The sequence below is a fragment of the Stenotrophomonas sp. 10N36 genome, from assembly GCF_056395005.1.
Genome location: NZ_JBFTIS010000014.1, coordinates 1 through 54,933, shown reverse-complemented (window position 1 = coordinate 54,933; position 54,933 = coordinate 1). Strand labels below are relative to the sequence as shown.

Sequence of the window (54,933 nt, the reverse complement as noted above, 5' to 3'; positions counted from 1 at the left end):
CGTTGGTCGGGCGACCACTGAATCAAGAGTCCCTCGTGCCAAAAACCTTCCATCGAACCGACCGTGTTTCCGCCCAGATCCGCCGCGAACTGGGGACGCTCGTGCACAACGCCGTGCGTGTACACGGCCTGCCTTCGGTGAGCGTCTCCGACGTGGAAATCACCCGTGACATGGCGCATGCCAAGATCTTCGTCACCGCGCTGATGCCCGAACGTTCGGTAGAAGCCATGAAGGGCCTGAAGGAACTGGCCTGGGAGCTGCGGATGGAGCTGGCGCGTGCCATGAAGCTGCGCCACGTGCCGGAACTGCACTTCCACTACGATGATTCGGTGGATCGCGGCGAGCGCATCGACAACATCCTGCGTGACCTGCCCGATACGCTGGCGGCTGAAAAGAGCCGACAGCCTGAGGACGACGCCGGGGATGGCGACGCGGACGACAGCGACAAGAAATCGGATTGATGGACCAACAGCCCGCAAGGGCTGTTGTCTTATGGGGCGGTGCCCGGGTCGACAACGACCGCGCCGCCGACCGCCGGGACTGCCGGCAGCGCCACATGGCGCCGATTGAAACCACGACATGGCACCCCGAATCACATTCCGTCGCCTGGACGGCATCCTGCTGCTCGACAAGCCGGGCGGCATGAGCTCCAACGCTGCGCTGCAGATCGCGCGGCGCCTGTACCGCGCCGAGAAGGGCGGCCACACCGGCAGCCTGGACCCGCTGGCCACCGGCCTGCTGCCGCTGTGCTTCGGCGAGGCCACCAAGATTGCCGGCCTGCTGCTGGGCTCGGCCAAGGCCTACGACGCCGAGGTGGTGCTGGGCCAGACCACCGATACCGACGATTCCGATGGCGCGGTGCTGCGCGAACGGCCGGTGCCGCCGATCAGCGCCGACGCGCTGGCGGCCGCGCTGGCCCCGTTGAAGGGGCGCATCCTGCAGCGCGCGCCGATCTACTCGGCGCTCAAGCAGGGCGGCGAACCGCTGTACCTGAAAGCGCGCCGCGGCGAGGTCATCGAGGCGCCGGAGCGCCAGGTGGAGGTGCACGCCATCGAGGTGCTGGAGCAGCAACCGACGCGGCTGCGCCTGCGCGTGACCTGCGGTTCAGGCACCTATATCCGCAGCCTCGCCCGCGACCTCGGGGAAACCCTGGGCTGTGGGGCACACATCGCCGGCCTGCGCCGCCTGTGGGTGGACCCCTTCCGCGACGCGCCGATGGTGTCCCTGGACACCCTGCGGACCCTGGTGGAGCAGGGTGACGAAGCGGCCATCGATGCGCTGCTGCTGCCGCTGGACGCCGGCCTGGCGCACTATCCGCGGGTGACCCTGGATGCTGAACAGACCCCGCGGTTCTGCGTGGGCCAGCGCCTGCGCGACCCGACGTGGGCGCAGGGTACGGTGGTGGTATACGGCCCGGACGAGGCCATCCAGGGCCTGGGCCAGGTCGACGAGAACGGGCGGCTGGCACCGCAGCGGCGCTTCAACCTGGCCGGGCAGGGCTGACCCCGGCGCAGCCGGTCCTTGTCCCGGCGGGCTGCGCCCGTTACAATTTCGCGGCCTTTTCAGGCTTCCCGCGTTCTGCGGGTTCATCCTTTCGTTAACGGCGAGTCGCGCGGTACGTCAATGGGACGTTTCTGCGGGCCACGCATCCAAGAGAAAACAGATATGTCGATCGACACCCAGAAAGTCATTGAAGACAACAAGCGCAGCGCGGCCGACACCGGCTCCCCGGAAGTCCAGGTCGCCCTGCTGACCGCCCGCATCGAACTGCTGACCGGCCACTTCAAGACCCACAAGAAGGATCACCACAGCCGCCGCGGTCTGCTGCAGATGGTCAACCGCCGCCGCAGCCTGCTCGACTACCTGAAGAAGAAAGACGCTCCGCGTTACAAGGCCCTGATCGAAAAGCTCGGCCTGCGTCGCTAAGCAGGAATCCCAACCGCGGCGCAGGAATGCGCCGCGGTTTTGTTTTGGTAGTACCGCATCAAACGCCTGGGCCGGACAACCGGTCACCCGTCGGCGGCAAGGGTCGCCCGCGGTCCATTCGAAGAAAGCATCATCCCAAGGACATCCCCCGTGGCAAAAATCACCAAAACCTTCCAGTACGGCAAGCACACCGTCACGCTTGAGACCGGCGAAATCGCCCGCCAGGCCGGTGGCGCCGTCATCGTCAAGTTCGACGACACCGTGCTGCTGGTCTCCGCCGTGGCTGCCAAGAGCGCGCGTGAGGGCCAGGACTTCTTCCCCCTGACCTGTGACTACCAGGAGAAGTTCTACGCCGGTGGCCGTATCCCGGGTGGCTTCTTCAAGCGCGAAGGCCGCGCGACCGAAAAAGAGACGCTGATTTCGCGCCTGATCGATCGCCCGATCCGTCCGCTGTTCCCGGAAGACTACAAGAACGAAGTTCAGATCATCGCTACCGTGATGTCGCTGAACCCGGACATCGACGGCGACATCGCCGCGCTGATCGGCGCCTCGGCTGCACTGTCGCTGGCCGGCACCCCGTTCAAGGGTCCGATCGCCGCTGCCAAGGTGGGTTACAAGAACGGTGAGTACATCCTCAACCCGACCGTGACCGAACTGAAGGATTCGGAGCTGGAACTGGTTGTCGCCGGTACCGCCAACGCCGTGCTGATGGTGGAATCCGAAGCCGCGCTGTTGTCCGAAGACGTGATGCTGGGCGCCGTGACCTTCGGTCACCGCGAAATGCAGAAGGTCATCAACGCAATCAACGAACTGACCGTGGAAGCCGGCACCAAGCCGTCGACCTGGGTGGCCCCGGCCAAGAACGAGGTGCTGATCAGCGCCCTGCAGGAAGCCATCGGCCCGCGTCTGGGCGAAGCCTTCCAGGTGCGCGACAAGCTGCAGCGCCGCGACGCCATCTCGGCGATCAAGAAGGACGTGGTCGAGTCGCTGGCTGGCCGTGTGGCTGCTGAAGGCTGGAACCCGGCCGAGCTGTCGAAGGAATTCGGCGAGCTGGAATACAGCACCATGCGCAACTCGGTGCTGGACACCAAGGTCCGCATCGACGGCCGTGCGCTGGACACCGTCCGCCCGATCGCCGTGAAGACCGGCATCCTGCCGCGTACCCATGGTTCGTCGCTGTTCACCCGCGGTGAAACGCAGGCCATCGTGACCATCACGCTGGGCACCGCCCGCGACGGTCAGGTGATCGACGCCGTGTCCGGTGAGTACAAGGACAACTTCCTGTTCCATTACAACTTCCCCCCCTACTCGGTGGGTGAGACCGGCCGCATGATGGGCCCGAAGCGTCGCGAAATCGGCCACGGCCGCCTCGCCAAGCGCGGCGTGCTGGCAGTGATGCCGTCGCTGGAGTCCTTCCCGTACACGATCCGCGTCGTGTCGGAAATCACCGAGTCGAACGGCTCCTCGTCGATGGCCTCGGTCTGCGGTTCCTCGCTGGCCCTGATGGACGCCGGCGTGCCGGTCAAGTCGCCGGTGGCCGGTATCGCCATGGGTCTGGTCAAGGAAGGCGAGCGCTTCGTCGTCCTGTCCGACATCCTGGGTGACGAAGATCACCTGGGCGACATGGACTTCAAGGTGGCCGGTACCGCTGAGGGCATCTCCGCCCTGCAGATGGACATCAAGATCGAAGGCATCACCGAAGAGATCATGAAGCAGGCACTGCAGCAGGCCAAGGCTGGCCGTCTGCACATCCTGGGTGAAATGGCCCACGGCCTGACCGCTCCGCGTCAGGAGCTGTCGGACTACGCGCCGCGCCTGCTGACCATCAAGATCCACCCGGACAAGATCCGCGAAGTGATCGGCAAGGGTGGTTCGACCATCCAGGCCATCACCAAGGAAACCGGCACCCAGATCGACATCCAGGATGACGGCACCATCGTCATCGCGTCGGTCAATGCCATCGCTGCGCAGGCTGCCAAGGCCCGCATCGAGCAGATCACCTCGGACGTCGAGCCGGGCCGCATCTACGAAGGCAAGGTCGCCAAGATCATGGACTTCGGTGCGTTCGTCACCATCCTGCCGGGCAAGGATGGCCTGGTGCACGTGTCGCAGATCTCCAGCGACCGCGTCGAGAAGGTCGGCGACGTGCTGAAGGAAGGCGATGTGGTCAAGGTCAAGGTGCTGGAAGTCGACAAGCAGGGCCGTATCCGCCTGTCGATGAAGGCCGTCGAAGAAGGCGAAGGCGCCGTCGCCGAGTAATCGGCCGGGCCGAAGGCGCGGTAGGTGAGGACCGTTGGTTCTCACCTCTGCGCCTCACGCTTTCGAACAACGAAAAAGCGGGCTTCGGCCCGCTTTTTTGTGTCTGTCGTTCCGAAACCCGGCCGACAACGCTATCCAGCCGCGTGCCTACGCCTCGCCCTCGTCCGCATCGTCGCCAACACCCCGCCACCACACCGTGCCTTCTTCCGGTGCGCTTTCCACGCACGGCGGGCTTTCAATCGCATCGACGCTGCGCCCCGGCCCCGCGGCCACCCAGTTGGCCAGCAGCCGCTCCACGGCCGCCTTGCCCTGCGCGCCGATGCCCAAGTTGCGTTCGACCTGCCAGTCATCGTTGCTGGCCGCGCCTTCATCATGCGCGGTGTCCGCCGCATCCTCCTCGCCGTGGCCGACGCCATAGCTGCAGCGCAGGCACAGCGACACGATCGATGCGGTCCAGTCTTCCACGTAGCCGATGCCGGGCAGTTCGGCCTGCTGCAGCGCGTCCAGGTCGTCGGCCGACGGACAGCGGATGAACGCCACGAAGGTGCGGTGGTCCGAGCGCTGCAGGATCTGCAGGGCGTTGAACACCGGCACCGTGCCGTCATCCAGGGCGCGCTCGCCGGTCTTGGCGCCGTCGTGCAGCACGATATCGAACAGACGGTGGCCGGTTTCCGGCAGGGGCACATTCAACAGCCGCGCGCGCACCACATCGATGCGCCGTGCAAACACCGTTTCACCATTGCCCCAGGGATTGAGGCGGATGGAGACGAGACCGAAATCGTGTTCGATCGGACCGTCGCCCTCCGGGATGCCGATGCCGCATCGCGTCCACTGCCGGCGCGCTTCGGCCCAGTCGCCCAGCGCGGTCGCGGCGATGCCGGCATTCCAGGCACTGGCGTCGTCGGGCGACGCCTGCAGCGCCTGCGCGCGCAGGGAATGTTGCAGCGAGGCGGGCCAGTCGCGCAGGTATTTGTGGGCAAGGCCGCGCATGTAATGCAGGTATGGCACCTCGGGGGCCAGCGTGGCCAGTTCGCCGAACAGCGCGCTGGCCTGCTGCAGTTGGCCGTGATCGAAGGCGTCGTAGGCGCGCGCTTCCAGCGCGTCCCATGCGGCGGTGTCCGGTGCGGTGTCGCGTGGATCGGAAGTGTTGGTCATGTGCGCAGGATAGGCCGAATCCAGTCGTACCGTCGCCTGTCGCACGGGCAGGCCGCAGTGGCGCGACAGGACATCCGCGGACCTTGCCCGTCGCCGCGATCGACCGTGTGGGACACGGCGTTGGCGCATGCCGGCGGGGCGGTGTTGTCCGCTGGACGAATGTGCCGGACATGGTGCCAAAACGCCTGTATTACCGTCGTCGCCCGCATGTGCATTTGCTAACGTGGCCCGGCCACCGTGCCCTTGGAGTCTGCATGTTCCGTCAGCGCCTTGCCGTCCTTGCCGCCTGCGCCGCCGCGGTGCTATCGCTCGCTGCCTCCGCCGCCGAACCGCCGGCCAAGGTGATCGGGGCGTATTACCCGGGTGGCTCGGCCGACCGCTATCCGGTCGCGGACATCCCCGCCGACACGCTCACCCATCTGTTCTATGCGTTCGCCACCATCGACGCGGGCCGGTGCGTGGTCGGGCCGCAGGCGGACGCGCATTTCAAGGCGCTGGCCGCACTCAAGCGTGCGCATCCGACGCTGCATACGCTGATATCCATCGGCGGCTGGAACGCGGGCGGCTTCTCCGATGCGGCGTTGACGGCCGACAGCCGCGCGCGGTTTGTCGCGTCCTGCGTTGCGCTGTTCTTCGACACCCACCGCGGCAGCTTCGACGGCGTGGACATCGACTGGGAGTTCCCGGTGTACGGCGGACCGCTGGAGATCACCGACCGCCCGCAGGATCGGCGCAACATGACCCTGCTGGTGCGCGAGTTCCGCCGCCAACTGGACGCGGCCGGCACGGCCGACAAGCGCCGCCTGCTGCTTACCGCTGCGCTGCCGGCCGGGCGCGTGCAGACCGACGGCCCCTACGATCCGGCGCGCAGCTATGCGCTGAAGGAACTGGGCCAGACGCTCGATTTCATCAACTTGATGAGCTACGACATGGGCACCGGCTTCTCGGCCGTGTCCACCTTCAACGCGCCACTACGTGAGGTGGCCGAGGATCCGTTGGACCCGGCGCAGCGCCGGTGGAACACCGTGGAAGGCGCCGTGGCCTACTACCAGCAGCACGGCGTACCGGCCAGCAAACTGGTGCTGGGCGTGCCGTTCTACGGGCGCGGTTTCCGCGTCACCGCGGGCGGCAACGATGGCCTGTACCAGCCTTACAGCGGCCCGTTCGATGCCGGTGACTGGCGGCGCATCCGCAGCGCGTTCCTGGACGCGCCCGGCTGGCAGCGGCACTGGCATCCGGTGGCGCAGAGCCCGTGGCTGTACAACCCGACCGAGCGGATCTTCATCAGCTATGAAGACCCGACCTCGATCGGGTTGCGCGCCGCGTTCGCCAAATCCGCCGCGCTGCGCGGCGTGTTCACCTGGGAGCTGACCGGCGACGACGCACAGGGCAGCCTGCTGCAGGCGATGTCCGCACCGTTCCTGCCTTAATCCAGGTAGTGCGACACCTCGATCAGGTTGGCATCCGGATCGCGGAAGTACACCGACAGGATCGGCCCGGTGGCACCGGTGCGCTGCACCGGGCCGTCTTCCACGTCCACCTGCTGCGCTTGCAGGTGGGCCAGGATCTCGTCCATGCCGGCATAGGTGATCAGGCACAGGTCCGCCGAGCCGGGCGTGGGGCGCAGCGCCTTGGGCTCGAACTCGCGTCCCGCAGCGTGCAGGTTGATCTTCTGCAGCCCGAAGCGCAGCGCGGTGCGCCCGGCGCCGAAGGTCTCCACCTGCATGCCCAGCACGCGCCGGTAGAAATCGCAGGTGGTGTCGATGTCGGCCACGGTGAGCACGAGGTGGTCGAGGCGGTCGATATGCAGGTCGGTCATGGCAGTGCGGCAAGGCGGGGAAACCGGCACGTTACCCCCGCGACCGGCAATGCACGGTGAGCGAGGGCGGGCTGCAGGGTGGGAGACCAACGGCACCTGCGGGGCGGTTGCGCCGTGCCCTATGCTTGGCCGCATGGAGACCGTGCGCCTGCTGGACCTGGACATCGACCGCGCCCTGCAACAGGTGCGGCGCGGCGATGCCGTGCTGCCGGTCAGCGGGCTGAGTTGGCGGCTGCTCGATTGCCTGCTGGCGCACGGCACCAACGTGGTGAGCTTCGATACCCTCGCCGCGCAGGTGTGGGCCCCGGCCGTGGTCGGCGAAGATGCGATCAGCCAGCGGGTGAAGCTGCTGCGCCAGGCGCTGGGCGATGACAGCCGCAGCCCGCGCTATGTGCGCTCGGTCCGCGGTCGTGGCTACCAGCTCTGCGCGCCAGTGCAGCCGGTCGCGCACGCCGCACCCGCAGATCAGGCACCGCCCCTGACGCGGCGCTGGGGATGGCGCGCGTCCGCCGCCGCAGCGAGTGCGGTGGTGGTTGCCGCCGCACTGGCCGTCGTGGCCTGGCCCACCGCCGCGCCGCGCTCCCCGGCCGACCCGCTGCTGCAGCGTGCCGACCACTACGCCGACATCGGCCAGGCCAGCAACAACGCGCGCGCCATCGCGCTGTACCGGCAGGCGCTGCAGGTCGATCCGGACCTGCCGGCCGCACGACGCGGGCTGGCACGTGCGCTGGCAGCCGATACCTGCCTGTTCAATGGTCCGGCCGAGCGCGCGCAGCAGGCCGTGGTCGAAGCGGACCGGGTGCTGCGCGCGGCACCGGACGATGCGGCTGCATTCGCTGCACGCGGGTACGCGCATGACTGCCTGGGGTCCATGCCGCGTGCGATCGCCGATTACCAGCGGGCGTTGCAGCGCGACCCGGACGATGAGCGCACGCGCGCCTCGCTGGCTTACCTGCAGCAGGAACAGGGGCAGCTTGCGCAGGCACTGCAGGCCAACCTGTCGCTGCGCGCGCCCGAGCGGGTGCGTTTCCGCGAGGTGCAGGTGGCGCGCGAGCTGGAACTGCTCGGCTTCACCGATGCCGCTGCACGTCGCCACGAACGCAACTTCCAGCTGTTCCCCGACAACGTGTTCGCCAACATCGCCTGGCCGCGCAGCCTGCTGCTCATGGGCGATGCGGGCCGGGCACGGACGGCGCTGCAGCAGGCGCTTGCGCGCGGTACGCCGCATCCACAGTTGTTCCGGCTGCAGGGTGAGATGCTGCTCCTGCAGGGCGACGCCACCGGCGCCGCACAGGCCTTTGAGGGCGGCCGGGCGCTGCGTCCGCAGCAGTCGATGGGGCAGACCCTGGTCGGCCTGCACGGCACCGTCCCGCCCACGCCGGCGTGGATCGCCGCGCAGCTGCAGGCGCAGGCGGGCGAGGCCGGGGATGGCTGGTCGGACATGGCCATCGAACGCGCCCTGCTGCACCAGGCCCAGGGCGATACGGCGGCCGCCGTGGCCGACCTGCAACGCGCGGTGGACGCGGGCTTCCGCGATGCCGCCTGGCTGCGTGCCACGCCGCTGTTCGCCCCGCTGCGCGCAGCGCCCGGGTGGCCGCGGCTGTTGGCCCGGATCGACGCGGATGTCGCTGCGCAGCGCGCGCAGGTCCTGGCCGCCGCGTGGCGGCCAGGCGAGCTGGATGGGCTCAGTCCAGCGCGGGCAGCAGGAACCCGGTGAGGATGCGGCGCGACTGCGGGTGGGCGTAGGTGCGGTTGTAGGCACTGCTGGTGATCACCGCCACCAGCTTCCTGTCCGGGATCACGAACACGTAGTTGCCGCCGTTGCCGGACATCGCCCACAACGTCGTTTCGTGTCCCTGTACGGGCAGTTTCAGGCCCCACCACTGGTACCCGTAGTCGCTGCCATCGCCGGTGCTGGCCTGTGCGCTGACCATCGCCGTCACGTAGTCGGCCGGGATCAGCGCCTTGCCCTGCCAGCGTCCACCGGCCAGTACCAGCGCGCCCAGGCGCGCCAGGTCCCGGCTGCGGTAGCGGGTGCCGCCGCCGCCCATGCCGATGCCTTCCGGCGAACGGTTCCACCGGCTGGCGGTGATTCCCAGCGGACGCTCCAGCGCCTGGGCGGCATAGTCGGCCAGCGGCATCTTCGTGGCGCGTTCCAGCACCGCGCCGAGTACGAACGAATTGGCCGTGCAGTAGGCGTGGGCACGCCCATGCGGGCTGTCCTGCGGGCGCGTCATCCACGGGGCGAAGCCCTTCACCGGCAGCGCCAGGGCGAAGTCGAGCCAGCGCTCGGTGACGTACATGCGTTCTTCGTTGCCGGCCGAGAACGCGTTCTCGTCGTCGCACTCCCACAGGCTGCTCATGGTGAGCAGGTCTTCGATCGTGGTCGCGCGCAGGCGCGGATCGACCGGATGGGTGGCGGTGAATTCGGGGAAATAGTCGTAGACCCGCGCCTTCACTCCCGGCAGGTGGCCATCGCCGATGGCTGCGCCGACCAGCATCGCGGTGACGCTTTTGCTGGCCGAGCGCACATCATGCAGCGTGTCGGCGCTGGCCCCGTTGAAGTAGTGCTCGTAGGCAATCTGTCCGTCCACCATCAGCAGCACGCTGGTGACCTGCTTGATGTCTTCGGCGGCGATGGCCGCTTCCAGGGCGGCCAGCTTGGCCGGATCCGGTGTCGGTGGCGCCGCCCGGGCCGCCAGTGGCAGGCAGGCAAGCCAGAACAGGATCAGGGCGGCGTAACGGGGTGAACGGGTGTGCATGGTCAGGCTCCTCGAAGTGGAACCCGACTAGGCCATGGACGCGACTGAAGTGCTGGAAGAACGTCTGAAGGTTTCTGAAAGCCCGCCCGCACAAGGGCTCCGGTGGGCGAGGGCGCGGCGCACGGGGCGCCGCGTCGCGGTTACGGCGCGGGCGTGGCCAGACGCTGCGGTCGCGCCCACACGCTGTTCGGCTCGCCGTGGATCGCGCGCCGGCTGCTGGCGCGCGCCATCGCGGCGAACCCGATGGCCATGGCCAGCGCCACCCCGTCCACCCAGAACAGCGGCCAGTAGCCGCGCTGCGCGCTGGTCCACAGCCACAGCCCGCTCATCGCGCCATGCACCAGCGGGATCAGCGCGGTGACGATTGCCGCGGCCCACAGCAGCTCGCGTGCGGCCTGCCACGGCGCGCGCAGCGCCGCCCACAGGGCGCAGCCGCCCCAGGCCAGGAAACAGATCCAGCGCATGCCAGCGTCGGCATGCGCGGGGGCCAGATGTTCCAGCAGCTGCACGCCGACGAAGGCGGCCGAAATGGCCACGCACAGGCCGATACACACTCCGACCGTGGCACGCGCCATGTTGATCTGGGCACGGCCTTGGGCCTGCTGACGGCGCTTGCGCCGCGATTCGATCCACAGCAGGTTGCCCGAATAGAACAGGAAGGCACCGCCCAGGCCCAGCGCGAAATACAGCCAGGGCACCAGGCCGTTGCCGAACTCGCCGAAATGCAGGGCGTACGCCGTCGCCAGCGTGGCGTGGTTGGCGTCGCGCCGGCCCGGCAACTGGGTGTGCAGGACGTCGCCCGTATTGGCGTCCAGCGCCACCGCACCCAGCGGTCCCAACGACACCCCGCCGTCGCCGGTGATCTCGATCACCGCGTTGGCATCGCCGGCGTTGGCCAGCTTCAGGTACGCCGGTTCGAAACGTGCCTGGCCCTGGTCGTTGGCCACGGCGATCGCACGGGCATGCAGCATGGCCAGGCTGCCCGCCCGTACCGGCTCGCCGCTGGCGGCGCGGATCGGCGCGGTATCCATCGCCGCCGGCAGCGCGGCCAGCAGCTTGCCGTCGTAGATCAGCGGGTTGAGCGCGGCCATCTGCAGGAACACCAGGCACAGCAGCGCGCCGGTCACCGCAAACAGCAGGTGGAAGGGCAGGCTGAGCACGCCGATCACGTTGTGCGCGTCCTGCCACATCTGCTTCAGGTTGCGGCCCGGGCGCAGGGCGAACAGGTCGCCAACCAGCTTGGGCAGGTGGATCACCAGCCCGGACAGCAGCGCCAGCCCGTACAGCAGGCTGACCACGCCCATCAGGTAGATGCCGGCCACCGGAAGGCCCAGGGTGTAGTGCAGTTCGTTGACCAGCTCGGCCAGCCCGGCCTGGGGTGGGGTAGGGCTGCCATCGTACTGATCGGCCCAGGCGAACAGCCAGGTGCCCTTGGCGTCCTGCCAATAGGCCACCGATTGCGGCGTTTCGGCGCCGGGGAAGGTCATGCCCAGGTGCTGGCGGGCTTCCGGGTGCCGGGCCAGCACGCCGTCCAGCAGGCGCTGCGCGTCGTCCAGGGTCTGCGCGGGCTGGGTCATCGCCTGCGGCGATTGCCACAGCGGCAGGTCATGGTGGAACACGGTGATCGCGCCGGCATAGAACGCCACAAACAGCGCAAAGCCGGCCACCAGGCCAACCCAGGTATGCAGCGTGGTGAAGGTGCGCAGGGTGAGCGAACTGAATTTCATCGAGGTTCCTTTACTGCACCAGATCGGCGGCGCGCAGCAGCCACAACAGGGCAAAGCCGGCCACTGCACTGATGCCCAGCCCGGCCCAGGCGCGCACGCCGCTGCGGAACGCGAAGGCCCACAACGCGGCCAGCATCCAGAACGGGATGAAGGTGATCAGGCTGGGCACGATGGCGCTCTGCCACGGGCCCGGCGGCAGCCACGCCACCAGCCCGGCGCACGCGCCGGCCACGAAGAACCCGGCCACCAGACCGGCCAGCGCACGCGCCCACATCAGGGTCGCGCCTCACGCTCAGGCCGCGTCCAGGCGGCCAGGTAGGGCAGGACCAGGGCGGTCAGCATCCACCCGGCCAGGGTCACGCACAGGCCGGTGGCCAGACCCAGTTGGCCCATCCACAGCCACAACGAGGTGGCGGCGGCCACCAGCCCGATCTGCCGGCCCAGCCGCCCGGCACGGCGCAGCCGCGGCCAGCGGCAGTGCGGGGAGGCGGCATAGAAGGCCAGCGCCGAGAACGCAGAGGCTGCGCCGGCAACGCCGCAGTACAGCAGGGCAAGGGTGGTGCCGCTCAGCACGGGACGCACGTTGGACGGGCAGCGGAGGCCATGGTGGATCCTTGGGGGAAAAGGCAGGACCGCATGTCGCACGGCCCGCTGCGCATGGTAATCATTGCGGTTTTGGTCCGCCACAGCCGCGCGTTCAGGCGCATGCGGGGGCGGTGCGGGCGCAAAAATCCGCGCTTTGGTTTAAGATCGGCAGGGTATCCATCCAGGCAACAAGGTGGCCCGCGCCCAGCGCCGGTCCAGCGTGCGACATGAGCACTACCATCGCCCACCGCTGAACGCTCCCGACGGCCCCTTGCAGGCGCCTTCGTGGCGCTTTTTTTATGGCCGAGCGGCGTGTCGCCGTTGCCTCTGTTCCACCTCCGATTCCCCGGCCTGCGTTGCGGGCCCACCAGAAAAAGCCCAGTCATGATCGCGATCACGCTTCCCGACGGCAGCCGCCGTGAGTTCGAAAACCCCGTCAGTGTCATGGACGTCGCCCAGTCGATCGGCGCCGGCCTGGCCAAGGCCACCATCGCCGGTTCGGTCGACGGCGTGCTGGTCGATGCCAGCGACGTGATCGATCGCGACGCGACCCTGCGCATCATCACCGCCAAGGACGAGGAGGGCGTGGAGATCATCCGCCACTCCGCCGCGCATCTGGTCGGCCATGCGGTCAAGCAGCTGTACCCGGACGTCAAGATGGTGATCGGCCCGGTCATCGCCGAAGGCTTCTACTACGACATCTACTCCGAGCGCCCGTTCACCCCGGACGACATGGCCGCCATCGAAAAGCGCATGGGCGAGCTGATCGCGCAGGACTACGACGTCATCAAGAAGGTCACCCCGCGTGCGGAGGTCATCGAGATCTTCAAGGCGCGTGGCGAGGACTACAAGCTGCGCCTGATCGAGGACATGTCCCCGGAGATCCAGGCGATGGGCATGTATTACCACCAGGAATACGTGGACATGTGCCGCGGCCCGCACGTGCCCAACACGCGCTTCCTGAAGGCCTTCAAGCTGACCCGCATTTCCGGCGCCTACTGGCGCGGCGATGCCAAGAACGAGCAGCTGCAGCGCATCTACGGCACCGCCTGGGCCGACAAGAAGCAGCTTGAGGCCTACATCAAGCGCATCGAAGAAGCCGAAATGCGCGACCACCGCCGCATCGGCAAGCAGCAGGAGCTGTTCCACCTGCAGGAAGAGGCCCCGGGCCTGGTGTTCTGGCACCCCAAGGGCTGGGCGCTGTGGCAGGTGGTGGAGCAGCACATGCGCCGCGTGTACCGCGACAGCGGCTACGGCGAAGTGCGTTGCCCGCAGATCCTGGACGTGTCGCTGTGGCAGAAGTCCGGCCACTGGGACAACTACCAGGAAAACATGTTCTTTACCGAGTCGGAGAAGCGCACCTACGCGGTCAAGCCGATGAACTGCCCGGGCCACATCCAGGTGTTCAACCAGGGCCTGCACAGCTACCGTGACCTGCCGATCCGCTACGGTGAGTTCGGTTCGTGCCACCGCAACGAGCCGTCCGGCGCGCTGCACGGCATCCTGCGCGTGCGCGGTTTCACCCAGGACGATGGCCATGTGTTCTGCACCGAATCGCAGATCGAGGCCGAAGTGACCGCCTTCCACCAGCAGGCGCTGGCGGTGTACACGACCTTCGGTTTCGAGGACATCCAGATCAAGATCGCGCTGCGCCCGGAAAAGCGCCTGGGCGACGATGCCACCTGGGACAAGGCCGAAGCCGCGCTGCGCTCGGCGCTGGGCAACTGTGGCGTGGAATGGCAGGAGCTGCCGGGCGAGGGCGCCTTCTACGGCCCGAAGATCGAGTACCACCTCAAGGACGCCATCGGCCGTACCTGGCAGCTGGGCACGATGCAGGTCGATTTCATGATGCCCGGCCGCCTTGGCGCCGAGTACGTGGACGAAAACAGCCAGAAGAAGCACCCGGTCATGCTGCACCGGGCCATCGTCGGTTCGATGGAGCGTTTCATCGGCATCCTGATCGAGCACCACGCCGGGTCCTTCCCGTCCTGGCTGGCTCCGACCCAGGTGGTGGTGGCCAATATCACCGATGCCCAGGCTGAATACGTGAGCGAAGTCCGGAAAACCCTTGCAGATCAAGGGTTCCGGGTAAACGCCGATTTGCGCAACGAGAAGATCGGTTATAAGATTCGCGAGCATACGCTGCAGCGGGTCCCGTACCTGCTGGTGGTTGGCGACCGTGAGAAGGAAAATGGCGCCGTGGCCGTGCGTACGCGCTCTGGCGAAGATCTGGGCAGCATGTCCGTCCAGGCCTTCATCGAGCGGTTGCAGGCAGAACAGTCCGTGTAAGAAAGTCCCGGCCCTGCGGATGCTCCGCGATGGGCCGGTTTGATTCCTCTGGGAGATTGCAATATCAGTACCCCTGACAACAAACAGAACCGCAAGAATCAGGAAATCCGGGTGCCGCGCGTACGCGTGATCGGCAGCGACGGAGAAATGATTGGCGTGTTGACGCGTGACGAAGCGCTGTCGATGGCCGAAGACGAAGGTCTGGACCTGGTCGAGATTCAGCCGCAGGCTGATCCGCCGGTGTGCAAGATCATGGACTTCGGCAAGTTCAAGTTCGAAGCGCAGAAGAAGGCCAACGAGGCCAAGAAGAAGACCAAGCAGGTCGAGATCAAGGAAGTGAAGTTCCGTCCGGTCACCGATGAAGGCGACTACCAGATCAAGCTGCGCAAGATGCGCGGTTTCCTGGAAGAGGGCGACAAGATCAAGGTCAACATCCGCTTCCGTGGCCGTGAAATGAGCCATCAGGAACTGGGTCGCGAAATGGCCAACCGGATCGAGGGTGATCTGGGTGAGGACATCGTGATCGAGTCCCGTCCGCGCCTTGAAGGCCGGCAGATGGTGATGATGATCGCGCCGAAGAAGAAGTAACCGCCCACCGGGGGGTAGAGCCGACCGTTGGTCGGCTGCACACCCCACCGTGGCGAGGGGTAGAGCCGACCGTTGGTCGGCTGCACGACCTACCGTGCCGAAGGGTAGAGCCGACCGTTGGTCGGCTGCACCGAGCGGTCGCTCGGCGTCCCCGCTTCGCGCACCACACGGCGGGCGCCCACCGGCGCCTTCCGCGGTTTCCCGCGTGCGCGGCCTGGCATGACGCCGGCCCTCGCGGCCGTTCCGTTCAGGTTCGCCCGCCCCGCGGTAAACATTCGCCCAATCAACAGTTTGCAACCTCCCGTGTTCGCGGGCATAATGGGCGGCCCCGTTTTGCGGGGCGCTGTTTTGAACGGTTTCAAGCCCGGCAACGGGCATGCTGTTTCAACGGCAACAGGACCGGCCTGGTTCCCATCGGGGATCCCGGGCTTACAAGCAGGCAAGGGTATGGACGGAAAGTGTGGCGCAGGCCACCGCCCTGGTCAGTGACAAAACATCATCAAGGACATTGCAATGCCCAAGATCAAAACCAACCGGGCGGCGGCCAAGCGTTTCCGCAAGACCGCCTCCGGCAAGTTCAAGGCTGGCCATGCCAACCGTAGCCACATCCTCACGAAGAAGTCGACCAAGCGGAAGCGCAATCTGCGTCAGACGAACCATGTTCGTGCAGAAGACGCAGGCCGTTTGAACCGTATGCTTCCCTACCTCTGAGGACTGACCCATGGCACGAGTAAAGCGTGGCGTACAGGCGCGTCGCCGCCACAAGAAAATTCTGACCCTTGCGAAGGGTTACTACAACGCTCGCCGCAAGGTCTTCCGCGTTGCCAAGCAGGCCGTGATCAAGGCACAGCAGTACGCCTACATCGGTCGTAAGCAGAAGAAGCGTAATTTCCGTTCGCTGTGGATCACCCGCATCAACGCGGCTGCCCGCATCAACGGCCTGAGCTACAGCCGTTTCATGAATGGCCTGCTCAAGTCCGGCATCACCCTGGACCGTAAGGTTCTGGCTGACATCGCCGTGCACGACGCAGCCGGTTTTGCTGCACTGGCCGAAAAGGCCAAGGGCGCGCTGGCGGCATAAGTCCATTCCCCCGCCGTTGCCGCAGTCGCGCAGCGGTGGTGGGTAAGGCAAATGCATGGGGAAGGGCGCAAGTCCTTCCCCATTCTTTTTTGTGTTGGCGGTGGCCCTCCCGGTGCCCCCGATCGACAGCGGTGGCGACGGGGGTCGGCCCGGCGCGTATCGCGATGGCATACCGACGCGAGGCTCCGGCTATCCATGAGTGACATCCAATCCCTGACCACCCAGGCACTGGCCGACGTGGCCGCTGCCAGCAGCCCCGATGCGCTGGAAGCCCTGCGCGTGGCACTGCTCGGCAAGAACGGCAGCATTACCGCCCAGCTCAAGCAGCTTGGCGCATTGCCGGCCGACGAGCGCAAGGCCGCCGGTGAAGCCATCAACCGTTCCCGCGACGCGCTCACCAGCGCGCTGGCCGAACGCAAGGCCGTGCTGGAAGACGCGGCGCTGGACGCGCGCCTGGCCGCCGAATCCATCGACATCACCCTGCCGGGACGCCGCGCCGATCGCGCCGGCCTGCATCCGGTCACGCGTACCCTGGAGCGCATCACCGAGATCTTCGGCCGGCTCGGGTATGAAGTGTCCGAAGGCCCGGAAATCGAAGACGACTGGCACAACTTCGAAGCGTTGAACTTCCCGCCGCACCACCCGGCGCGTGCAATGCACGACACCTTCTATTTCGGCGACGGCCGCCTGCTGCGCACGCATACCTCCGGGGTGCAGGTGCGCTACATGGGCGACCACGCGCCGCCGCTGCGCATGATTGCCGCCGGCAAGGTCTACCGCAGCGACAGCGACCAGACCCATTCGCCGATGTTCCACCAGGTGGAGGGCCTGCTGGTGGACGAGCATTCGACCTTCGCCGACCTCAAGGGCACCTTGTCCGAGTTCGTGCGCGCGTTCTTCGAGCGCGATTTCGAGATGCGCTTCCGACCCAGCTACTTCCCCTTCGTCGAACCCGGCGCGGAAGTGGACATCGCCTGGCAGCAGCCCGACGGCAGCACCCGCTGGCTGGAAGTGCTCGGCTGCGGCATGGTGCACCCGAACGTGCTGCGCAACGTGGGCATCGATCCGGAGCGCTACACCGGCTTTGCCTTCGGCATGGGCGTGGAGCGCTTTGCGATGCTGCGGTATGGCGTCCATGACCTGCGCGCGTTCTTCGAGAACGACGTGCGGTTCCTGAAGCAGTTCGCGTAACGCCGGTACAGCGTAGAGCCCGGCTCTGCCCGGCTATCCGACAACGCCCAACGCACCACCATTCATCACGGCCCAGGCGCATGCGCCGGGCCCACCAGGGTGACACCATGAAATTCTCTGAAAACTGGCTGCGCAGCCACGTTCCCACCTCGGTCTCGCGCGACGAACTCGGCGCGGTGCTGACCGCCATCGGCCTGGAAGTGGAAGAGGTCACCGCGCTCGGCGTGGGCCTGGACCACGTGGTGGTGGCGCGCATCGTGTCGGCCGAGCGCCATCCCGAAGCCGACCGCCTGCAGATCTGCCAAGTCGATGCCGGGCAGGGCGAGCACCTGCAGATCGTGTGCGGCGCGCCGAACGCGCGCCCGGGCCTGGTTGCGCCGCTGGCGATGATCGGTGCGCAGATCGGCGAGCTGAAGATCAAGCCGGCCAAGCTGCGCGGCGTGGACTCCAACGGCATGCTGTGCTCGGCCAAGGAACTGGGCCTGGACAACGACGCGTCCGGCCTGTTCGAACTGCCCGATGACGCGCCGATCGGCCAGACCCTGGTGGAGTACCTGGGGCTGCCCGACGCCAGCATCGAGATCAAGCTGACCCCCAATCGCGCCGACTGCTTCAGCATCCGCGGCATCGCCTTCGACGTGGCCGCTGCATGCGCCAGCGAAGTGGTGCCGTTCGACGCGGCCCCGGTTGCGGCGGTGGGTACCCGCGAATTGACGATCGACCTGGCGGCCGGTGCCGAAGCACCGCGCTACGTGGGGCGTGTCATCGAAGGCATCAACGCACGCGCCGCCACCCCGTTGTGGATGGCCGAGCGCCTGCGCCGCAGCGGCGTACGGCCGGTGTCGCTGCTGGTGGACATCACCCAGTACGTGATGCTGGAACTGGGCCAGCCGATGCACGCCTTCGACCTGGGCACCCTGCAGGGCAGCATCGGCGTGCGTCGCTCGCGCGCCGGCGAAGCACTGAAGCTGCTCGATGGCCGCGATGCCGCGCTGGACGACAGCTTCCTGCTCATCACCGACGCCGATCGCCCGATCGCGCTGGCCGGCCTGATGGGCGGCTTCGACACCCGCGTCACCGACGACACCACCGCCGTGTTCCTGGAGGCCGCGCATTTCGCGCCCGCCGCGATCATGGGCCGTGGCCGCAAGCTGGGCCTGCACACCGATGCCGGCCACCGCTTCGAGCGCGGCGTCGACCCGGCGCTGCCGCGCACGGCGATCGAGTACGCCACCCGCCTGGTGCTGGACCTGGCCGGCGGCACCCCTGCGCCGGTCAGCGAGGCCGTGCGTGAGGCTGACCTGCCCGCGACCGCCACCATCGGCCTGCGCCGCGCCCGTATCGCCCGCGTGCTCGGCATCCAGATCGCCGATGCCGACGTCGAGCGCATCCTGCGCGCGCTGGGCATGGAGGTGGTCGCCAGCGCCGACGGCTGGCAGGTGACCGCACCGAGCCGCCGGTTCGATATCGCCATCGAAGAAGACCTGATCGAAGAACTGGCCCGTATCCACGGCTACGAGCAGATCCCGACCACGCTGCCGGGCGGTGCCTCGCGCATCGCCATGCCCAGCGAGACCCGCCTGGACGACCTGAGCGTGCGCCGCCAGCTGGTGGCGCGCGACCTGCAGGAAACCATCAACTACGCCTTCGTCGATGCCGGCCTGCTCGGTCAGTGGCAGCTGCATGAAGACGTGGTGGCGCTGGCCAACCCGCTGTCGGCCGAACTGGCGGTGATGCGCCCGTCGCTGCTGCCGGGCCTGGTGGCCACGCTGGGCCGCAACGCCGCGCGCCAGCTGGGCCGGGTGCGCCTGTTCGAGCTGGGCCGCAGCTTCCACCCGCAGGCAGGCGAGGGCACCCCGGCACCGCTGGAAACCCAGCGCGTGGCCGCCGCCGTGTGTGGCGACGCCGACCCGCAGCAGTGGGGCCTGGCCACCCGCAAGGTCGATTTCCACGACCTCAAGGGTGACCTGGAATCGCTGGCGGCCGCCTCCGGCGCGGTGCTGACCTTCCAGCCCTCGCAGCGCCCGTACGGCCACCCGGCGCGGTCGGCCGAGGTGCTGCGCGATGGCGTCAGCCTGGGCTGGATCGGCCAGATCCACCCGCGCCTGGCCAAGGCCATGGACATCGACGTGGACGTGTTCGCCTTCGAGCTGGACCTGGCCCCGCTGGCCGCCCGCCAGCTGCCGCGTGCCGCCGAGCTGTCGCGCTTCCCGTCGGTGCGCCGCGACCTGGCCTTCCTGGTGCCCGAAGCCGCCGCCTGGGCCGACCTGGAAGCCACCCTGCGCCGGGCCGTCGGGCCGCTGCTGCGGCAGGTGACCCTGTTCGACCGTTACGTCGGCCAGGGGGTCGAGCCGGGCTTCAAGAGTCTCGCTATGGGCTTGATTTTGCAGGACAAGTCGCGCACTCTGACGGACCGCGACGTGGAGTCGGTAGTGGCTGAGGCTGTCTCTGCCATGGAGCGTGAACACCACGCCCGGATCCGCGGTTGAGCGGGCAGCATGGGGGGTAGCAGGAATGGCATTGACCAAGGCTGAGATGGCCGAAAAGCTGTTCGACGAAGTGGGTCTGAACAAGCGCGAAGCCAAGGAATTTGTCGACGCGTTCTTCGATGTGTTGCGTGAGGCATTGGAACAGGGACGTCAGGTGAAGCTGTCCGGCTTCGGTAACTTCGATCTGCGGCGCAAGAACCAGCGCCCGGGTCGCAACCCGAAGACCGGTGAGGAAATTCCGATTTCCGCCCGTACGGTGGTCACCTTCCGTCCGGGCCAGAAGCTCAAGGAAAGGGTAGAGGCATATGCTGGATCCGGGCAGTAACCGCGAACTTCCGCCGATACCGGCAAAGCGCTACTTCACCATTGGTGAAGTCAGCGAGCTTTGCGATGTCAAACCGCACGTGCTGCGCTACTGGGAAACCGAGTTTCCCAGCCTGGAACCGGCCAAGCGCCGCGGCAACCGTCGCTACTACCAGCGCCACGACGTGCTGATGGTGCGGCAGATCCGCGGCCTGCTCTACGAGCAGGGCTACACCATCGGCGGCGCACGCTTGCGCCTGGAAGGTGCCGGTGCCCGCGACGAATCGACGCTGAGCAACCAGATCATCAAGCAGACGCGGATGGAGCTGGAAGAAGTGCTGCAATTGCTTCGTCGCTGAACAAATTCTTCGATAAAACCGTTATACTCGTCGGCCCGCTGAGAGGCGGGGACAGTACCAGCATCATCGGGGCGTAGCGCAGCCTGGTAGCGCATCTGCCTGGGGGGCAGAGGGTCGTCGGTTCAAATCCGGCCGTCCCGACCATTGTTGGTAAATCGAAGAAGCCTGCGCAGCACTGCGTGGGCTTTTTTGTGTCCGCAGGCCGCGTAGAGCGGGGCTCTGCCCCCGCTGCGCTTCGCACGTGATTCAACACCAGCCGGGCAGAGCCCGGCGCTACGACGATGCCCCGCACCCCATGCGATGATGCTGCCCCCACGCCTCGCCCGGCGCGACGATGCTGCCGACGCCACGTAGAGCGGGGCTCTGCCCCGCTGCGCTTCGCACGTGATTCAACACCAGCCGGGCAGAGCCCGGCGCTACGACGATGCCCACGCCACGCGCGGCGCGACGATGCTGCCGACGCCACGTAGAGCGGGGCTCTGCCCCGCTTCGCTCCGCATGTGATTCAACACCAGCCGGGCAGAGCCCGGCGCTACGATGCTGCCCAGCGCTACGTCAGCCGTCAGCCGGTAACCGGCTGCGCATCGTCATAGGTAAAGCTCACCACGCATTCGCGCAGGGCATCGATTCCCGCCGGGCCGCTCTCAACCAAACCACCGCCCAACGCCTGCAGCCAATACCCGTCAGCGGCCAATCGCGCCACACGCAACCGGGGGGCACCACGTTCGGCCGGCACCTGGGCCAGGCGCTCATCCAGCCAGTGGCGCCACAGCGCGGCAAACGCCGGTTCCACCAGCGCACTCAACGAGAAACGCGCCCAGTTGGCGTCTTCGGCGTGCATGGCCTCGAAGGTGGCCCGGACGTAGGCGCGGGTGAAGCGACCGTGCGGCACCGGGTCCGCGGCGACAAGTACATCCAGCGCATCCCCGAAGCGCGCCAGGCACTCGGCATACGCCGCTTCCAGCAGCTCCTGGCGGTTGGCGAAGTGGTGGAACAGCGCGCCCTTGCTGACCCCGGCGCGTTCGGCAACCGAGAGCACCGTGACGTTGCCCAGGCCGTGCAGCATCGCTTCCTGCACCGCTGCATCGAGCAGGGACGCGCGCACCAGGGCCGGCTGCCGGCGTCGTCGGGTGGTGTCCATCAGTGTGCCCCCGCCTTGGAGAACGCGTTGATCATGACCACCCCGCCCACGATCATCGCCACACCGGTGATGGCCTGCCAATCCAGGCTCTGCTTGAACACCGTGACGCTGATGATCAGGGTGAGCACGATGCCCACGCCGCCCCAGATCGCATACGCGATGCCCAGCGGCAGCGCCTTCAGCGCATGGCTGAGCAGGTAGAAGGACACCACGTAGCAGAGCGCCATGCTCAGGGTGGGGCCCAGCTTGGTGAACTGAGCGGTCTTCTGCAGCAGCATCGTGCCGGTGACTTCGGCGACGATCGCGCCCGACAGGAACAGATACGCGGTGAGCAGGGGTGACATGGGTTTCTTCCAGTTAGATACCGACCGGACGGTATGTTACTTGGTGGCACGGTGAATGGTATCTGACTGGAACCCACCCGCTGCCTTCGCGGGTCCAACCATGCGGGAGCCCCACGGTTTCCCTGGCCGCGCGGTGCGGACGGTGTTTGCGACTACCATGGCGCATGAACCCCACCCCCGATAACGCGAGCGCCCCCCGGCTGCTCGGTTTTGACGTACCCGGTCTTCAGGCCACGGTCGATCATGCCGAAGACGAGGCGATCGTCGCCTTGCTCGATGTGGAACCCTCGGCGCGCTGGCTGCAGGTGTTCCATCGCCGCGTCGACGCCTTGAAGGGCGAACTGGGGCTGGCGGGCGTCCAGATGGACGGCCGCAGCATCCGCTTCTTCGGCTCCGTTGCCGACAGCCGGCGCTTGGCCAATGAGATTGCCGGGCTGATCAAGGACATCGCGCAGGAACTGTCCAGCCCGCCGTGACACCGACGGCGCGGCGCGGTAACAGCCTCAGCGCGCCAACAGGGGCAGCGGTCGGTCCACCACCACCTCTTTCATCACCAGCGTCGAGGTCAGCCGCTGCACGCCGGGCAGCGCGGACAGGTGCTCGTCGTAGAGCAGGCAGACGACGGACGCGCGTCGGTGCCGGCGCGCTGTTGCGCACCCGGCCGCGTGCGGCGCGCATGGTCGGCCGCATTTCCGGTGCGGCCATGGTGATCATCGCCGTGCTGTTGTTGTGCCGAACCACTACGATCTGATCCCCCCTCATGAAACAAGGACATGCCATGACCGAACAGCTTCATCCGTACGCGAACTCGCCCAGCCCGCTGAGCCAGGCAAAGCGCGTGCGCATTCCGCACCTGCAGGAGATGAAGGCACGCGGCGAGAAGTGGGCCATGCTCACTGCCTACGACATGTACACCGCGGCGATCTTCGAAGACGCCGGCATTCCGGTGCTGCTGATCGGCGATTCGGCGTCCAACAACGTGCTTGGCAATGACAGCCTGCTGCCGATCACTGTGGACGAACTGATGCCGCTGGTGCGCGCGGTGAGCCGCTGCACGCGACGCCCCCTGGTGATCGCCGATCTGCCGTTCGGCTCGTACCAGGCATCACCGGAACAGTGCTTCCACACGGCGGTGCGCTTCATGAAGGAAGGTGGCGCGCACGCGGTCAAGCTGGAAGGCGGCATCGAGATGGTGCCGCAGGTGCGCAAGCTGGTCAGCTCGGGCATTCCGGTGATGGCGCATATCGGCTTCACGCCGCAGTCGGAACATCAGCTGGGCGGCTTCCGCGTCCAGGGCCGTGGCGACAATGGCCCGGTGCTGGTGGAAGCGGCGCGCGCGCTGGAAGCAGCCGGTGCGTTCGCGGTGTTGATCGAGATGGTGCCGGCCGATGTGGCCGCGCAGATCACCGCGGCGGTGTCGGTGCCCACGGTGGGGATCGGCGCGGGCAGCGAGTGCGATGCGCAGGTGCTGGTCTGGCAGGACATGGCCGGGCTGCGCACCGGGCAGCTGCCGCGCTTCGTCAAGCAGTACGCCGACATGCATGGCCTGCTGCACAAGGCGGCCAGCGAGTTCGCCGCGGATGTGGAAGCAGGGGTCTTCCCGGGGCCGGAACACGCGTTCCAGTCGTAACCGGCCAGGGCAGGGTTGCGCGCCCGTATCAGCTCAGGGCGCGCAGCACTTCTTCGATCAGAACCACATAACAGGCCACGAAGTAGAACTTCAGCAGGGCCGGATGTTGCTTGGTGAGGAGTGCGCGCATGTGCGTGACTGGGCTGGGTGGATGGCCTGATTGTGACGGAGGTGTGAATTTGTGGCAATCATCACAAATTAAATTCGCTTAGCTAGATGAGGGAAGCTGATAACGCCCCTTGAATTCCACTCTAACCTATTGATTGTTTTGCGTAATGTGCGCTCGGCCGCGCCGCCTCCACAGGCCTGGATGGGGGCGCCTGCAGGCTCCCAAGCGCCCACAACGGCTTCAAAAGCCCTCAGCGCCGGCTCCTCGCCAGCCGAGCAGGCGCCGGAGCATGACCGCCGCCACGGTCAACGGCACCACGATCGGCCATTGCAGCAGGAACAGCCCGGCGGTGATCTCCCACGTGGTCCAGGTGGTGCCGAACACCTGGGCGTCCGGTGGCCCCAGCCTGAGGACCAGCAGCGTGGAAAGCGCGAAGGCCAGGTCCTGCCAGCGCGGTGAGCGGCGCGCGCCCTGGCGCCTGCAGAGCATCAGCACAGGGATCACCACCAGACTGGCCAGCAGCGCATGGATCCAGACGTCGCCCCGCGTGTAATCGTAGGGAATCGACGGCCAGACCCAGCCGAACCGCTCTGTTTGCAGCTGGGCGGTAAGCACGCACGCAAAGGTGATCGAGGTAGCCAACAGCACCACAAGATCGAGACACGCCTGCAGTGCCGTGCGTGCGATGTTCGATACGGGTGCGAAAGAAGAGGGCGGCATGGGCGGGCGGCACGGTACGGCGGCCAATCTCAGCAGAATTCAATGGATTTGTCGCGTTTTACCGCGGCCTGCCTGCGCACGTGGCTTAGAGTGAAGCGATGTACACAAACAGGACGAAGACACGATGATCAGACCTCTGCGGGACACCGATCTGCACGCCGCCAGCGCCGTCTGCATGCGCGCGTTTCTGGGCACGGTGGCACCGTCGCTGTCATCGATCGGGGTGGACACCTTCCGCACGATTGCCGCGGCGGACGGTTTCGCGCAGCGCACCGGGCCGGACAGCCTGCAACTGGTGTACGACGATGCGGGCGTGATCAAGGGCGTGGGTGAACTGAAGCAGCGTCGCCATGTGGCGATGCTGTTCGTCGACCCGGCCTGTCAGCGGCAAGGCGTGGGCGAGGCACTGCTGGCCGCATTGATCGCGCAGGCGCACGTCGATGAGGTCACGGTGAGCGCGTCGCTGCCCTCGGTGGCGTTCTACCAACGCCATGGCTTTGCGTGCAGCGGCGAGGTGGGGGAGTCGGCCGGGCTGGTGTACCAGCCGATGGTGCGCACCATGCCCCGTGCGACCGAGGCCGCCACAGAGGAACGCTGATCCATACAGCCCAGACTTCACGCCGTTCGCGCGTGTCGTTCACGAAGGGCGGACAGCCGCATCGCTACGTTGAAGGCCTGTCATTCATCCCGGTTTGCGGGTAAGGATCATCATGATCAAGTGGGCCATCATCTTCGCTGTCATCGGCCTCATTGCCGGTGCACTCGGCTTCGCCGGCATCGGCGGCGCCGCGATCGGCGTGGCGAAATTCCTGTTCTGGGCCGGCATCATCATCGCCGTGGTGTTGTTCGTGCTGGGCATGACCATCGCCAAGAAGGTCACCTGACCGCAGGTCAGCATCGGATCCAGATATCAACGCCTGCGCAGTGATGCGCAGGCGTTTTTGTTTGGGGCGGTGCACCGCCGGCATTCGATGGAACGTCCGGGTTTCACGAGGGTGCGTTCGGTTGCATGGGTGGCCACACGCAGTGCGTATCTGTGTGCGTGGGCACGGATCGCGCGCAGCCACCCGTGGGGTGGCTCTACCCCCCACTGTGTAGTGAGCGAGCAGGTGGTATTGGCGCTGGCTCTGCGTGTTATCGGAAGAAGAACGACACGCCCAGGCCGGCCTGCAGGTCCGGGCTGTTGTTGTCCAGGCCGACGTCGAACGAGGCATCCAGCTGTACGGTGCGGGCCACCATCCAGGTGACGCCGGCCCCGGCGATGGCGGTGGACGCTTCGCCCTGGGTGTGGGTGAAGCCGGCTTCCAGGTAGCTGCTGACGGTGTCGGTCAGCGCCACGCTGACGCTCGGTGACCAGGTGAATGCGTCCGCGCCGGCGCCGCGGGTGGCGTTGGCATACAGCGCGCCGCTCCAGCGATCATCGAAGCTGTATTCGTAGCTGGCGCCCAGCGCGTACTGGGTGCCGCCTTCGCTGAAATCGCGCGCACCGGTGGCGAAGGTGGTGCTGGCCAGCAGCGCCCAGGCATGTTTGTCCGAGGCGGTGGGCAGGGCGATCTTGACGGCAAGGCCGCTGTCGCCGCCGCCGTTACTGCTGCTCGCCGACCCATCGCGTGGCTTGAGCTGCAGGTGGTTGAACGGCGTGCTGAAGGCCTGCAGTTCCACATGCTCGGCCAGGCCGATGCGCAGGTTGAGGTCGCTGCTGTACTGGGTGGACCGGGTACCGTCGGCATCGCGATCGCGTTCCAGGCTGGGCAGGCCCCATTCCAGTGCGACGCTGCCGCGCGGCAGGGTGCTCGGCGAGAAGCCGATACCGGGGCGATCGAACGACGGCGTGTCATCGTCGTCCTGGGCCAGGGCAGGGGAGGCGATCAACAACAGGACAAGGGCAACAGGCAGGCGCATCGTGCAATCTCCGGGCTGCGGTGCAGCATCGGCAAAGTGTGCCGCAAGCGCCTGTGAGGAGGCAGCCCCTGGGTAGCGATCAGCCGTCGGCGCGGGTCAGTGCCAGCAATCCATCCAGCAGGCGGTCGGCGCGGGGGCGGCCGTCTGCATCGATCGGATTGGCCAGCGACTGCAGCCAGAAACCGTGTGCTGCACGCCGCGCGGCGGTCAGCCGGTGGTCGCTGCCTTCGCCGGGATGCTGCTGCAGCTGGTCCTGTATCCAGCGCTTGAGCGCCTGCGCGATTTCCGGGTCGGGGCGGCCGCGCGGCGCGCCGGGGCCGGGGTCGCTGGGGGCCAGGCAGGCACGGAAAATCGCGGTGACATACGCGCGCGAGAAGCGCCCATGCGCCACCGGGTCGTCGGCGATCAGGCCCTGCACGGCACGGTCGAAATCGACCAGGGCCTGGGCCAGCAGCGGGTCTTGTCCGCCGTAGTGGGCGCTCATCATCGGAAAGGGACGGCTCATGCGGGCTCCGGGAGCGGGGGGCGGAAAGGCGGGGAAGGCCCGGCTCAGTGCGGTGCCCGTGCCTGCGGCAGGCGCGGTGCGGCCGCGCCGGGTTGCAGCAGCAGGGCGTTCAACAGCGCGATCACCCGTTCGCCCTGGCCATCGCAGGCCAGTTCGAAGGTGGTCTGCCCGCCGAGCGAGGGCAGCGGCGTATGCAGGATCCACTCCAGCACCGCGCTGCGGTCCGGTTCGATACGCAGGGCCACATCGGCAACACGACGGACGATTCCCTGGCGCATGATCAGAATCCGTAGCTGAGCGAAAGTGCGGCCGAGTCCATGTGGTCGCCGGTGGTCATCGGGCTGTCCTTGACCGCATCGGACAACCGCGTGCGGCGCACAGATGCGGTAGCGGTCCAGTGCGGGCCCAGCGGCATCACCGCGGTCAGGTCGGCGTAGGGCGACACCCCACTGCCGGCGCGGTAACGCGCCAGTCCACTGCGGCGTGCTTCGTCCTCGCTGACCCCGAAGTAGTAATCGTTGAGCCCCTTGCCGGCGTAGTTCAGGCCCACGCCGGGCACCAGCGTCACCCGGCCCATGGGCAGCGGGTAGGCGTACTTGGCATCGGCGGCGACGCCGCCACCGTGGCCGCTCACTTCGGCCTGCACGTTGCCCTGCAGCAGGCCCCACGGCGCGGTATGCCGCACCGCCACCCCGGCCATCGCCGAGAAGCCGCGGTTGGACAGCTGGCGCAGCTGCGGGTCGTGGCTGTCCTTGCGCTTGAAACGCATCATGTACGGCGAGGCCATCAGGGACACTTCGGTGCTGTCGCTGTCCAGCAGCTTGTAGCCGAAGCTGCCGCCGCGGAAGTGGAACTTCCTGCCTTCGTAGCTGATGATCGGCGCGCCCACGGTGTCGGTCTTGTAGCCGGTATAGGGCGACTTCAGGGCCACCACGGCCACGCCCAGACTGCTGCGCGGCTTGGCGCCCGGTGCCTGGGCGAACGCGCTGCCGGCCACCAGCCATGCCGCGGTCGCCAGCACGACGGCGGCGATGCCCGGGCACAGCGACTGCCGGGTACTTTCATTGCCAACCCGGCCGCAGGTGCCTGCCGGGGGGGAATCTTCCTTGCAACGCTCGCGCATGTACCTGCCACACTGGGAATGCCAAGCGGCCATGGTGCCGTGCCTACATTGTCGGAACGTTGCGCCGGGCCGCGCGGTACCATCGGCAGCCGTCGTCCCCTGTGTCCCCACCCATGCGCATCCTGCTGCTCGAAGATGATCCGGAACTGGCCAATGCCATCCAGGCCAGCCTGGGCCGGCACGGCATGGTGGTGGACGTGGTGGTCAGCATGGCCCAGGCCGGCGAGGCGCTCAAAGCCGGCGTGCACCAGATCCTGCTGCTGGATCGGCAGTTGCCCGACGGCGACGGGGCCAATTTCGTGCGGGTGGCCCGCAGCCTGGTGCCCAACCTGCCGGTGATCATGCTCACCGCGCGCGATTCGGTGGCCGACCGGGTGCTCGGCCTGGACGTCGGCGCCGACGATTACCTGACCAAGCCGTTCGCGGTGGAAGAACTGCTGGCACGCATCCGCGCGATCTCGCGGCGGCCCTCGCAGATCGCCCTGCCGGTGCTGCTGCTGGGGCGGCTGCAGTTTGATTTCGTCGCGCGCGAAGCCAGCGTCGACGGTGTGCTGCTGGCGCTGCCGCGCCGGCAGTTGCTGGTGCTGGAAGCCTTGGCGGTGCGCCAGGGCCGTACCGTGGCGCGCGCGGCGTTGCTGGAGGCGGTGTATGGCTTCGACGATGCGATCCAGTCCAACGCACTGGACGCGCACGTGTCCAAGCTGCGCAAGGCATTGGCCGAGGCCGATGCGCGGGTGGAGATCCACGTGATGCGCGGCATCGGCTATCTGTTGAAGGACGTCGCATGAAATTCCTCAAACCCGGCTCGCTGTCTTTCAGCCTGGCCTGGAAGATCATCCTGATCCAGGTGACTATGGTGGCGATGGGCCTGATTGGCATGGTGCTGATGTACGGCGACAGCGGCGCCGGTTACATCGACTGGAAGATGAGCGAGTCGATCGCCAAGTCGATCCATGTGCGGGACGATGCACTGCACGTGGACTGGCGCGCGCTGGACCAGGCCGCGCAGGATCGCCCGTCCACGTTCTGGTTCGCGGCCACCGATGAAGACGGCCGCCAGGTCACCCACGGCACGGTGCCGGAGATGTACCGCCCGCTGGTGGCCCAGCTGCGCTACCTGGAGCCGACCGACGTACGCACCCGCACGCGGGCGGCCGAACTGGCCATGCGCATCTGGGTGAACGACACGCCGGAGGGGCGCGTGCACGTGATGATCGGCGGCATGCCGCACCGTGGCCTGTGGCGGCAGATGCTGGTGGTGATCGGCTACCTCGGTGGCTGGATCACCGTGCCGTTGATCGTGATCACCCTGGTGGTGGCGCCGTGGGCGATCCACCGCTCGCTGCGCGGGGTGAACCGGGTGGCCGCGCAGGCGGCGGCAATCCAGATCAACGAACGCGGCGGTGGCCTGGACACGCACGCCGTGCCCGCCGAGATCTTCCCGCTGGTGGATGCGTTCAACGCGGCGGTGCGCCGCATCGGCGAAAGCTACGATGCGCAGGACCGCTTCCTGGTGGGCGCGGCACACGAACTGCGCATGCCGATCGCGATTCTGGCCACGCGCATCGCCGACCTGCCATCCGGCCCGGCGCGCTCGCGCCTGCAGCGCGACCTGGGCCGGCTGAGCAACATCGCCGAGCAGCTGCTCGACCTGCAGCGGCTTGACCATCACCGCAGCCAGTCGCAGCGCGTGGACCTGGCCGCGCTGACCCGCGAGGTGGCCGGCGACGTCGCGCCGCTGGTGCTCGATGCCGGGTATACCTTCGCCGTGGATGCGCCCGATGCGCCGGTCTGGGTGCGTGGCGATCCGGATGCGCTGCACCGGGTGGTGGCCAGCCTGTTGCAGAACGCGATCGCCCACGGCGGCGACCACGGCCTGATTGCCGTGGCGTTGCAGCCCGATGGCGTGCTGGCGGTAAGCGATGAAGGCTCCGGCGTGCCGGAGCAGGAGCGCCAGGCGATCTTCGAGCCCTTCCACCGGCTGCGCCCCAGCGGCAGTGGCAGCGGGCTTGGCTTGTACCTGGCGCGCGAAATCATGCTGCGCCACGGTGGCAGCATCGCTGCGGAAAGCGCCGCCGGCGGCGGGGCGCGGTTCGTGGTGGCACTGGCGGTGGACCGGCCGGGTATCGTGCCGGGCTGATCGGGCGCGGCCGGACGGTTCACCCTTCCATCACCCAGGGTCCGGTGTGATCGGGCCATTCCGCGTCGGCATGCAAGTGGCGTGGTTGCCCAACATCCTGCAGGGAGAGATGCCATGAAGGCGTTTGCGTACGCGGTGTTGCTTGCGATGGCGGTCGTCGGTGCGGTGGCCCCGGCCAGCGCCTGCACCCGGGTGGTCTATCTGGGCGAGAACCAGGACGTCATCACCGCCCGTTCGATGGATTGGCAGAGCGACATCGCCACCAACCTGTGGGTGTTGCCACGTGGCATCGCGCGCAACGGCCAGGCCGGCAAGGATTCGATCCATTGGAAGGCCAAGTACGGCAGCGTGGTGGCCAGTGGGTTCGACATCTCCACCACCGATGGGCTCAACGAAGCGGGGCTGTCGGCCAACCTGCTGTGGCTGGTGGAATCGGAGTACCCGGCACAACGCGGGCGCAAACCCGGCCTGGCGATCTCGCTGTGGGCGCAGTACATGCTCGACAACTTCGCCACGGTGGCCGAAGCGGTGGCCGCGCTGGAGCGCGAGCCGTATGCGCTGGTCACCGATGACCTGCCGGGCGAATCGCGGCAGGCCACGCTGCACCTGGCGCTGTCCGATGCCAGCGGCGACAGTGCGATCGTGGAATACATCGGCGGCAAGCAGGTGATCCACCATGACCGCGCCTACCAGGTCATGACCAATTCGCCGGTATTCAACCAGCAGCTGGCGCTCAACACCTATTGGCAGCAGATCGGCGGCACCGTGATGCTGCCCGGTACCAACCGCTCGGCCGACCGTTTCGCGCGGGCGTCGTTCTACATCAACGCCATTCCCAAGAGCGAAGATCCGGTGGTGGCGCTGGCCAGCGTGTTCAGCGTGATCCGCAACGTGTCGGTGCCCTACGGCATCACCACTCCGGACCAGCCCAATATTTCCTCCACGCGGTGGCGCACCGTGGCCGACCACAAGCGCCGGCTGTATTTCTTCGAATCGGCCCTGACCCCCAACACGTTCTGGGTGGACCTCAACAAGGTCGATTTCGCCGTGGGCGCGCAGGTGCTCAAACTGGACCTCGGCCGCGACCAGCGCAATGTGTTCGCCGGCGATGCGCTGGGGCAGTTCCAGCCGTCGGCGCCGTTCGCGTTCCTGGGCACGGGCGACTGATTCGGGGCGCGGGCCGCGTAGGCGGGGCGCCTGCCGTCGCACCCTGCTGGCAGGTGGCATCGGCCGACCCTGCCATCAGGGAAATGCGTGCCGTCAGGTCGGTCGCCGCCTAAATTCAGACTAATCCGATATCCCGGCACCGTCCTGGGGCCGTATCGTGCTGATCGAGGGAGGGATGCCTCACTTGCCTGTCCCCACGCGGTCAGCGCCCCATGCGGCGCACCGTAGTGCCACTCCGCATGGATGCCCCCGCAGGAGCGATCAGCATGATGATCAAGGTGCAATGCCAGGACCACCGCTGGCACGTGATCCACCCGACCCGCCCGGACCCGGTCAGCTTTGATGACGGGGCGGTGGCCTTCGACTTCGCCGACACCCTGGCGCGCGAGCGTCACGCCGAGACGGGCAAGGCCTGTGCGGTGCGGGTGGTGGCGATGGACGCCTTCGTTGACGCGGTGCGCTACGGCTAAGGACCGGCGTGTGCCGCGGGCGGTCAGCCGGTGCGGTCGAGGTTGGCGCTGAGCCGCTGCAGGAAGCTGGTCAGCCGCATGGTTTCGTCCACGCTGAAGCCGCCCAGCATGCGCGTATTGCCTTCGTTGAGGATCTCGCGGGCCTGCGGCAACCGTTGTAGCGCCAGTGCCGTGAGTTCAATGCGCTGGGCGCGCGGACGCTGCGGATCCGGCGACCGTCGGATCAACAGGTCACGCTCCAGCCGCGCCAGGGTCTGCGCCATCGAGGGCTGCTCCACGCGCAGCAGGCGGGCCAGTTCGGCCTGGGTGGTCGCCTTGCCCTGGCGCACCGCCTCGAGCACCGGCAGGCTGGCCATGCCCAGCCCCAGCGGACGCAACTGGGTTTCGGTCAGACGGCTGAGTTCGCGTGCCACCTGCTTGATCAGGAACGACGGGACGTTGCTGGGATCGGGTGCGGGCCGGGACATGGGTTCACCTGCAGGGAGTTACATAGGCGCCTATGATAAGGGTAATAGGATCCTATGCTTAAGCCCGTTGGGGCGGCCCACCTACGCGCTCCGCCCGCAATACCCCGCCGTGTCTGTTGCAGGGTCGACCCAATGTGACCGCGCTGGCGCCGTCCGGTCAGCCGGCCGTCGGGTTCCTAAATAGGGCATGAAATCGGGGACTTCCGGCCTATGTTGCCCGTGTTGGGTTTGCCACATCCTGTGCGCCACCACCACACACAGTTTCGAGGCAAGGCATGAGGAGCAATGGGATGAAGCACGGAAAGCAGGCGTGGTTGTGGGCGCTGCTGCCCGCGATGCTGGCGCTGGGCACCACCGCCCAGGCGCAGAACTACGATCGCTATCGCGACGATGGCTACAACAGCGGGCCGGTGCGCTGCGAATCGATCAAGGGCCGCACCCAGCAGTGCCCGTTGCAGGGGCGTGCACGCCTGGTCCGCCAGATTTCCGGTTCGCCCTGCGTGGAAGGCCAGACCTGGGGCCAGGCCCGGGACGGGGTGTGGGTGACCCAGGGGTGCCGCGCCGAGTTCATCGCCGAAGCGGGCCGTGGCGGCCGCTGGAATGGCGGCGGCGGCTGGGGCCACAACAATGGCGGGCGCGGCCAGGTCCTGACCTGCGATTCCAATGACCATCGCCGCCAGCGCTGTGTGGCCAATGTACGCCGCGAGGCGCGGCTGATCCGCCAGACCTCGCGCACGGCCTGCGTGGAAGGGCGGACCTGGGGCTGGGACCGCACCGGCGTCTGGGTGGATGGCGGTTGCCGTGGCGAATTCCAGGTGAATTGAGCTCGCAACCATCATTGGGCTGGTGAATCAGAAAAATCTGATACAGATCACAGTTCCGATTGGTTACTGTCCGGGGCGGGAAGCCCCGGCTTCACCCGCTCACAGGTCCCCCGCACGGTCGTGCGGCGGGACCTGCCCGATATGCCGACTCATGGAGAGAGCACCGCATGTTGATCCGCCTGCAACTGGAGCACCGCCTGTGGCGCGTGCTGCACCCGGACAAGCTGGAATCGTTCCGTTTCCACGACAGCGCCAAGGCCTTTGATTTCGCCGATGCGCTGGCGCGCCTGCACCACACCGAGACCGGCCGACGCAGTTCGGTGCGGGTGGAAGCCAGCGGGGCATACGTGGAGGCCGTGCGTTACGGCTGAACCCGGCAGGGCACACCGATAACCGAAAAACAAACGGGCCGCGTCGACATGACGCGGCCCGTTTGTTTTCCGGTCACAGCCCGACCATCGGTCGGCTGCCTTGCGCGTAAAACCATCCCGTGACGTCGGGAAACACCCAGCCGGGCAGAGCCCGGCTCTACGACACGCCTACCGACCCTTGGTCGGCTGCCTTGCGCGTAAAACCATCCCCGCTTTGGCCGGTAGAGCCGACCGTTGGTCGGCTGCTTTACGCGTAAAACCATCGCGAGACGTCAGGAAACAGCCGGGCAGAGCCCGGCTCTACGAGACGCAACCTCAACCCGCTGCGCTGAGCGGATGCCCGTCGCTGGCCAGCTGCGGCCAGCGCTTGAGCACCGCCGCCCGGATGCCGGCGGCATCGATGCCGGCTTCGGCCAGCAGGTCTTCGCGGCTGGCGTGGTGCTGGAAGCTGTCGGGCAGGCCCAGGTGCAGGATCGACTTGAGCACGTCTTCGGCATTGAACAGTTCGGCCACGCCCGAGCCGGCGCCACCGGCCACCACGTTGTCTTCAATGGTGACGAAGCCGTCGTGGGTGCGTGCCAGTTCCAGCAGCAGGGCGCGGTCGAGTGGCTTGATGAAGCGCATGTTGACCACGCTCAAGCCCAGCGCACGGCCCACCGCTTCGGCGGCCGGCACGGTGCTGCCGAACGCCAGCAGGGCCACGCGGCTGCCCTGTACGCGCAGGTCGGCCTTGCCGATCTCCAGCGTGGACAGATCGGTGCCGGCGTCCACGCCGGTGCCGCTGCCGCGCGGGTAGCGCACCGCAGCCGGGCCGTCGAACGCCAGGCCGGTGCTCAGCATCTGCCGGCATTCGGCTTCGTCGGCAGGTGCCATCACCACCATGTGCGGTACGCAGCGCAGGAAGCTCAGGTCCAGGTTGCCGGCATGGGTGGCGCCATCGGGGCCCACGACGCCGGCACGGTCGATTGCAAACAGCACGTCCAGCTCCTGCACGGCCACGTCGTGCACCAGCTGGTCGTACGCGCGCTGCAGGAACGTGGAGTAGATCGCCACCACCGGCTTGGCGCCCTGCGTGGCCATGCCCGCAGCCAAGGTCACCGCGTGCTGTTCGGCGATGGCCACGTCGAAGTAGCGCTCCGGGTATTCCTTGCTGAAACGGACCAGGCCCGAGCCTTCGCGCATGGCCGGGGTGATGCCCACCAGCTTGGGTTCGGCGGCCGCGGCGTCGCACAGCCAGTCGCTGAACACATCGGTGTAGGTCGGCTTCTTGGCGGCGCCCTTGGACACCAGGCCCTTGTCCGGATCGAACGGCCCGACGGCGTGGTAGCCGATCTGGTCGCCTTCGGCACGCTCGTAGCCCTTGCCCTTGGTGGTCATCACGTGGAGCAGCTTCAGGCCCTTGAGGCCCTTGAGCGTCTTCAACGTGGCTACCAGTGCCGGCAGGTCGTGGCCATCGATGGGGCCGGTGTAATGGAAGCCCATTTCCTCGAAGAACGTGGACGGCACGAACATGCCCTTCCAGTGTTCTTCCCAGCGCTTGACGAAGCGCGCGGTGGGGTTGTTTTTCTTGTCGCCCAGGATCTTCTTGCCGCCCTCGCGCAGCGCGTTGAGCGTGCGGCTGCCGGTGGCGCGGCCGAGCATCTTGGTCAGCCCGCCAACGGCCTCGGAGATCGACATGTTGTTGTCGTTGAGGATCACCAGCAGGTTCGGTTCGCTGTCCATGCCACCGGCATGGTTGAGCGCCTCGTAGGCCATGCCGGCGGTCATCGCGCCGTCGCCGATCACCGCGACCACCTTGCGATCGTCGCCTTCCAGCTGGCGCGCGATGGCCATGCCGAGCGCGGCGGAGATCGAGGTCGAAGAGTGGCCCACGCCGAAGGTGTCGAACTCGCTCTCTTCGCGCTTGGGGAACGGCGCCACGCCGTCCTTCTGCTTGACGGTGTGGATCGCGTCGCGGCGACCGGTCAGGATCTTGTGCGGGTAGGTCTGATGCCCCACGTCCCAGACCAGCTGGTCCACCGGGGTCTGGTACAGGTAGTGCAGGGCCACGGTCAATTCGATCACGCCCAGCCCGGCGCCGAAGTGGCCGCCGCTCTTGCCGACCGATTCGATCAGGTAGGCACGCAGTTCGTCGGCGATGGCGGGCAGTTCGGATTCATCGAACCTGCGCAGGTCATCCGGTGACTGGATGCGCGACAGGCGGGGATAGCGGGCGGAATCGATCATGTTTATCGCGCTTCTTCTGAGCGCCTATTTTCCCCCCCAAACCGGGGTGGGGCAAGCAAACCGCCTTCGGAGTGACCAAACGGTGACGGGGCCTGCGTCAGTTGGTCGCAGGTCAGGCCGCCAGTTTGGAGCGTTTGGGCAGCTGCGCCTTCAGGAAGGCCATCTGGTCGGCCAGGATGTTGCGGTTGGACAGGATCATGTGTTCGATCCAGCTGGGCCGGTACGGCACGGCCAGCAGCGGCATGCCGGCCTGTTGCGGGGTGCGGTCGCTCTTGCGCGAGTTGCAGTGGAAACAGGCGCTGACCACGTTTTCCCACACGTCCAGGCCGCCCTTGGAGATCGGCATGACGTGGTCGCGGGTCAATTGCGGGCGGTTGAACTGTTGGCCGCAGTACAGGCACAGGTGCGCGTCGCGGGCGAACAGCGCTTGGTTGGACAGGTTCGGGGTGGGATCCAGCGCGCGCGAACGGGCGTGGCCACGTGCGGCGATGATCGGGTGCAGGTCCATGCCGCTCTGGATGCCGGTCAAGCGACTGGTACCGCCATGGATGTGCAGGCAGGGGTCGCCCAGGGTCCAGGCGACGGCATCACGCGCATACAGGCAGGCCGCATCCTGCCAGTTGATCCAGTCCAGGACCCGCCCGTGCGCATCCAGCGAGAGCAGGCGGACGCTGCCGGGCCGGTGCAGGGTGGCGATGGGCGACACTTCGTCGACCGGGGCGGACGAGGCTCCGGTATCGATCAGACCTAGGCGTGTAGTGTCTGTCTCCATCGGGAAAACAGCTTATACCGGAATGTTGACGTTTTGTGTATAGGAACGAACCAAAGGTTCGTTCCGGGTAGCAACCGACCGTTGGTCGGTTGGCCCCAAGTTCGTTCCGGGTAGCAACCGACCGTTGGTCGGTTGGCCCCAAGTTCGTTCCGGGTAGCAACCGACCGTTGGTCGGTTGGCCCCAGGTTCGTTCCGGGTAGCACCCGACCGCTGGTCGGTTGGCTTCCGGGCGTGGCACCGCCGTGGCCGCCGATGTGCCGATCAACGGTCGGCACCTACCCGGGCAGGCCTTTCATCCGCGGCCACTGCATGCCGATCCCCCAGGCACCATCCACACTCGATTGATCCACATCCCTGGCAGCCACCGACCGTTGGTCGGTGGCCCGGTCACCAATCAACCTTCCCCGAAATGCGCATCCGCCATCGCCATCAGCGGCGCGGCGCCGCTCTGGATCGCGGCGGCGTGGCTGAGCGTGCGCGGCAGCACGCGGGCGAAGTAGAACCGGGCGGTTTCGCGCTTGGCCTGCTTGAACGCCTCGCTCTGCGCGGAGGCGTCGGCGGCGGCAACGCTGCGTGCCCACCAGTAGGCCAGCACCACGTAGCCCGAATAGAACAGGTAGTCGAAGCTGGCCGCGCCCAGTTCCTCGGGATTGCCGGCCGCGCGCTGCAGGGTGGCCATCGTGAGCGTGCCCCATTCGGCGGCCTTTTCGCGCAGCGGGCCAATGAACTCGGCGAGCGCTTCGTTGCCTTCATTGGCCTTGGCGAACGCCTCGATCTCGGCCAGCATCAGCTTCAGCCCGGCGCCCTGGCTGGAGGCGGTCTTGCGCCCGATCAGGTCCAGCGCCTGGATGCCGGTGGTGCCTTCATACAGCGTGGTGATGCGCGCGTCGCGGGCCAGCTGTTCCATGCCGTGCTCGCGGATGTAGCCGTGGCCACCGAAGCACTGCAGGGCGTTGTAGGTGTTCTCGATGCCCCATTCGGTCTGGCAGGCCTTGGAGATCGGGGTCAGGAAGCTCACCAGGGTGTCGGCGCGCTCGCGCTCGCCGGCATCGTCGGCATGGTGGGCCACGTCGACCAGGGTGGCCGCGTGCAGGGCCAGCAGGCGGCTGCCTTCGACCAGCGACTTGATGGTCAGCAGCATGCGGCGCACGTCCGGGTGGACCAGGATCGGGTCAGCCGGCTTCTCGGGATTCTTCGGGCCGCTCAGCGAGCGCGACTGCAGGCGCTCGCGGGCGTACTTCAGTGCGTTCTGGTACGCACGCTCGGACAGGCCGATACCCTGCAGGCCAACGCCCAGGCGCGCGGTGTTCATCATGGTGAACATTGCCTGCAGGCCCTTGTGCGGCTGGCCGACCAGATAGCCTTCGGCGCCGTCGAAGTTCATCACGCAGGTGACCGAGCCCTTGATGCCCATCTTGTGTTCGATCGAGCCGCAGCGCAGCGCATTGCGCTCGCCGACCTTGCCCTCGCGGTCCACCTTGAACTTGGGGGTGACAAACAGCGAGATGCCCTTGGCACCGGCCGGGGCGTCGGGCAGCTTGGCCAGCACCAGGTGCACGATGTTGTCGGTGAGGTCGTGCTCGCCGGCGGTGATGAAAATCTTGGTGCCGGTGATGGCGTAGCTGCCATCGGCATTGGGTTCGGCCTTGGTCTTGAGCAGGCCCAGGTCAGTGCCGCAATGCGGTTCGGTCAGGCACATGGTGCCGGTCCAGCGGCCTTCGATCAGCGGCTTCAGGAAGGCCTCCTGCTGCCACGCTTCACCGTGCTGCTTGAGCGCTTCGATGGCGCCGTGCGAGAGCAGCGGGAAGTTGCCCCAGGCCAGGTTGGCGGCGTTGATCATTTCGTTGAGCGGCACGCCGAGGGTGTGCGGCAGGCCCTGGCCTCCCAGTTCCGGTGCTGCGGTGAGGCCGGTCCAGCCGCCGTCGACGAACTGCGCGTATGCCTGCTTGAAGCCGGGCGGGGTGGTGACCTCGCCGGTGGCCTGGTCGAGCACGCAGCCGATTTCGTCACCCACGCTGTTGAGCGGCGCCAGCACGGTGGTGCTGAAGCGGCCGGCTTCCTCGAGCACGGCGTCCACCACGTCGGAGGTGGCGTCGGTGAAGCCGAGGCGGGCGAACAGGGGTTCGACCTTGAGCACGTCATGCAGGGCGAAACGGATATCGGAAAGCGGTGCGGTGTAGCTGCTCATCGTCAGGTCTCGATCAGGTGCAAAGGGAGGCGGGCGGTGCGCGGGTCAGCGCAGCACGCCGGGCAGGCCGGGGGCCTGGTTGAGGGTGCTGCGGCTGTCGACATCGAAGCTGCGCTGTTTCTTTTCCTGCGGGGTGGCGCTGACCGTGCCCTTGAGCGAGTAGGCGAGGGTGCGGTTGCCGGCAAGGGCGTCGGCGACGACCAGGCGGGCGCCGGAGGCAGGCTGGAGCTGGAGGGTGACGACTTCGGCGGAGACGCCGCCGATGGACACGGCCGGTTTGGCGGTGAGGGTGCCGGCGTCTTCATCGCCGACCTTGAGCGCCAGGCTGAGGTCATTGAAGACCATGGGCATGGAGCTGAAATTCTGCAGGCGCAGGGCAACATCCCACCCGCCGTCGGCGCGCACGGTGAGCTGCTGGACGCTGGCACCGGGGGGCGAGACGCGCTTGACCACGCCACTGTTGCAGGCGGCAAGGGCCAGGGTGCTGCCGGCGACAAGTGCGACAAGCAGGGCGGTACGGAAGCGGTGGTACATGGGCGCAATCCTCGAGCAGGTGCCGCGTGGGCCAAAGCATACTACGGCGTATGGTGGTTGTGCTGGCTTTGGGTTTTGGTGGGTGCAGGGTAGGGGGTTTTTGTTTCGAAGCCGAAGCCAGAGCCAGAGCCAGAGCGTCGGCTTGGTGGGGGGCGGGCGTGGGTGGGTTGGCGGGACACGCTGCAAGTCCCGCTCCGCGGCCCGGCCCAGCCGCTGGCGGCTGTGCGTTCAGTCGCATGCGAGGCAGTGCCTCGCAAGCAATGCGCCTTCACCCATGTAAGCTCGTTCGCGCCATCCATGGCGCTCTACGGTCCCGCCAACCCACCCACGCCCATCCTTCCAGCCATGGTCGGCGCGTAGGTGAGAGCAAGAGCAGTGGGTCGGGGGGGAGGAGGGGGTAGTGCCGAGCGTTGCTCGGCACCTACGCCAACCCCAACCCCAACCCCAACCCCAACCCCATACCCCATACCCCATACCCCATACCCCATACCCCATACCCCATACCCCATACCCACCTCCCACCTCGATCCCTCCCTCGGCCCTCCCACCGTCAGCACACAGCCTCAAAAAGGCCAGCGCTTTTCCCCTGCGCACCCGTTCACTGTCGGGGGTCGGGGCGGGTGGGTGTGCGGGACCCTCCACCGCATGGATGCGGTGGCGGAGCTTACATGGACGTACTTGCAGCGTGTCCCGCGCACCCACACGCCCCGGCCTAGCCAGCGCAACACGCACACCAAAGCTCCGGCTCTCGCTCCGGCTCTGGCTGTGGCTCTTAAGAGCTCTTAAAAGCTCTTAAAAGCTTCTAATAAATAAAACGACCCCCAACCCCGTAAAGTCAGACCGGAACAAAAGCGCGGCCAATCACCGGGCGCAGTGGCGGAACACGCACGCCGGTGCATCTGGATTGTTCAGGGGGGTACGAAACATCGCCGCTCATGTTCACTTTCACGGGGAAGTATCCATGCGTTCGTACAAGTTGCAGCCGTTGGCCCGCGCCATCCGCGGAGGCCTGATGGTGTCGGTGCTGGGCATGGTCACGCCCGCCCTGGCCCAGCAGGCCAGTTTTGATATCGCCGGGGGGCGTATCGAAGAAGCACTGCCCGAGTTTGCGCGCCAGGCCGGCATCCAGATCATCAGCCCCGCCGCAGGCGAAGGCGGCATCGCCGTCTCCGCCCTCAAAGGCCAGATGGACGCCCGCCAAGCCCTGACACAGCTGCTCGCCGGCACCGGGCTCAGTGTCGCCTCCGATGATGGCCGTACCATTACATTGCGCGCCGATCGCCCGCTGCTCGCCTCGCTGGGCGGCACCGCACTGCTCGCCGCCCAATCTTCGGCCACCACTGTCGCCCCCGAGCCCGCGCCGCTCGACGCCGCACGCAGCGCCCCGGTCACGCTCGACTCGGTCACCGTCGTCGGCACCCAGATCAAGGGCGCCAAAAGCGCCGCCCTGCTGCCCGTCGCCACCCTGCAGGCCGAACAGATCGAAGCCACCGGCGCGGTCTCCGGCGACGAGCTCTACCGCGCCATCCCACAGATGGGCGACGTCTCCTTCAGCGGCACCAACGGCGGCAACAGTTCCAACTATGCGCGCGGCGACATCGCCTCGGTCAACCTGCGCGGGCTCGGCGTCGGCAACACCCTGCTGCTCATCAACGGCCGCCGCACCGTCGTGCATCCCACCAGCCAGGCCGACGGCAACCTCGTCCCCGTGCTCACCTACAACGCCAATACCGTCCCGGTCGCCAACCTGCGTCGGGTCGAAGTGCTGCTTGACGGCGCGGCCGCCATCTACGGCACCGACGCCGTCGCCGGCGTGGTCAACAACGTCCTGCGCGACGATGTCGACGGCGGCACCATCAGCGTCCAGCGCGGCATCGGCGAAGGCACCAACCTGCGTGACATCGGCATCAACGGCCTGGTCGGCAAGAACTCGCAGGACCTGCGCAGCAACGTCACCTTGGCCTTCAACTACTACGCCACCACCGGTCTGAACTCGCTCGACCAGGACTGGACCCGCAGCGCCGACCGCGCCCCGGACTTCGTCGGCACCGCGTTCGAAGGGCTGAGCGGCACCGACAACCGCAACAGCAACAGCCCGTGGGGCAACTTCACCGCGATCGGCCCGCGCGTGCGCCAGGGCAGCACCTTCCTCACCACCGCCGCGGGCGCGTTCCACGTGCAGCCGCTCACCAACGACGGCTGCAACGCCACCGTGGCCGATGGCCTGTGCGTGCAGTCCGGCAGCAAGGCCACCGCCGGTGCCGACCGCAACCTGCTGGACAACCAGCAGGCCCAGTTCCCGCTGTCGATCACCCCCGACGTGCACCGCGTCAACCTGTTCCTGACCGGCAAGCATGACTTCGAGAACGGCATCACCGCCTTCGGCGAAGCCGGCTGGTATCAGTCCAAGGCCCGCAGCCTGCAGTCCGGCGTGAACACCATTGCCGCACTGCCGATGACCGTGGCGGCCAGCAACTACTGGAACCCGTTTGGCGCCACCACGCTGCCCGACGGCAGCGCCAACCCCAACCGGCTGGCCAACCTCAACGTGGCCGCCGGCGGCATTCCGGTCAGTATCAGCAGCTACCGCTTCGAGCGGCCCACCCAGATCGACGTCAAGAACACCCAGGTGCGTGCGCTGGGCGGCCTGCGCGGCGTCCACTTCGGCTTCGACTGGGAAACCGCGGCGCTGTATTCCAAGGCCAAGGTGGTCGATACCCAGGACGCGGTCAGCATGACCCTGTTCCAGCAGGCGCTGACCGATGCCACTTCGGCCGCCTACAACCCGTTCTGCGGCGGCTGCAACGACTACGGCAAGCTGGACCGGTTCTTCTACAAGGCCACCCGCACCAGCGAAACCGAGCTGTACCTGTGGGACCTGAAGGCCTCGCGCCCGGACCTGTTCCGCACCTGGGCCGGTGACGTGGGCATGGCCACCGGTCTGGAAGTGCGCCGCGAAACCCAGCGCGACGACCGCGACGCGCGCGTGGACGGCAGCATTACCTATACCGACAGCATCACCGGCGTCAGCTACCCCAGCGACATGTACGGGGTGAGCCCGACCCCGGACACCGAAGGGTCGCGCACCGTGGCCGGCCTGTTCGCCGAGTTCTCGGTACCGCTGGTGTCGCGTGAGATGTCCATTCCGCTGGTGCGTGCACTGGACCTGCAGGTGGCCGGGCGTGCCGAGCACTACAGCGATTTCGGCAGCGTCACCAAGCCCAAGCTGGCCCTGGGCTGGACCGTGATCGACGGGCTTACCGTGCGCGCGTCGTGGGCCAAGGGCTTCCGTGCGCCGAACCTGGAGCAGGTCAACGCCACCGTGGTCAGCCGCTCCAACACGCGCACCGACTACATCCAGTGCGAAGCCGACGTGCGCTCCGGCGCACTGGCCTCGATCAATGCCTGTGGCAGCACCTACCGTTCGTCCACCACCGCGCGGCGCTCGGGCAACCCGGACCTCAAGCCGGAAACCTCGACCAACACCAGCGCCGGCATCGTGTTCCAGCCGCAGTTCATTCCCGAAGACTTCGGTCGTTTCACCTTCGCGGTGGACTACTACAAGTACGAACAGGAAGGCATCATCGGCCTGTTCGGCGAGGGCAACGGGCTGATCCTGGACTATCTGCTGCGCCAGCAGGGCAGCAGCAATCCGAACGTGGTCCGCGCCGCCCCCACCGCCGATGACATCGCGCGCTTCGCCGGTACCGGCCTGGATGCTGCCGGCAAGGTGCTGTATGTCACCGACCAGTACGTCAACATGCAGCCGCAGACCGTGCGCGGCGTGGACTACAGCGCTGCCTGGAGCTCGCCGGACACCCGCATCGGCCGGTTTGACGTGGGCATCAACGGCACCCGCCTGATCGAGTTCTACCGCGACCGCTCGCCGGCGCTGCAGGCCTTGGAAGACGCCAAGGCGACCGGCCTGGTCGATCCGTCGATCGCGATCACCGGCGGCGGCGACCTGATCGGTGACGGCGGCAACCCGCAGTGGAAGTGGAGCGGCACGCTCACCTGGCGCTACCAGAACCTCAGCTTCGGGGCGAGCGCGCGCTATGCCAGCAGCTACCACGAAACCAGCCTGACCGTGGCCGATGGCACGCCGTGGACGGTGAAGTCGCAGACGCTGGCCAACGCCTACGTCAAGTACGACTTCAACCGCGAGGGCCTGTTCAACGGGGTATCGGTCAAGCTGGGGGCCAACAATATCGCCGACAAGCGGCCGCCGGTCTCCGATGACAGTTATGGTTACTCCTCGGCGGTATACCAGGCGTACCCGCGCTACTGGTATGCCAGCGTGACCAAGGCGTTCTGATCCGCAGGTAGTTCCTTACATCGCTGCCCGGCCACTGCCGGGCAGCGCAGCAGGAGTTCAAATGGGCGCAACATTGGCAGCAGAGCGTGCGTTGTGGTTGGCCGAGCATGTCCTGCCGTGCGAGCGGGGCCTGCGCGACTGGCTGCGGCGGCGCATGGCGCATGCGCAGGACGTGGACGATGTGGTGCAGGAAACCTACGCGATCCTGGCGGCGATGGCCGACGTATCGCACGTGCGGCAACCGCGCGCCTACGTCTACCAGGTGGCGCAATCGGTGGTACTGCAGCAGGTGCGCCGCGCCCAGGTGGTATCGATTGAAATGGTGGCCGAGTTCGACCGGCTGCCGATCACCGGTGAGGACGCCTCACCGGAACGGCTGGCGTCTTCGCGCCAGGAACTCAACAAAGTCACCGCGCTGATCGCGCAGTTGCCGGACAAATGCCGCCAGGCCTTCATCCTGCGACGGGTCGAGGGATTCTCGCAGCGCGAGATCGCCGAGCGCATGCAGATCAGCGAGAACACGGTGGAAAAGCACGTGTGCAAGGGTATTCGGTTGTTGATGGAATCGATGAAACAGGAAGCGGGTGATGCAGGGTCCACAGGGAAACCGGACAGCACGGAGGCAGTTCATGCACGGCGCCGTTGACACCAACCCGATCGATGACCAGGCCGCGCAGTGGGTGGCGCGCGAGGATCGCGGTGCGCTGGCCCCGGACGAGGTGGCCGAGCGTGACCTCTGGCTGGCCGCCGACCGCCGCCATTTCGGCGCCTACGCACGCGCCCACGCGGTGTACGCGCGAACCGGACGCGCGCGCGCGTTGGGCAGTGCCGAGCGCGTGCCACACACCCGCTCAAGCGGCCCACGGCCGCGGCTGCAATGGGCCATGGGCCTGGCGGCCACGTTGTGCCTGCTGGCGCTGGGCGTGCACGAGCACAGCGATGCCGGGGACTACCACGTCACCCGCAAGGGCGAGATTCTGCGGGTGCCGTTGGCCGATGGCTCGGCGGTGACCCTGGATTCGGGCGCGGCGGTGCGTGTGCACTACACCGGGACGCGGCGCGAGATCACCCTGCTGCGCGGCGAAGCCCTGTTCGACGTGGCCAAAAACCGGGCCCGCCCGTTCGTGGTGACCGCGCGCGATACCGCGGTGACCGCGGTGGGCACCAGCTTCTCGGTGAGCCTCAACGAACAACGCACGCACGGGGTGGAAGTGCTGGTGCGCGAGGGCATCGTCGATGTCGCCACGGCCACCGGCGCGGTGGCCCCCACCCGGCTGCAGGCCAACTACCGTGCACTGGCCAACCGCACCCATGGCATCCGCATCGAGAGCGTTGCCCATGATGACCTGGACCAGCAGCTGGCGTGGCGCGAGGGCATGCTGTCCTTCAACGGCGACACGCTGTCGGTGGCCGCTGCGCAGTTCCTGCGCTACAGCGACGTGCGCATCATGATCGACGACCCGCTGGTCGGCAGCCGTCGCATCGTCGGCCTGTACTCGGCCAACGATCCGCTCGGCTTTGCGCGCAGCGTCGCGCTCAGCCTGGGCCTGGAGGTGGACCAGCAGGGTAACGATGTCTGGCTGCGCACGCCGCACAACGCCTTCCACAGCGCGCCGCGCTCACTGCAATGAACCGGGATGCCCGAATGACTGCCACTGTTTCGCGTGCGCGCCCGCTGGCGCTGCTGACCGCCCTGTTGCTGGCCAGTGGCCAGGCCTGCGTGGTGGCCAGTGCCGCCGACAACGACGTGCTGATCCGCAACGCGATAGTCTTCGACGCCACCGGGCGTGCGCCCTATGCGGCCAGTGTCCTGGTGCAGGACGGTCGCATTGCGGCGATCGGCACCGATCTGAAGGCACCGGCGCATACCCGCCAGGTGGATGCGCGGGGCCAGGCGCTGCTGCCGGGCCTGTTCGACCTGCACACCCACTGGACCCCGAACGCCGAGCCGGCGACGCTGCCGCAGATCGCCAACCGCTACCTGGCTGCGGGCGTGACCACCGTGAGCGATTTCCACCAGCCACCGGAGGCCTATGCGCCGCGGCGCGCATGGCTGCAGAGCATCGCCGCGCCGGATGTGAAGTTCGCCGCGCGCATGAGCACGCCGCTGGGTCACGGCGCCGACTGGGGGGATGAGAACACCACCCGCTGGGTCAACTCGCCCGAAGCGGCCACCGCGGCGGTGAAACAAGTGGCGGCCTACAAGCCGGACTTCATCAAGGCGTTCACCGACGGCTGGCGTTACTCCAACGCGGCCGACAACAGCAGCATGGACGAAGAAACCCTGGCCGCCCTCGTGGAGGAGGCGCACCGCCAGCAGTTGCGCGTGTTCACCCACACGGTGATGGTCAAGCGTGGCAAGACCGCCGCGCGTGCCGGGGTGGATGCACTGGCGCACAGCGTGCAGGACGGCCCGGCCGACGCCGAGCTGATTGCCCTGATGAAGCAGCACGGCACCCGTTACTCGCCGTCGCTGGCGGTGTACCTGCCCGAGCGCGTGGATGGCAGCGGCAAGGCCCGCGCCGGCACCGAGGCCTACCGCCAGCGCGAGGCGAACTTCGCCAATGCACTGCGCAACGTCAAAACCCTGCACGATGCCGGCATTCCGATCGTGCTGGGCACCGATGCCGGCATGACCGGCACCCCGCACGGCGCGTCCACTCTGCGCGAGCTGGAACTGTTCGTGCAGGCCGGGCTTACCCCGACCGAGGCCCTGCTGGCCGGCACCCGCGCCAGTGCGGAAGCGCTGGCCCTGGACGACCGCGGCAGCATCGAGGTCGGCAAGCGCGCCGACCTGCTGCTGGTCACGGGCAAGCCGTGGGAGCGCATTGGCGACATCCGCAACACCCAGCAGGTCTACGTGGCCGGGCGCCAGGTGGTGGGCAAGGGCGTGCAGCTGCCGGCGGGCAACCGCGCCGCGTCGCTGCCGCCGCTGCGCATTGGCGCGCTGGTGGATGACTTCGAGCGTGCCGACCAGCGCACCGCGCTGGACACCCTGCGCAATGACGATGCCGACGGTGGCAACGACCGTACCGTGCAGGTCACCGACGTGATCGATCGCGATGGCGGCGGCAAGGCGCTGTCGATGCAGGCCCGGCTGTCGAGCAAGGACGACGCCTACGCGGGCGTGATCCTGCCGCTGACGCGCGGCTCGGTGGCCCCGGCCGAGCTGCGCGGCTGGAAGGGCGTGCGCGTGGATGTGCGCGGCGATGCCACGTTGCGCCTGGAAGCGCGCGGTCTGCAGGGCCGCCGCTGGGCCGCGCCGGTAACGACCAATGGCAGCTGGCAGACCGTGGAGATCCCGTTCCATGCGCTGCAGGGCCAGCGGCCGCACCGCGCCAAGGGGCCGTTGCCCGTCTGGCGCGGCGATGACGTGCAGCAGCTGGTGTTCACCGGCACCGGCGACGCGGGCGCGAAGATCTGGTTCGAGATCGACAATGTCCGGTTCTACTGACGTGGTGCGGCGTCGTGCACGGGTTGCGCTGGCAGTGCTGGCCTGCATCGTGGGCCTGCCTGCAGGGGCCGCCGATGCCTCCCGTGACGTGCTGGCGGCGGTGGATGCCTACGCCACGCGGCAGGCCGAGGTGGGCCAGCAGCTGTGGGCACAGCCGGAACTGGGCTACCTGGAAACCCGGTCATCGGCACTGCTGCAGGACGAGCTGCGCAAGGCCGGTTTCCGTATCGAGGCCGGCGTGGCGGGCATGCCTACCGCGTTCGTGGCCCGCTACGGCAAGCGCGGCAACGGACCGGTGATYGCGCTGCTGGCCGAGATGGATGCCTTGCCCGGCATGTCGCAGGCGGCGTTGCCCAGCCGCAGCCCCATTCCCGGCCAGGACGCGGGCCAGGCCTGTGGCCACAACCTGTTCGGCGCCGCGGTGGTGGGCGCCGCGCAGGCCGTGGCGCAGTGGCTCGCGGCCAGTGGCCACGACGGCGAAGTGCGCGTGTATGGCACGCCGGCCGAGGAGGGCGGCAGCGGCAAGGTCTACATGACCCGCGCCGGCCTGTTCAACGACGTGGACGTTGCGCTGCATTGGCACCCGGCGGCGGCCAACTCCGCCGCACAGGGCACCAGCCTGGCCAACATCAGTGGCAAGTTCCGCTTCAAGGGCATCGCCGCGCACGCGGCGCTGGCCCCGGATCGCGGGCGCTCGGCGCTGGATGGCGTGGAAGCGCTCAACCACATGGCCAACATGATGCGCGAGCACGTGCCCGACGGCACCCGCATCCATTACGTGATCAGCAACGGCGGCGCCGCGCCGAACGTGGTGCCCGATGCCGCCGAAGCGTACTACTACGTGCGCCACGTCGACCCGGCCGTGGTGCGCGATGTGATCGACCGCCTGCAGCTGGCCGCGCGCGGTGCGGCGATGGGCACCGGCACCGAGGTGGTGTTCGAACCTACCGGCGGGGTGTACTCGCTGCTGCCCAACGATGCGCTGGGCCGCGTCATGCAGGCCTCGCTGCAGCAGGTGGGCGGCGTGGTGTATGACGCGGCCGACACCGCGTTCGCCACCCAGCTGCAGCAGACCCTGAAGCAACGTCCTGCCTTGGCCGCTGCGGCCACGCTGGAGCCGTATCGCGACGATCAGGCCGGGGGCGCATCCACCGATGTGGGCGATGTGAGCTGGAACGTACCCACTGTTGGGCTCAGCACCGCCACCTGGGTGCCTGGTACGCCAGCGCACAGCTGGCAGGCGGTGGCGGCCTCGGGAGCGCCGATCGGCACCAAGGGGGCGCTTACCGCGGCGAAGGTGCTGGCGCTGACCACGGTGGCGTTGTTGCAGTCGCCACAGACCGTGACGGCGGCGAAGAACGAATTCGCACAGCGGCGGGGCGCGCAGTTCCGTTATGTGCCGCTGCTGGATCGCACCGCACCGCCGCTGGATTACCGCGTGCGCGCGAAGGACTAGGCAGGCACGGCGCCGCTCAATCGAGCGGCGCCATCACTTTCAGCGGGGCCAGGTCGTAGCCCATGGCTTCGGCCTTGGCCTTGATGCTGTCGAACTGCGTGGCGTCCATGCGCGGCGAGCGCGACAGGATCCACAGGTATTTGCGGTCGGGGTCGCCCACCAGTGCCCACTGGTAGTCCGGATCCAGTGCGATCACCCAGTAGTCGGCCCACACCAGCGGCACCCACGCCAGCCAGTCGGGGACGAAGCGCACCTGCAGCTGGCCCGGCGCGCCCTCCACCGGGCGTGCCACGCCTTCGGCGGCGATGCGCTCGCCATCGGCGGTGCGGCACGCGTTGTGCACGCTGATGCGGCCGTCGCCGCGCAGCGCGTAGGTGGCGGTGATGTCGCCCACGCACTTCTTCTGGAACGACACCGGCAGATGCGCGATCTCATGCCACTGGCCCGCGTACCGGCCCATGTCCAGGGCGGGCACCGAGCGCACGGGTTCGGCCGCCCACAGCGATGTGGCTGCAGACAGGAGAAACAGGGCAAGACACGGGCTGATGATGCGCATCGACGGCACTCCGGAACGGTCGCCCGAGCTTAGGGGCAGGGCAGGGGTGAGGTGTGAAGTTTCTGTCATTTGCGGGCGCGGCCAGAACAGCGCCTTGAGAGACGCGACGGCCAGGAGGACGTATCGGCCCCATTGGGCTGGCGGTGATACGCGCAACGCGGGCATCGCTTCCGACACGTTGCGTTTGAGTTCCGCGCAGTGCGGTCTAGAGGCTGCGGACGAAGGCCTTCATGGTTGCCTGCCAGCGCACCTCATCCGATCGGAAGTCCAGGCGCGCGCCGTCGCTCGCGCGGGTGACGTAATGAAGGTCTGCCACTGTATTCACGTCGCCCGGGTGCGACGGCAGCCAGAACACCAGCGTGTCCGTTTTCGCCGACCACGCATGCACCAGGTCCCACTCGATCTCCTTGCGGACGATCTCGAACAGCGCGGCCGTGTTGCTTACGGTCCAGCCGGCATCGTGCAGGTGCGTCCTCAGTTCGATCATCCAGTCGCGCGCGTGCATCTGCGTCCTCGCAGGAAAGGGATCCGTGCAGATTCCGTACAACCGCACAAAGAAAAAGAGCCCGCATTTCTGCGAGCTCTTCTTTGAATCATGGTGGCCGAGGACGGAATCGAACCGCCGACACGGGGATTTTCAATCCCCTGCTCTACCAACTGAGCTACTCGGCCACTTCATCGCTGCGTTGCCGCTGGCGAGGACGCGAATAATACGGAGGTATGCAGGGTTCGGCAAGCGTTTCGCGAAAAAAATTTCACATTTGTTGCCAGGCCTCGCGCGAAGGCCTGCAAGTGCTTGATCCGGCGTGCCCGTACGCGGTTGCCGTGCGCATGAACATCGGTTCAGTCCGCACCTCGCGCGCTGCGCTCAGTGCGTGTCGTCGGGCATGCACCACAGCAGCACGATGCCGATGGCCATGATCACCGCAGCCAGCAGCAGCGATGCCTGGTAGGAGCCACTGTCGCGGGCGAGGGTGCCGGCCAGCGCCGGGGCCAGGATCTGCGCCACGCCGTAACTCAGCGTCAGGTTGGCCATCGCCTTGGCGGGGTTGCGCGGGTAATGGCGGCCGACCACGGTGAGGGTGAGGCTGACGATGCCGGCGAAGGTGAGGCCGAACAGCACGGCGCTGCCCAGCCCGGCCAGCAGCCCGTCGTCCAGCAGCGGCAGCACGAAGGAGACGGCCTGCAGCGCGAAGGCCAGCATCAGCGCACGGATCAGCCCCAGCCGCGCCGCCAGCCGGTCCCAGCCGAAGGTGGAGGGCACGGCGGCCAGCCCGACCAGCACCCAGACCGCGCTGCCATGGCCGTCAAACACGGCGGTCTGTTCCAGGATGGCCACGATGAAGGTGGCGCTGACCACGAAGCCGAAGCCGGCGCAGAAGTAGGCGGCGACCAGCAGGTAGCGCCAGCGACGGCCGGGCGGGGTGGGCGCGGTGCCCGTGGCCTGGGCAGATGCCGCCGCCGGCGCAGGCATCCACGCCCAGGCCGGCACCAGGAACAGCAATCCCAAGGCGGCCAGCCAGATCCATTGGCCACTGGAACTGGCATGCCCGGCCAGCGCAGCGGTGGCCAGCCCGGACACCGCGATGCCCAGCCCCAGCCCGGCAAAATGCAGGCCCAGCCGCGGGCGCAGGCCCTGTGCCAGCAACCAGTTCAGCACCAGTCCCGAGGCCAGCAGCAGCCCGGCCGTGCTGGACAGGCCCGCCACGAAGCGCAGCAGGCTCCATAGCCAGGGCGTAGTGGTGAGCCCCATCAGCCCGGTGGCCAGCACGGCCAGCACCAGGCCGACCCGGTAGAAGTGGAACTTCTGCCGCATGTCGCCCACCCGCGCCACCAGCAGCGTGCCCAGCAGGTAGCCCAGGTAGTTGAACGTGGCCAGCCAGCCGCCTTGGGCAGCGCTCAGCCCGGCGTCCACCCGCATCAGCGGCAGCAGCGGGGTATAGGCGAAGCGGGCCAGGCCCACGGTAAGCACCAGCGCGCAGATGCCGGCGCCGATGACCTGCCAGGGGCGGCGTGCGGGCGCAGCAGAGGGGAGGACGGACATGGCGGCAGGCAGAAGGGGGTTGGCCCATCCTCAGTGCACGGGGCCTGACTGTCTTTCGATAGAATGACCCATCATGTCGACCAAGCGACAATCCCGGCCGTCCACACAGGTGCCGCCCTGGCGCGAAGTACCGGTGCCGGCGTTGCGGCAGCTGCCGTGGCCGGTGGTCGCGCGCAGCCAGCAGCTGGCCGCCGGCGAGCGCTTTCCACCGCACGCGCATGCCTGGAACCAGCTGGTGTTCGCCACCGACGGCGTGCTGCAGGTCAGTGCGGCGCACGCGCGCCATGTGATCACCCCGCAGCAGGCCCTGTGGGTCCCAACCGGCACGCTGCACCACACCGGCGCCCTGGGCGCGGCGGCCTTCCGCAACCTCTATGTGGCCGACGACGCGGCGCTGGGCATGCCCGACCATTGCGTGGTGCTGGAGGTGTCCGCACTGCTGCGCGAACTGATCGTGGAACTGGACCGCACCACCGCCGACCACGATCCGGACTACTACCTCACACTGTGCCGCCTGATCACCACCCAGCTGCGCCGCCAGCCGCGCCACCTGCTGCACCTGCCGTGGCCACAGGATGCACGCCTGCAGCGCTGGTGCCAGACCCTGCACGACCACCCCGGCGACGAGCGCGACATGGCGTACTGGGCCAACCGGCTGGGTGCATCGACGCGCACGTTGGCGCGGCACTTCGAGCGTGAGACCGGCATGACCCTGCGCGCGTGGCGTACGCGGTTGCGCCTGCTGCGTGCGATCGAATGGCTGGCGCAGGGGCGTTCGCCCACCGTGATCGCGCACGAACTGGGCTATGCATCGGCGTCCGCGTTCAACTACATGTTCCGGGTGGAAATGGGGATCAGCCCATTGCAGTGGCGGCGAACACGCTGACCGTCGCACACTGTCGGGCTACCCCTGCACACGCTGGAGCACGGCAATGCCCGATTGGAACGCACTGGACGATGCCTACGGCAGCGCCGCCACCGTGGGCGCGATGCTGGAGGACCTGGATGCGGGCACCGGCGAGGTGGACTGGGATGTGCTGTGGTCACACCTGTGCCACCAGTCCACGGTGTACTCGGCCAGCCTGCAGGCGCTTCCCTATCTGCTGCGTGCCGCGCTGAACGCGGTGCCGGCGCAGCGGATCGAGCCGTTGGTGCTGGCCGGCGCCATTGTCAGCCATGCCGACAGCGCGCCGGTGCAGGTGCCGGGCCATCCGCAGCTGCTGCCGCTGCTGCAGCACTGCACCGCACAGACCCTGCGCGAGGTTGCCCAGGACGACCTGCCCGACGCGTCGTTCCTGCACCTGCTGCAAGCCCACCTGGCGTTCGGTGGGGAACGGGTCTGGTCGCGCGCGTTGGCCGGGGTGCTGGAAGGCGAACTGTCGGGCGTGTGCCCGGCCTGCCAAACCGATCTGTACATCGTCATCGACCCGCCGCCGGCCTTCGTCACGCACGAGGAATGGATAGGGGGCGGGGCGGTGCGTACGGCGGTGATCGAAGCGGCGGCCGGTGATCCGGCCTCCGAGTCGGAGCGCTGGCTGCTGGAGATGGCACGCGCGCACCGCGACGGATTCGTCGACACGCTGCGGTTGCTGTTCGGCAGCTCACGCTGTACGCAATGCGAGGCACCGTTCGAACTGCGTGAGGCGGTGCGGTTGGACGGCTGAGCCCGGTGTCGGGTGCGCGCGTCGGCTACTTCGCCAGCGGGCAGGCCAGGCTGACCAGCCGATCACCGTCGAAGCGCGCTTCGATGATGCCGTCGCCTTCCTTGAACGCCTGCCAGTGCGCCAGTGCCGGGGCACCGGGCAGCGGGTCGCCCAGGTGGAAGTACACCTTGCCGCGGGAGTCGCCGGGCCGGACGTGTGCGCAACCGATCGCCGGCGTGGCCATCTCCCCGCAGTCACCCTGCAACAGGCACAGCCGCGTATGGCACAGGCCACTGCCCGACCAATGGCCCTGCGCGGCCAGGCAGCCCGGCTCGGTGGCCAGCACCACCCACAGGCCCAGACCAAGCGCGGTGGTGGCCGACATCAACAGCAGCAGATAGCGCGCGGCGTTGGCGCGAACGTGGTGGACGAGGGCGATCATCGCGCCATGATGCGCCACGCGGCATCCCGGTGGCCATGGCAGGCTGGCAGGCGGCGGCCAGTGGAATGCTGGTGTCGCATCGGTACTGCCGATGCAGGCGGGGCAGGGGCTGGCGGTGCCGCGCGGCCAGCGCACGGATGGAACGCTGTTTTACCCCCACCCCAGGCACCTCGCCAACGACTACCGTGAGCACACACTGTCATGGAGTTGCCCATCGATGAACGACATCACCAACACCCGCGTGGTCCTGGCCTCACGCCCGCAGGGCGAACCGGTTGCCGCCAACTTCCGCCTGGAGCAGGCCGCCGTGCCGACGCCGGGTCCGGGCCAGGTGCTGCTGCACAACCGCTGGCTGTCGCTGGATCCGTACATGCGCGGTCGCATGGAGGAGGGCGCCTCGTATGCCGCGCCGGTGGCCGTGGATGCGGTGATGGAAGGGCGCACGGTGTCGGATGTGATTGCGTCCAACGATCCGCGCATTGCGGTCGGCGCGCAGGTCGTGGCCACGGGCAACTGGCAGACCCACGCGGTGGTGGACGGAGACAGCATCACCCGCACACTGGGCGACACCGGCTTGCCGGTCAGTACCGCGTTAGGTGTGTATGGCATGCCCGGTTTTACCGCGTATGCCGGCCTGCAGGAGATCGGCAGGCTGCAGCCCGGCGAGACGCTGGTGGTGGCCGCCGCCAGCGGCCCGGTCGGCGCCACGGTGGGGCAGATCGCCAAGCTGCAGGGCGCGCGCACGGTGGGCATTGCCGGTGGCGAGCAGAAGCGCCGCTATCTGGAAACGCTGGGGTTCGACGTGGCCCTGGACCATCGTGCCGACGACTTCGCCGCCCGACTGCGCGCGGCGGTGCCCAATGGCATCGACGTGTACTTCGAGAATGTCGGCGGCCACGTCTTCGAGGCGGTGGTGCCGCTGCTCAACGACTTCGCGCGCATTCCGGTGTGCGGCACCATCGCCACCTACAACGCGCGTGGCGCGGTGCTGCCAGGGCCGGACCGACTGCCGGGCTTCATGAGCCAGGTGCTGCGCCAGCGGCTCACCGTGCGCGGCTTCATCCAGTCCGATTTCCACGCGCTGTTCCCGGCGTTCCTGACGGACATGGCGCGGTGGTTGCAGGAGGGCAAGGTGCAGTACCGCGAAGACATCGTCGAGGGCCTGGCGCAGGCACCGGAGGCATTTTTCGGCCTGCTCAAGGGGCGCAACTTCGGCAAGCTGGTGGTCAAGCTGGACTGAGCGGTGCGGTGCGCGGGCAGGTGCGTTCGAGCGCAGCGGCGTTGCCATGGCCCACACGGGTCCGTGACCGGCGCATCACCCCGCGCTGGCTAGGCTGGCAGCCATCCCCGTGACACAGCCACAGCGAGTACCCAGCATGACCAGCAACGACAAGCAGCAGGGCCAGCAGGAAGGCACCAAGGAAGCCCAGCAGGACCGCAAGCAGGACGAAGTGGCCAAACAGCGCCCGGGCCAGACCGACCAGGCCATCCATGACGCGGAAACCCGGCGTCCGGAGCGCAAGGACCAGGGCGACGATTGACGGGGTTGCAGACGGGCTGCAACGCCCAGTGACCCGCGGCTGCTGAGGTCACTGGGCGGGAACCGGGACAATCCGCGCGCCAAATATCTCCGAAGTGACGTAGTGCAGCAGCTCGACCTGGCCGTCGGTGACGCCTGTGATATGGAATGGACGAGAGAGTGTGTCGGCGACCTGGATGGGGGTCATGGTGTTGCTGGAGATGGTGTACAGGTAGATCAGTGTGTCCCGGGGAGGAAGCGACTCCACCTCGGCTGCCGTCAGGCCTTCGGTGTCCAGCGAAGGGAGGTCGGCCTGCCCGATGAGATGGTTGTTGTCG

The 54,933-nt window shown here is 67.5% G+C and carries 56 protein-coding genes and 2 tRNA genes; 34 read left to right on the top strand and 24 right to left on the bottom strand.

Translation table 11 applies throughout. The features are described 5' to 3' along the window. The first annotated feature begins 35 nt into the window (after positions 1–35). The 4 genes from rbfA to pnp all read left to right on the top strand — a co-directional run bounded on the left by rbfA (position 36) and on the right by pnp (position 4,185). Entirely contained in the window at positions 36–461 is a 426-nt protein-coding gene (gene rbfA, locus AC1DCJ_RS14040; RefSeq protein WP_137191706.1) for a 30S ribosome-binding factor RbfA, read from the top strand. 118 nt (positions 462–579) lie between these two features. Next, a complete protein-coding gene (gene truB, locus AC1DCJ_RS14035; protein ID WP_478071237.1) occupies positions 580–1,503 on the top strand; it encodes a tRNA pseudouridine(55) synthase TruB in 924 nt (307 codons plus the stop codon). Positions 1,504–1,665: 162 nt separating this feature from the next. Next, entirely contained in the window at positions 1,666–1,926 is a 261-nt protein-coding gene (gene rpsO, locus AC1DCJ_RS14030; RefSeq protein WP_038687260.1) for a 30S ribosomal protein S15, read from the top strand. A 150-nt stretch (positions 1,927–2,076) separates the two neighbouring features. Beyond that, positions 2,077–4,185: a polyribonucleotide nucleotidyltransferase gene (gene pnp / locus AC1DCJ_RS14025; protein ID WP_038687262.1), complete on the top strand. Its 2,109-nt coding sequence runs from the start codon at positions 2,077–2,079 to the stop codon at positions 4,183–4,185. A 147-nt stretch (positions 4,186–4,332) separates the two neighbouring features. Here pnp and AC1DCJ_RS14020 read toward each other — a convergent pair whose 3' ends face one another. Further along, a complete protein-coding gene (locus tag AC1DCJ_RS14020; protein ID WP_478071236.1) occupies positions 4,333–5,340 on the bottom strand; it encodes a tetratricopeptide repeat protein in 1,008 nt (335 codons plus the stop codon). Positions 5,341–5,594: 254 nt separating this feature from the next. On the opposite strand from AC1DCJ_RS14020, the gene AC1DCJ_RS14015 reads away from it, so the two are divergent. Next, positions 5,595–6,770: a glycoside hydrolase family 18 protein gene (locus AC1DCJ_RS14015; protein ID WP_478071235.1), complete on the top strand. Its 1,176-nt coding sequence runs from the start codon at positions 5,595–5,597 to the stop codon at positions 6,768–6,770. Here the strand turns inward: AC1DCJ_RS14015 and AC1DCJ_RS14010 are convergent. Further along, a complete protein-coding gene (locus AC1DCJ_RS14010) occupies positions 6,767–7,150 on the bottom strand; it encodes a VOC family protein (protein WP_185753531.1) in 384 nt (127 codons plus the stop codon). The two genes, AC1DCJ_RS14015 and AC1DCJ_RS14010, sit on opposite strands and share 4 nt — an antisense overlap. 142 nt (positions 7,151–7,292) lie before the next feature. Between AC1DCJ_RS14010 and AC1DCJ_RS14005 the strand changes: the two genes are divergently transcribed. After that, entirely contained in the window at positions 7,293–8,876 is a 1,584-nt protein-coding gene (locus AC1DCJ_RS14005; protein WP_478071234.1) for a winged helix-turn-helix domain-containing protein, read from the top strand. On the opposite strand, the gene AC1DCJ_RS14000 is transcribed toward AC1DCJ_RS14005, so the two are convergent. The 4 genes from AC1DCJ_RS14000 to AC1DCJ_RS13985 all read right to left on the bottom strand — a co-directional run bounded on the left by AC1DCJ_RS14000 (position 8,845) and on the right by AC1DCJ_RS13985 (position 12,221). Further along, a complete protein-coding gene (locus tag AC1DCJ_RS14000; protein ID WP_478071233.1) occupies positions 8,845–9,921 on the bottom strand; it encodes a serine hydrolase domain-containing protein in 1,077 nt (358 codons plus the stop codon). The genes AC1DCJ_RS14005 and AC1DCJ_RS14000 overlap by 32 nt on opposite strands. A 140-nt stretch (positions 9,922–10,061) precedes the next feature. Continuing rightward, the gene (locus AC1DCJ_RS13995) at positions 10,062–11,648 is read right to left on the bottom strand and encodes a PepSY-associated TM helix domain-containing protein (RefSeq protein ID WP_478071232.1); all 1,587 of its coding nucleotides are present in this window, start codon (positions 11,646–11,648) and stop codon (positions 10,062–10,064) included. A gap of 10 nt (positions 11,649–11,658) precedes the next feature. Continuing rightward, positions 11,659–11,922 carry a hypothetical protein gene (locus tag AC1DCJ_RS13990; protein ID WP_478071231.1) on the bottom strand — a complete coding sequence of 88 codons (264 nt, stop codon included), beginning with the start codon at positions 11,920–11,922 and terminating at the stop codon, positions 11,659–11,661. Continuing rightward, positions 11,922–12,221, bottom strand: coding sequence for a hypothetical protein (locus tag AC1DCJ_RS13985; RefSeq protein WP_137191786.1), 300 nt, complete (start codon positions 12,219–12,221; stop codon positions 11,922–11,924). Before AC1DCJ_RS13985 ends, AC1DCJ_RS13990 begins: the two co-directional genes overlap by 1 nt. Positions 12,222–12,617: 396 nt before the next feature. Here AC1DCJ_RS13985 and thrS point away from each other — a divergent pair, with 396 nt between their 5' ends. The 9 genes from thrS to AC1DCJ_RS13940 all read left to right on the top strand — a co-directional run bounded on the left by thrS (position 12,618) and on the right by AC1DCJ_RS13940 (position 20,677). Continuing rightward, on the top strand, positions 12,618–14,522 hold the full coding sequence (gene thrS / locus AC1DCJ_RS13980; protein ID WP_137191698.1) for a threonine--tRNA ligase: 1,905 nt from the start codon (positions 12,618–12,620) through the stop codon (positions 14,520–14,522). 48 nt (positions 14,523–14,570) lie between these two features. Continuing rightward, on the top strand, positions 14,571–15,110 hold the full coding sequence (infC, locus tag AC1DCJ_RS13975; protein ID WP_172407481.1) for a translation initiation factor IF-3: 540 nt from the start codon (positions 14,571–14,573) through the stop codon (positions 15,108–15,110). A gap of 513 nt (positions 15,111–15,623) precedes the next feature. Next, positions 15,624–15,821: a 50S ribosomal protein L35 gene (rpmI, locus tag AC1DCJ_RS13970; protein ID WP_017355265.1), complete on the top strand. Its 198-nt coding sequence runs from the start codon at positions 15,624–15,626 to the stop codon at positions 15,819–15,821. Positions 15,822–15,831: 10 nt separating this feature from the next. Beyond that, positions 15,832–16,191, top strand: a complete 360-nt coding sequence (gene rplT, locus AC1DCJ_RS13965; protein ID WP_017355264.1) for a 50S ribosomal protein L20 — start codon at positions 15,832–15,834, stop codon at positions 16,189–16,191. 195 nt (positions 16,192–16,386) lie between these two features. Continuing rightward, entirely contained in the window at positions 16,387–17,382 is a 996-nt protein-coding gene (locus AC1DCJ_RS13960; protein ID WP_141059536.1) for a phenylalanine--tRNA ligase subunit alpha, read from the top strand. Positions 17,383–17,489: 107 nt separating this feature from the next. Further along, positions 17,490–19,871, top strand: coding sequence for a phenylalanine--tRNA ligase subunit beta (gene pheT, locus AC1DCJ_RS13955; protein ID WP_478071230.1), 2,382 nt, complete (start codon positions 17,490–17,492; stop codon positions 19,869–19,871). 25 nt (positions 19,872–19,896) lie between these two features. After that, positions 19,897–20,196: an integration host factor subunit alpha gene (locus AC1DCJ_RS13950; protein WP_005410432.1), complete on the top strand. Its 300-nt coding sequence runs from the start codon at positions 19,897–19,899 to the stop codon at positions 20,194–20,196. Further along, positions 20,177–20,533, top strand: coding sequence for a MerR family transcriptional regulator (locus AC1DCJ_RS13945; RefSeq protein WP_038687283.1), 357 nt, complete (start codon positions 20,177–20,179; stop codon positions 20,531–20,533). Before AC1DCJ_RS13950 ends, AC1DCJ_RS13945 begins: the two co-directional genes overlap by 20 nt. Positions 20,534–20,600: 67 nt before the next feature. Next, a tRNA-Pro gene (locus AC1DCJ_RS13940) sits at positions 20,601–20,677 on the top strand. Between the two features lie 418 nt (positions 20,678–21,095). On the opposite strand, the gene AC1DCJ_RS13935 is transcribed toward AC1DCJ_RS13940, so the two are convergent. Beyond that, on the bottom strand, positions 21,096–21,674 hold the full coding sequence (locus tag AC1DCJ_RS13935) for a TetR/AcrR family transcriptional regulator (protein WP_478071229.1): 579 nt from the start codon (positions 21,672–21,674) through the stop codon (positions 21,096–21,098). Beyond that, positions 21,674–22,018, bottom strand: coding sequence for a DMT family transporter (locus AC1DCJ_RS13930; RefSeq protein ID WP_478071228.1), 345 nt, complete (start codon positions 22,016–22,018; stop codon positions 21,674–21,676). The genes AC1DCJ_RS13935 and AC1DCJ_RS13930 overlap by 1 nt, the downstream gene beginning before the upstream one ends. Before the next feature lie 164 nt (positions 22,019–22,182). Between AC1DCJ_RS13930 and AC1DCJ_RS13925 the strand changes: the two genes are divergently transcribed. Both AC1DCJ_RS13925 and panB read left to right on the top strand, forming a co-directional pair. After that, on the top strand, positions 22,183–22,494 hold the full coding sequence (locus AC1DCJ_RS13925) for a hypothetical protein (RefSeq protein WP_314404502.1): 312 nt from the start codon (positions 22,183–22,185) through the stop codon (positions 22,492–22,494). Between the two features lie 302 nt (positions 22,495–22,796). Further along, positions 22,797–23,648 (top strand): 3-methyl-2-oxobutanoate hydroxymethyltransferase, encoded by an 852-nt coding sequence (gene panB / locus AC1DCJ_RS13920; RefSeq protein WP_478071227.1) that lies wholly within the window; start codon positions 22,797–22,799, stop codon positions 23,646–23,648. A 349-nt stretch (positions 23,649–23,997) separates the two neighbouring features. On the opposite strand, the gene AC1DCJ_RS13915 is transcribed toward panB, so the two are convergent. Continuing rightward, positions 23,998–24,504, bottom strand: coding sequence for a hypothetical protein (locus tag AC1DCJ_RS13915; RefSeq protein WP_478071226.1), 507 nt, complete (start codon positions 24,502–24,504; stop codon positions 23,998–24,000). A 97-nt stretch (positions 24,505–24,601) separates the two neighbouring features. Between AC1DCJ_RS13915 and AC1DCJ_RS13910 the strand changes: the two genes are divergently transcribed. Then, complete coding sequence (locus AC1DCJ_RS13910) at positions 24,602–25,075, top strand: GNAT family N-acetyltransferase (protein ID WP_313245792.1); 474 nt, start codon at positions 24,602–24,604, stop codon at positions 25,073–25,075. A 112-nt stretch (positions 25,076–25,187) separates the two neighbouring features. After that, the gene (locus AC1DCJ_RS13905; protein WP_038687308.1) at positions 25,188–25,361 is read left to right on the top strand and encodes a DUF1328 domain-containing protein; all 174 of its coding nucleotides are present in this window, start codon (positions 25,188–25,190) and stop codon (positions 25,359–25,361) included. Between the two features lie 250 nt (positions 25,362–25,611). Here AC1DCJ_RS13905 and AC1DCJ_RS13900 read toward each other — a convergent pair whose 3' ends face one another. The 4 genes from AC1DCJ_RS13900 to AC1DCJ_RS13885 form a co-directional block, all read right to left on the bottom strand. Then, positions 25,612–26,379 (bottom strand): transporter, encoded by a 768-nt coding sequence (locus AC1DCJ_RS13900; RefSeq protein ID WP_478071225.1) that lies wholly within the window; start codon positions 26,377–26,379, stop codon positions 25,612–25,614. Positions 26,380–26,458: 79 nt separating this feature from the next. Beyond that, a complete protein-coding gene (locus tag AC1DCJ_RS13895) occupies positions 26,459–26,884 on the bottom strand; it encodes a hypothetical protein (RefSeq protein ID WP_478071224.1) in 426 nt (141 codons plus the stop codon). Positions 26,885–26,928: 44 nt separating this feature from the next. Continuing rightward, positions 26,929–27,162, bottom strand: a complete 234-nt coding sequence (locus AC1DCJ_RS13890; protein WP_313245789.1) for a hypothetical protein — start codon at positions 27,160–27,162, stop codon at positions 26,929–26,931. Positions 27,163–27,164: 2 nt separating this feature from the next. Then, positions 27,165–28,007, bottom strand: coding sequence for a MipA/OmpV family protein (locus tag AC1DCJ_RS13885; protein ID WP_478071223.1), 843 nt, complete (start codon positions 28,005–28,007; stop codon positions 27,165–27,167). A 113-nt stretch (positions 28,008–28,120) separates the two neighbouring features. Between AC1DCJ_RS13885 and AC1DCJ_RS13880 the strand changes: the two genes are divergently transcribed. From AC1DCJ_RS13880 to AC1DCJ_RS13865, 4 genes are all read left to right on the top strand, one after another. Beyond that, the gene (locus tag AC1DCJ_RS13880; protein WP_141059524.1) at positions 28,121–28,795 is read left to right on the top strand and encodes a response regulator transcription factor; all 675 of its coding nucleotides are present in this window, start codon (positions 28,121–28,123) and stop codon (positions 28,793–28,795) included. Next, entirely contained in the window at positions 28,792–30,147 is a 1,356-nt protein-coding gene (locus AC1DCJ_RS13875) for a sensor histidine kinase (protein WP_137191684.1), read from the top strand. The genes AC1DCJ_RS13880 and AC1DCJ_RS13875 overlap by 4 nt, the downstream gene beginning before the upstream one ends. Positions 30,148–30,261: 114 nt before the next feature. Further along, positions 30,262–31,314 carry a linear amide C-N hydrolase gene (locus AC1DCJ_RS13870; RefSeq protein ID WP_478071222.1) on the top strand — a complete coding sequence of 351 codons (1,053 nt, stop codon included), beginning with the start codon at positions 30,262–30,264 and terminating at the stop codon, positions 31,312–31,314. A 266-nt stretch (positions 31,315–31,580) separates the two neighbouring features. Beyond that, positions 31,581–31,784, top strand: a complete 204-nt coding sequence (locus tag AC1DCJ_RS13865) for a hypothetical protein (protein WP_137191682.1) — start codon at positions 31,581–31,583, stop codon at positions 31,782–31,784. A 23-nt stretch (positions 31,785–31,807) separates the two neighbouring features. Here AC1DCJ_RS13865 and AC1DCJ_RS13860 read toward each other — a convergent pair whose 3' ends face one another. After that, positions 31,808–32,251 carry a MarR family winged helix-turn-helix transcriptional regulator gene (locus tag AC1DCJ_RS13860; protein WP_137191681.1) on the bottom strand — a complete coding sequence of 148 codons (444 nt, stop codon included), beginning with the start codon at positions 32,249–32,251 and terminating at the stop codon, positions 31,808–31,810. A gap of 290 nt (positions 32,252–32,541) precedes the next feature. On the opposite strand from AC1DCJ_RS13860, the gene AC1DCJ_RS13855 reads away from it, so the two are divergent. Together AC1DCJ_RS13855 and AC1DCJ_RS13850 are read left to right on the top strand one after the other, a co-directional pair. After that, the gene (locus tag AC1DCJ_RS13855) at positions 32,542–33,075 is read left to right on the top strand and encodes a DUF3011 domain-containing protein (RefSeq protein ID WP_478071221.1); all 534 of its coding nucleotides are present in this window, start codon (positions 32,542–32,544) and stop codon (positions 33,073–33,075) included. Between the two features lie 167 nt (positions 33,076–33,242). After that, positions 33,243–33,446 (top strand): hypothetical protein, encoded by a 204-nt coding sequence (locus tag AC1DCJ_RS13850; protein ID WP_137191680.1) that lies wholly within the window; start codon positions 33,243–33,245, stop codon positions 33,444–33,446. A 315-nt stretch (positions 33,447–33,761) separates the two neighbouring features. On the opposite strand, the gene dxs is transcribed toward AC1DCJ_RS13850, so the two are convergent. The 4 genes from dxs to AC1DCJ_RS13830 form a co-directional block, all read right to left on the bottom strand. Beyond that, a complete protein-coding gene (dxs, locus tag AC1DCJ_RS13845) occupies positions 33,762–35,672 on the bottom strand; it encodes a 1-deoxy-D-xylulose-5-phosphate synthase (protein WP_137191679.1) in 1,911 nt (636 codons plus the stop codon). 112 nt (positions 35,673–35,784) lie between these two features. Next, positions 35,785–36,444 carry an HNH endonuclease gene (locus tag AC1DCJ_RS13840; RefSeq protein WP_038687333.1) on the bottom strand — a complete coding sequence of 220 codons (660 nt, stop codon included), beginning with the start codon at positions 36,442–36,444 and terminating at the stop codon, positions 35,785–35,787. A gap of 394 nt (positions 36,445–36,838) precedes the next feature. After that, entirely contained in the window at positions 36,839–38,632 is a 1,794-nt protein-coding gene (locus AC1DCJ_RS13835; RefSeq protein WP_478071220.1) for an acyl-CoA dehydrogenase C-terminal domain-containing protein, read from the bottom strand. Positions 38,633–38,677: 45 nt separating this feature from the next. Then, on the bottom strand, positions 38,678–39,166 hold the full coding sequence (locus AC1DCJ_RS13830) for an LEA/WHy family protein (protein ID WP_137191677.1): 489 nt from the start codon (positions 39,164–39,166) through the stop codon (positions 38,678–38,680). A 961-nt stretch (positions 39,167–40,127) separates the two neighbouring features. Here AC1DCJ_RS13830 and AC1DCJ_RS13825 point away from each other — a divergent pair. The 5 genes from AC1DCJ_RS13825 (at position 40,128) to AC1DCJ_RS13805 (ending at position 48,391) form a co-directional block, all read left to right on the top strand. Then, a complete protein-coding gene (locus tag AC1DCJ_RS13825; RefSeq protein ID WP_478071219.1) occupies positions 40,128–43,481 on the top strand; it encodes a TonB-dependent receptor in 3,354 nt (1,117 codons plus the stop codon). Between the two features lie 61 nt (positions 43,482–43,542). Continuing rightward, on the top strand, positions 43,543–44,127 hold the full coding sequence (locus tag AC1DCJ_RS13820; protein ID WP_038687339.1) for an RNA polymerase sigma factor: 585 nt from the start codon (positions 43,543–43,545) through the stop codon (positions 44,125–44,127). Then, on the top strand, positions 44,111–45,112 hold the full coding sequence (locus AC1DCJ_RS13815) for a FecR family protein (protein WP_428711143.1): 1,002 nt from the start codon (positions 44,111–44,113) through the stop codon (positions 45,110–45,112). Before AC1DCJ_RS13820 ends, AC1DCJ_RS13815 begins: the two co-directional genes overlap by 17 nt. A gap of 14 nt (positions 45,113–45,126) precedes the next feature. Next, entirely contained in the window at positions 45,127–46,935 is a 1,809-nt protein-coding gene (locus AC1DCJ_RS13810; protein ID WP_478071218.1) for an amidohydrolase family protein, read from the top strand. Further along, positions 46,919–48,391, top strand: a complete 1,473-nt coding sequence (locus tag AC1DCJ_RS13805; protein ID WP_478071217.1) for an amidohydrolase — start codon at positions 46,919–46,921, stop codon at positions 48,389–48,391. The genes AC1DCJ_RS13810 and AC1DCJ_RS13805 overlap by 17 nt, the downstream gene beginning before the upstream one ends. Before the next feature lie 16 nt (positions 48,392–48,407). Here AC1DCJ_RS13805 and AC1DCJ_RS13800 read toward each other — a convergent pair whose 3' ends face one another. The 4 genes from AC1DCJ_RS13800 to AC1DCJ_RS13785 all read right to left on the bottom strand — a co-directional run bounded on the left by AC1DCJ_RS13800 (position 48,408) and on the right by AC1DCJ_RS13785 (position 50,991). After that, the gene (locus tag AC1DCJ_RS13800; RefSeq protein ID WP_137189988.1) at positions 48,408–48,947 is read right to left on the bottom strand and encodes a lipocalin family protein; all 540 of its coding nucleotides are present in this window, start codon (positions 48,945–48,947) and stop codon (positions 48,408–48,410) included. A gap of 205 nt (positions 48,948–49,152) precedes the next feature. Then, entirely contained in the window at positions 49,153–49,452 is a 300-nt protein-coding gene (locus tag AC1DCJ_RS13795; protein WP_478071216.1) for a hypothetical protein, read from the bottom strand. Positions 49,453–49,543: 91 nt separating this feature from the next. Next, positions 49,544–49,619 (bottom strand) — tRNA-Phe (locus tag AC1DCJ_RS13790). A 196-nt stretch (positions 49,620–49,815) separates the two neighbouring features. After that, positions 49,816–50,991 carry a YbfB/YjiJ family MFS transporter gene (locus AC1DCJ_RS13785; RefSeq protein ID WP_478071215.1) on the bottom strand — a complete coding sequence of 392 codons (1,176 nt, stop codon included), beginning with the start codon at positions 50,989–50,991 and terminating at the stop codon, positions 49,816–49,818. A gap of 73 nt (positions 50,992–51,064) precedes the next feature. Here AC1DCJ_RS13785 and AC1DCJ_RS13780 point away from each other — a divergent pair, with 73 nt between their 5' ends. Beyond that, positions 51,065–51,877, top strand: coding sequence for an AraC family transcriptional regulator (locus AC1DCJ_RS13780; RefSeq protein WP_478071214.1), 813 nt, complete (start codon positions 51,065–51,067; stop codon positions 51,875–51,877). 46 nt (positions 51,878–51,923) lie between these two features. Next, positions 51,924–52,655, top strand: coding sequence for a hypothetical protein (locus AC1DCJ_RS13775; protein WP_448136206.1), 732 nt, complete (start codon positions 51,924–51,926; stop codon positions 52,653–52,655). A 25-nt stretch (positions 52,656–52,680) separates the two neighbouring features. Here the strand turns inward: AC1DCJ_RS13775 and AC1DCJ_RS13770 are convergent, their stop codons facing one another. Continuing rightward, the gene (locus tag AC1DCJ_RS13770; protein ID WP_448136205.1) at positions 52,681–53,076 is read right to left on the bottom strand and encodes a hypothetical protein; all 396 of its coding nucleotides are present in this window, start codon (positions 53,074–53,076) and stop codon (positions 52,681–52,683) included. A gap of 217 nt (positions 53,077–53,293) precedes the next feature. Between AC1DCJ_RS13770 and AC1DCJ_RS13765 the strand changes: the two genes are divergently transcribed. Further along, positions 53,294–54,316 (top strand): NADP-dependent oxidoreductase, encoded by a 1,023-nt coding sequence (locus AC1DCJ_RS13765; RefSeq protein ID WP_478071213.1) that lies wholly within the window; start codon positions 53,294–53,296, stop codon positions 54,314–54,316. Between the two features lie 136 nt (positions 54,317–54,452). Next, positions 54,453–54,617 carry a hypothetical protein gene (locus AC1DCJ_RS13760; protein ID WP_181393970.1) on the top strand — a complete coding sequence of 55 codons (165 nt, stop codon included), beginning with the start codon at positions 54,453–54,455 and terminating at the stop codon, positions 54,615–54,617. A gap of 48 nt (positions 54,618–54,665) precedes the next feature. On the opposite strand, the gene AC1DCJ_RS13755 is transcribed toward AC1DCJ_RS13760, so the two are convergent. Next, a partial coding sequence (locus AC1DCJ_RS13755; protein ID WP_478071212.1) for a hypothetical protein occupies positions 54,666–54,933 on the bottom strand: 268 nt, incomplete at its 5' end.

Bases quoted from the DNA above. Each gene is read 5' to 3' on its own strand.
- truB (WP_478071237.1), top strand. From the start codon at position 580: ATGGCACCCCGAATCACATTCCGTCGCCTGGACGGCATCCTGCTGCTC.
- rpsO (WP_038687260.1), top strand. From the start codon at position 1,666: ATGTCGATCGACACCCAGAAAGTCATTGAAGACAACAAGCGCAGCGCG.
- AC1DCJ_RS14020 (WP_478071236.1), bottom strand. From the start codon at position 5,340: ATGACCAACACTTCCGATCCACGCGACACCGCACCGGACACCGCCGCA.
- AC1DCJ_RS14015 (WP_478071235.1), top strand. From the start codon at position 5,595: ATGTTCCGTCAGCGCCTTGCCGTCCTTGCCGCCTGCGCCGCCGCGGTG.
- AC1DCJ_RS14005 (WP_478071234.1), top strand. From the start codon at position 7,293: ATGGAGACCGTGCGCCTGCTGGACCTGGACATCGACCGCGCCCTGCAA.
- AC1DCJ_RS14000 (WP_478071233.1), bottom strand. From the start codon at position 9,921: ATGCACACCCGTTCACCCCGTTACGCCGCCCTGATCCTGTTCTGGCTT.
- AC1DCJ_RS13995 (WP_478071232.1), bottom strand. From the start codon at position 11,648: ATGAAATTCAGTTCGCTCACCCTGCGCACCTTCACCACGCTGCATACC.
- AC1DCJ_RS13990 (WP_478071231.1), bottom strand. From the start codon at position 11,922: ATGTGGGCGCGTGCGCTGGCCGGTCTGGTGGCCGGGTTCTTCGTGGCC.
- thrS (WP_137191698.1), top strand. From the start codon at position 12,618: ATGATCGCGATCACGCTTCCCGACGGCAGCCGCCGTGAGTTCGAAAAC.
- rpmI (WP_017355265.1), top strand. From the start codon at position 15,624: ATGCCCAAGATCAAAACCAACCGGGCGGCGGCCAAGCGTTTCCGCAAG.
- rplT (WP_017355264.1), top strand. From the start codon at position 15,832: ATGGCACGAGTAAAGCGTGGCGTACAGGCGCGTCGCCGCCACAAGAAA.
- AC1DCJ_RS13960 (WP_141059536.1), top strand. From the start codon at position 16,387: ATGAGTGACATCCAATCCCTGACCACCCAGGCACTGGCCGACGTGGCC.
- pheT (WP_478071230.1), top strand. From the start codon at position 17,490: ATGAAATTCTCTGAAAACTGGCTGCGCAGCCACGTTCCCACCTCGGTC.
- AC1DCJ_RS13950 (WP_005410432.1), top strand. From the start codon at position 19,897: ATGGCATTGACCAAGGCTGAGATGGCCGAAAAGCTGTTCGACGAAGTG.
- AC1DCJ_RS13945 (WP_038687283.1), top strand. From the start codon at position 20,177: ATGCTGGATCCGGGCAGTAACCGCGAACTTCCGCCGATACCGGCAAAG.
- AC1DCJ_RS13935 (WP_478071229.1), bottom strand. From the start codon at position 21,674: ATGGACACCACCCGACGACGCCGGCAGCCGGCCCTGGTGCGCGCGTCC.
- AC1DCJ_RS13930 (WP_478071228.1), bottom strand. From the start codon at position 22,018: ATGTCACCCCTGCTCACCGCGTATCTGTTCCTGTCGGGCGCGATCGTC.
- AC1DCJ_RS13925 (WP_314404502.1), top strand. From the start codon at position 22,183: ATGAACCCCACCCCCGATAACGCGAGCGCCCCCCGGCTGCTCGGTTTT.
- panB (WP_478071227.1), top strand. From the start codon at position 22,797: ATGACCGAACAGCTTCATCCGTACGCGAACTCGCCCAGCCCGCTGAGC.
- AC1DCJ_RS13910 (WP_313245792.1), top strand. From the start codon at position 24,602: ATGATCAGACCTCTGCGGGACACCGATCTGCACGCCGCCAGCGCCGTC.
- AC1DCJ_RS13905 (WP_038687308.1), top strand. From the start codon at position 25,188: ATGATCAAGTGGGCCATCATCTTCGCTGTCATCGGCCTCATTGCCGGT.
- AC1DCJ_RS13900 (WP_478071225.1), bottom strand. From the start codon at position 26,379: ATGCGCCTGCCTGTTGCCCTTGTCCTGTTGTTGATCGCCTCCCCTGCC.
- AC1DCJ_RS13895 (WP_478071224.1), bottom strand. From the start codon at position 26,884: ATGAGCCGTCCCTTTCCGATGATGAGCGCCCACTACGGCGGACAAGAC.
- AC1DCJ_RS13890 (WP_313245789.1), bottom strand. From the start codon at position 27,162: ATGCGCCAGGGAATCGTCCGTCGTGTTGCCGATGTGGCCCTGCGTATC.
- AC1DCJ_RS13885 (WP_478071223.1), bottom strand. From the start codon at position 28,007: ATGCGCGAGCGTTGCAAGGAAGATTCCCCCCCGGCAGGCACCTGCGGC.
- AC1DCJ_RS13880 (WP_141059524.1), top strand. From the start codon at position 28,121: ATGCGCATCCTGCTGCTCGAAGATGATCCGGAACTGGCCAATGCCATC.
- AC1DCJ_RS13875 (WP_137191684.1), top strand. From the start codon at position 28,792: ATGAAATTCCTCAAACCCGGCTCGCTGTCTTTCAGCCTGGCCTGGAAG.
- AC1DCJ_RS13870 (WP_478071222.1), top strand. From the start codon at position 30,262: ATGAAGGCGTTTGCGTACGCGGTGTTGCTTGCGATGGCGGTCGTCGGT.
- AC1DCJ_RS13865 (WP_137191682.1), top strand. From the start codon at position 31,581: ATGATGATCAAGGTGCAATGCCAGGACCACCGCTGGCACGTGATCCAC.
- AC1DCJ_RS13860 (WP_137191681.1), bottom strand. From the start codon at position 32,251: ATGTCCCGGCCCGCACCCGATCCCAGCAACGTCCCGTCGTTCCTGATC.
- AC1DCJ_RS13855 (WP_478071221.1), top strand. From the start codon at position 32,542: ATGAAGCACGGAAAGCAGGCGTGGTTGTGGGCGCTGCTGCCCGCGATG.
- AC1DCJ_RS13850 (WP_137191680.1), top strand. From the start codon at position 33,243: ATGTTGATCCGCCTGCAACTGGAGCACCGCCTGTGGCGCGTGCTGCAC.
- dxs (WP_137191679.1), bottom strand. From the start codon at position 35,672: ATGATCGATTCCGCCCGCTATCCCCGCCTGTCGCGCATCCAGTCACCG.
- AC1DCJ_RS13840 (WP_038687333.1), bottom strand. From the start codon at position 36,444: ATGGAGACAGACACTACACGCCTAGGTCTGATCGATACCGGAGCCTCG.
- AC1DCJ_RS13835 (WP_478071220.1), bottom strand. From the start codon at position 38,632: ATGAGCAGCTACACCGCACCGCTTTCCGATATCCGTTTCGCCCTGCAT.
- AC1DCJ_RS13830 (WP_137191677.1), bottom strand. From the start codon at position 39,166: ATGTACCACCGCTTCCGTACCGCCCTGCTTGTCGCACTTGTCGCCGGC.
- AC1DCJ_RS13825 (WP_478071219.1), top strand. From the start codon at position 40,128: ATGCGTTCGTACAAGTTGCAGCCGTTGGCCCGCGCCATCCGCGGAGGC.
- AC1DCJ_RS13820 (WP_038687339.1), top strand. From the start codon at position 43,543: ATGGGCGCAACATTGGCAGCAGAGCGTGCGTTGTGGTTGGCCGAGCAT.
- AC1DCJ_RS13815 (WP_428711143.1), top strand. From the start codon at position 44,111: ATGCACGGCGCCGTTGACACCAACCCGATCGATGACCAGGCCGCGCAG.
- AC1DCJ_RS13810 (WP_478071218.1), top strand. From the start codon at position 45,127: ATGACTGCCACTGTTTCGCGTGCGCGCCCGCTGGCGCTGCTGACCGCC.
- AC1DCJ_RS13800 (WP_137189988.1), bottom strand. From the start codon at position 48,947: ATGCGCATCATCAGCCCGTGTCTTGCCCTGTTTCTCCTGTCTGCAGCC.
- AC1DCJ_RS13795 (WP_478071216.1), bottom strand. From the start codon at position 49,452: ATGCACGCGCGCGACTGGATGATCGAACTGAGGACGCACCTGCACGAT.
- AC1DCJ_RS13785 (WP_478071215.1), bottom strand. From the start codon at position 50,991: ATGTCCGTCCTCCCCTCTGCTGCGCCCGCACGCCGCCCCTGGCAGGTC.
- AC1DCJ_RS13780 (WP_478071214.1), top strand. From the start codon at position 51,065: ATGTCGACCAAGCGACAATCCCGGCCGTCCACACAGGTGCCGCCCTGG.
- AC1DCJ_RS13775 (WP_448136206.1), top strand. From the start codon at position 51,924: ATGCCCGATTGGAACGCACTGGACGATGCCTACGGCAGCGCCGCCACC.
- AC1DCJ_RS13770 (WP_448136205.1), bottom strand. From the start codon at position 53,076: ATGATCGCCCTCGTCCACCACGTTCGCGCCAACGCCGCGCGCTATCTG.
- AC1DCJ_RS13765 (WP_478071213.1), top strand. From the start codon at position 53,294: ATGAACGACATCACCAACACCCGCGTGGTCCTGGCCTCACGCCCGCAG.
- AC1DCJ_RS13760 (WP_181393970.1), top strand. From the start codon at position 54,453: ATGACCAGCAACGACAAGCAGCAGGGCCAGCAGGAAGGCACCAAGGAA.